The sequence below is a fragment of the Saccharothrix sp. CCNWYY140 genome, from assembly GCF_037401995.1.
Lineage (GTDB): Bacteria > Actinomycetota > Actinomycetes > Mycobacteriales > Pseudonocardiaceae > Actinosynnema.
The window spans coordinates 1-47,059 of record NZ_JBBEGC010000058.1 but is presented as its reverse complement, the minus strand read 5'-3'; the positions used below and the strand labels follow the sequence as shown (position 1 = coordinate 47,059).

Annotated in this window: 42 protein-coding genes; 25 read left to right on the top strand and 17 right to left on the bottom strand. The window is 71.0% G+C overall.

From position 1 onward, the window contains the following. From WBN91_RS23825 to WBN91_RS23800, 6 genes are all read right to left on the bottom strand, one after another. On the bottom strand, positions 1-218 hold a 218-nt coding region (locus tag WBN91_RS23825; RefSeq protein WP_337726337.1), incomplete at its 3' end, for a hypothetical protein. A 261-nt stretch (positions 219-479) separates the two neighbouring features. Then, positions 480-1,526, bottom strand: a complete 1,047-nt coding sequence (locus WBN91_RS23820; protein WP_337726338.1) for a methyltransferase — start codon at positions 1,524-1,526, stop codon at positions 480-482. A 3-nt stretch (positions 1,527-1,529) separates the two neighbouring features. After that, positions 1,530-2,267 carry an N-acetyltransferase gene (locus tag WBN91_RS23815; RefSeq protein WP_337726339.1) on the bottom strand — a complete coding sequence of 246 codons (738 nt, stop codon included), beginning with the start codon at positions 2,265-2,267 and terminating at the stop codon, positions 1,530-1,532. Between the two features lie 9 nt (positions 2,268-2,276). Beyond that, entirely contained in the window at positions 2,277-3,011 is a 735-nt protein-coding gene (locus WBN91_RS23810) for a leucyl/phenylalanyl-tRNA--protein transferase (RefSeq protein WP_337726340.1), read from the bottom strand. Beyond that, the gene (locus tag WBN91_RS23805) at positions 3,011-5,983 is read right to left on the bottom strand and encodes a non-ribosomal peptide synthetase family protein (protein ID WP_337726341.1); all 2,973 of its coding nucleotides are present in this window, start codon (positions 5,981-5,983) and stop codon (positions 3,011-3,013) included. The genes WBN91_RS23810 and WBN91_RS23805 overlap by 1 nt, the downstream gene beginning before the upstream one ends. A gap of 199 nt (positions 5,984-6,182) precedes the next feature. Continuing rightward, a complete protein-coding gene (locus WBN91_RS23800) occupies positions 6,183-7,841 on the bottom strand; it encodes a helix-turn-helix transcriptional regulator (RefSeq protein ID WP_337726342.1) in 1,659 nt (552 codons plus the stop codon). 176 nt (positions 7,842-8,017) lie between these two features. Between WBN91_RS23800 and WBN91_RS23795 the strand changes: the two genes are divergently transcribed. The 3 genes from WBN91_RS23795 to WBN91_RS23785 are packed head-to-tail and all read left to right on the top strand — an operon-like array spanning position 8,018 to position 11,107. Further along, a complete protein-coding gene (locus WBN91_RS23795) occupies positions 8,018-8,248 on the top strand; it encodes an acyl carrier protein (RefSeq protein WP_121222415.1) in 231 nt (76 codons plus the stop codon). Continuing rightward, positions 8,245-9,783, top strand: a complete 1,539-nt coding sequence (locus tag WBN91_RS23790) for a long-chain-fatty-acid--CoA ligase (protein ID WP_337726343.1) — start codon at positions 8,245-8,247, stop codon at positions 9,781-9,783. The genes WBN91_RS23795 and WBN91_RS23790 overlap by 4 nt, the downstream gene beginning before the upstream one ends. 49 nt (positions 9,784-9,832) lie before the next feature. Then, on the top strand, positions 9,833-11,107 hold the full coding sequence (locus WBN91_RS23785; RefSeq protein ID WP_337726344.1) for an SDR family oxidoreductase: 1,275 nt from the start codon (positions 9,833-9,835) through the stop codon (positions 11,105-11,107). A gap of 1,058 nt (positions 11,108-12,165) precedes the next feature. Here WBN91_RS23785 and WBN91_RS23780 read toward each other — a convergent pair. Further along, positions 12,166-13,905: a 1-deoxy-D-xylulose-5-phosphate synthase gene (locus tag WBN91_RS23780; RefSeq protein WP_337726376.1), complete on the bottom strand. Its 1,740-nt coding sequence runs from the start codon at positions 13,903-13,905 to the stop codon at positions 12,166-12,168. Positions 13,906-13,919: 14 nt separating this feature from the next. After that, on the bottom strand, positions 13,920-14,864 hold the full coding sequence (gene ispH / locus WBN91_RS23775; RefSeq protein WP_337726345.1) for a 4-hydroxy-3-methylbut-2-enyl diphosphate reductase: 945 nt from the start codon (positions 14,862-14,864) through the stop codon (positions 13,920-13,922). Positions 14,865-15,019: 155 nt separating this feature from the next. Between ispH and WBN91_RS23770 the strand changes: the two genes are divergently transcribed. The 4 genes from WBN91_RS23770 (at position 15,020) to WBN91_RS23755 (ending at position 18,124) form a co-directional block, all read left to right on the top strand. Further along, a complete protein-coding gene (locus WBN91_RS23770) occupies positions 15,020-15,637 on the top strand; it encodes a hypothetical protein (RefSeq protein WP_337726346.1) in 618 nt (205 codons plus the stop codon). Continuing rightward, positions 15,634-16,518 (top strand): hypothetical protein, encoded by an 885-nt coding sequence (locus tag WBN91_RS23765; RefSeq protein WP_337726347.1) that lies wholly within the window; start codon positions 15,634-15,636, stop codon positions 16,516-16,518. The genes WBN91_RS23770 and WBN91_RS23765 overlap by 4 nt, the downstream gene beginning before the upstream one ends. Further along, complete coding sequence (locus WBN91_RS23760) at positions 16,515-16,751, top strand: phosphopantetheine-binding protein (protein WP_309115011.1); 237 nt, start codon at positions 16,515-16,517, stop codon at positions 16,749-16,751. Before WBN91_RS23765 ends, WBN91_RS23760 begins: the two co-directional genes overlap by 4 nt. Before the next feature lie 68 nt (positions 16,752-16,819). After that, positions 16,820-18,124: a hypothetical protein gene (locus WBN91_RS23755; RefSeq protein WP_337726348.1), complete on the top strand. Its 1,305-nt coding sequence runs from the start codon at positions 16,820-16,822 to the stop codon at positions 18,122-18,124. On the opposite strand, the gene WBN91_RS23750 is transcribed toward WBN91_RS23755, so the two are convergent. Continuing rightward, positions 18,111-19,223, bottom strand: a complete 1,113-nt coding sequence (locus WBN91_RS23750; protein ID WP_337726349.1) for an acyltransferase family protein — start codon at positions 19,221-19,223, stop codon at positions 18,111-18,113. The two genes, WBN91_RS23755 and WBN91_RS23750, sit on opposite strands and share 14 nt — an antisense overlap. Positions 19,224-20,152: 929 nt before the next feature. Here WBN91_RS23750 and WBN91_RS23745 point away from each other — a divergent pair. The 3 genes from WBN91_RS23745 to WBN91_RS23735 are packed head-to-tail and all read left to right on the top strand — an operon-like array spanning position 20,153 to position 22,769. After that, positions 20,153-21,124, top strand: coding sequence for a glycosyltransferase family 2 protein (locus WBN91_RS23745; RefSeq protein ID WP_443217785.1), 972 nt, complete (start codon positions 20,153-20,155; stop codon positions 21,122-21,124). Further along, positions 21,121-21,531, top strand: coding sequence for a GtrA family protein (locus tag WBN91_RS23740; protein ID WP_337726351.1), 411 nt, complete (start codon positions 21,121-21,123; stop codon positions 21,529-21,531). The genes WBN91_RS23745 and WBN91_RS23740 overlap by 4 nt, the downstream gene beginning before the upstream one ends. Further along, complete coding sequence (locus WBN91_RS23735; protein WP_337726352.1) at positions 21,531-22,769, top strand: mannosyltransferase family protein; 1,239 nt, start codon at positions 21,531-21,533, stop codon at positions 22,767-22,769. The genes WBN91_RS23740 and WBN91_RS23735 overlap by 1 nt, the downstream gene beginning before the upstream one ends. 51 nt (positions 22,770-22,820) lie before the next feature. Here the strand turns inward: WBN91_RS23735 and WBN91_RS23730 are convergent, their stop codons facing one another. Further along, on the bottom strand, positions 22,821-23,621 hold the full coding sequence (locus WBN91_RS23730; RefSeq protein WP_337726354.1) for an SAM-dependent methyltransferase: 801 nt from the start codon (positions 23,619-23,621) through the stop codon (positions 22,821-22,823). A 255-nt stretch (positions 23,622-23,876) separates the two neighbouring features. On the opposite strand from WBN91_RS23730, the gene WBN91_RS23725 reads away from it, so the two are divergent. The 3 genes from WBN91_RS23725 to WBN91_RS23715 all read left to right on the top strand — a co-directional run bounded on the left by WBN91_RS23725 (position 23,877) and on the right by WBN91_RS23715 (position 25,607). Continuing rightward, on the top strand, positions 23,877-24,446 hold the full coding sequence (locus WBN91_RS23725; RefSeq protein ID WP_337726355.1) for a Uma2 family endonuclease: 570 nt from the start codon (positions 23,877-23,879) through the stop codon (positions 24,444-24,446). Positions 24,447-24,483: 37 nt separating this feature from the next. Continuing rightward, on the top strand, positions 24,484-24,894 hold the full coding sequence (locus WBN91_RS23720; RefSeq protein WP_337726356.1) for a MarR family winged helix-turn-helix transcriptional regulator: 411 nt from the start codon (positions 24,484-24,486) through the stop codon (positions 24,892-24,894). An 89-nt stretch (positions 24,895-24,983) separates the two neighbouring features. After that, complete coding sequence (locus WBN91_RS23715; protein ID WP_337726357.1) at positions 24,984-25,607, top strand: hypothetical protein; 624 nt, start codon at positions 24,984-24,986, stop codon at positions 25,605-25,607. 1,044 nt (positions 25,608-26,651) lie between these two features. Here the strand turns inward: WBN91_RS23715 and WBN91_RS23710 are convergent. Beyond that, positions 26,652-28,187, bottom strand: coding sequence for an amidohydrolase (locus tag WBN91_RS23710; protein ID WP_337726358.1), 1,536 nt, complete (start codon positions 28,185-28,187; stop codon positions 26,652-26,654). A gap of 75 nt (positions 28,188-28,262) precedes the next feature. On the opposite strand from WBN91_RS23710, the gene WBN91_RS23705 reads away from it, so the two are divergent. Both WBN91_RS23705 and WBN91_RS23700 read left to right on the top strand, forming a co-directional pair. Continuing rightward, on the top strand, positions 28,263-29,210 hold the full coding sequence (locus WBN91_RS23705; RefSeq protein ID WP_337726359.1) for a methionyl-tRNA formyltransferase: 948 nt from the start codon (positions 28,263-28,265) through the stop codon (positions 29,208-29,210). Between the two features lie 138 nt (positions 29,211-29,348). Next, a complete protein-coding gene (locus tag WBN91_RS23700; RefSeq protein ID WP_337726360.1) occupies positions 29,349-30,020 on the top strand; it encodes an HNH endonuclease family protein in 672 nt (223 codons plus the stop codon). A gap of 1 nt (position 30,021) precedes the next feature. On the opposite strand, the gene WBN91_RS23695 is transcribed toward WBN91_RS23700, so the two are convergent. Then, positions 30,022-30,816 carry a hypothetical protein gene (locus WBN91_RS23695; protein WP_337726361.1) on the bottom strand — a complete coding sequence of 265 codons (795 nt, stop codon included), beginning with the start codon at positions 30,814-30,816 and terminating at the stop codon, positions 30,022-30,024. Positions 30,817-30,967: 151 nt separating this feature from the next. Between WBN91_RS23695 and WBN91_RS23690 the strand changes: the two genes are divergently transcribed. Together WBN91_RS23690 and WBN91_RS23685 are read left to right on the top strand one after the other, a co-directional pair. Then, positions 30,968-32,449, top strand: coding sequence for a CYTH and CHAD domain-containing protein (locus WBN91_RS23690; RefSeq protein ID WP_337726362.1), 1,482 nt, complete (start codon positions 30,968-30,970; stop codon positions 32,447-32,449). A gap of 89 nt (positions 32,450-32,538) precedes the next feature. After that, positions 32,539-34,113, top strand: coding sequence for a beta-N-acetylhexosaminidase (locus tag WBN91_RS23685; protein ID WP_337726363.1), 1,575 nt, complete (start codon positions 32,539-32,541; stop codon positions 34,111-34,113). Positions 34,114-34,158: 45 nt separating this feature from the next. On the opposite strand, the gene exaC is transcribed toward WBN91_RS23685, so the two are convergent. Further along, positions 34,159-35,682 (bottom strand): acetaldehyde dehydrogenase ExaC, encoded by a 1,524-nt coding sequence (exaC, locus tag WBN91_RS23680; RefSeq protein ID WP_337726364.1) that lies wholly within the window; start codon positions 35,680-35,682, stop codon positions 34,159-34,161. Positions 35,683-35,830: 148 nt separating this feature from the next. Between exaC and WBN91_RS23675 the strand changes: the two genes are divergently transcribed. From WBN91_RS23675 to WBN91_RS23655, 5 genes are read left to right on the top strand one after another with little or no spacing between them, the layout of a single operon-like run. Continuing rightward, complete coding sequence (locus WBN91_RS23675; RefSeq protein WP_337726365.1) at positions 35,831-37,255, top strand: GAF domain-containing protein; 1,425 nt, start codon at positions 35,831-35,833, stop codon at positions 37,253-37,255. A 10-nt stretch (positions 37,256-37,265) separates the two neighbouring features. Then, positions 37,266-37,865: a DUF402 domain-containing protein gene (locus WBN91_RS23670; protein WP_337726366.1), complete on the top strand. Its 600-nt coding sequence runs from the start codon at positions 37,266-37,268 to the stop codon at positions 37,863-37,865. Next, the gene (locus WBN91_RS23665) at positions 37,862-38,476 is read left to right on the top strand and encodes a uridine kinase (protein ID WP_337726367.1); all 615 of its coding nucleotides are present in this window, start codon (positions 37,862-37,864) and stop codon (positions 38,474-38,476) included. The genes WBN91_RS23670 and WBN91_RS23665 overlap by 4 nt, the downstream gene beginning before the upstream one ends. Before the next feature lie 18 nt (positions 38,477-38,494). Then, the gene (locus WBN91_RS23660) at positions 38,495-38,752 is read left to right on the top strand and encodes a DUF6412 domain-containing protein (protein ID WP_337726368.1); all 258 of its coding nucleotides are present in this window, start codon (positions 38,495-38,497) and stop codon (positions 38,750-38,752) included. Between the two features lie 42 nt (positions 38,753-38,794). Then, positions 38,795-39,436, top strand: a complete 642-nt coding sequence (locus tag WBN91_RS23655) for a YidC/Oxa1 family membrane protein insertase (RefSeq protein ID WP_337726369.1) — start codon at positions 38,795-38,797, stop codon at positions 39,434-39,436. A 3-nt stretch (positions 39,437-39,439) separates the two neighbouring features. On the opposite strand, the gene WBN91_RS23650 is transcribed toward WBN91_RS23655, so the two are convergent. Next, positions 39,440-39,820: a hypothetical protein gene (locus WBN91_RS23650; RefSeq protein WP_337726370.1), complete on the bottom strand. Its 381-nt coding sequence runs from the start codon at positions 39,818-39,820 to the stop codon at positions 39,440-39,442. Between the two features lie 141 nt (positions 39,821-39,961). Next, the gene (locus tag WBN91_RS23645; RefSeq protein ID WP_337726371.1) at positions 39,962-41,005 is read right to left on the bottom strand and encodes a polysaccharide deacetylase family protein; all 1,044 of its coding nucleotides are present in this window, start codon (positions 41,003-41,005) and stop codon (positions 39,962-39,964) included. Between the two features lie 173 nt (positions 41,006-41,178). Here WBN91_RS23645 and WBN91_RS23640 point away from each other — a divergent pair, with 173 nt between their 5' ends. The 3 genes from WBN91_RS23640 to WBN91_RS23630 are packed head-to-tail and all read left to right on the top strand — an operon-like array spanning position 41,179 to position 44,311. Then, positions 41,179-42,705, top strand: coding sequence for a putative glycoside hydrolase (locus tag WBN91_RS23640; RefSeq protein ID WP_337726372.1), 1,527 nt, complete (start codon positions 41,179-41,181; stop codon positions 42,703-42,705). Continuing rightward, positions 42,678-43,559 carry a hypothetical protein gene (locus WBN91_RS23635; RefSeq protein WP_337729402.1) on the top strand — a complete coding sequence of 294 codons (882 nt, stop codon included), beginning with the start codon at positions 42,678-42,680 and terminating at the stop codon, positions 43,557-43,559. The genes WBN91_RS23640 and WBN91_RS23635 overlap by 28 nt, the downstream gene beginning before the upstream one ends. Then, positions 43,556-44,311, top strand: a complete 756-nt coding sequence (locus tag WBN91_RS23630; RefSeq protein WP_337726374.1) for a DUF3152 domain-containing protein — start codon at positions 43,556-43,558, stop codon at positions 44,309-44,311. The genes WBN91_RS23635 and WBN91_RS23630 overlap by 4 nt, the downstream gene beginning before the upstream one ends. Here the strand turns inward: WBN91_RS23630 and WBN91_RS23625 are convergent. Both WBN91_RS23625 and WBN91_RS23620 read right to left on the bottom strand, forming a co-directional pair. Next, positions 44,308-45,345 (bottom strand): fatty acid desaturase family protein, encoded by a 1,038-nt coding sequence (locus WBN91_RS23625; RefSeq protein WP_443217784.1) that lies wholly within the window; start codon positions 45,343-45,345, stop codon positions 44,308-44,310. The two genes, WBN91_RS23630 and WBN91_RS23625, sit on opposite strands and share 4 nt — an antisense overlap. Positions 45,346-45,369: 24 nt before the next feature. Continuing rightward, a complete protein-coding gene (locus WBN91_RS23620) occupies positions 45,370-46,890 on the bottom strand; it encodes a PucR family transcriptional regulator (protein WP_337726377.1) in 1,521 nt (506 codons plus the stop codon). Between the last annotated feature and the right edge of the window lie 169 nt (positions 46,891-47,059).

Sequence of the window (47,059 nt, the reverse complement as noted above, 5' to 3'; positions counted from 1 at the left end):
GGCTGCACCCGACCAAAAGTGTGGTAGCCCTTCGGGCAGGCCATACGGGGATGACGGAAGAAGCCCAGGGGAGCGGTCTGCTGCGCGAGCTTCGTGAAAAGCACGCCCTTCGGGCGCGGGAAGCCCTTGGGTCGCGAGAAGCCCTCGGGACGCGGCACCCGCCCGGCCACCTGCCCCGACAGCCGGTCGAACCCCTCGCCACCCGGACTCCCCGCCACCTGAACCCCTCCCCAGCCAAACTCCCGCCAGCCGAACTCCCCGCCACCCGAACTCCCAACCGGCCGAACCGCTGGCCAGCCGAGCTGCCCACCGGCCACACTCCCGACCGGCCAAACCCCTCGCCAGCCGAACTCCTCGCCGGCCAAACTCCCCGCCGACCAAACTCCTCGCCGGCCACGACGACCGCCGTTGTCGTACCCCCGTGCGACGATGGAAGCGGGGGCCGGAGGCCGGCCCAGCTCAACGCATCCGACCCGAACTCACCGCGCCGGACGGGCCGTGATCAGCGACAAAGGCCCCGCCGCCCCCTGCCCCACGGACTCCACGACAAACCCGGTGTCCGCGAGCAGCGCACGGAACTGGCTCTCCGTCCGCTCCCTCCCCCCAGCCGTCACCAGCATGTTGATGTCCGTGTAGAACATCACCGGGTTGTCGGTGTTAGCCGTGTCCGGCAGCACCGACCCGACAATCAACAAAGTCGCGTCCGCCGGCATCGACCCGCGAACGGAGCTGAGCAGCCGCCGCGCGTTGTCGTCATCCCAGTCCTGGAAGACGCTCTTGATGATGTACAAGTCACCCCCGCCCGGCACCGACTCGAAAAAGTCCCCAGCCACGACCTCGCACCGCTCGGACACACCTGCCGCCCCGAGCACACCAGCCGCCTCCGCCACCCCAGCCGCGCTGTCGAAACACACACCAGTCAAATGCGGGTGTGCACCGAGAATGGCGGCCAGCAGCGTGCCGTCGCCGCCGCCGACGTCGACCACTCGGCGCACGTCGGTGTAGTCGTACCCGTCGGCGACCAAGCCGGCCGACACGCGCGACTCCTGGCCCATCGCCACGTTGAACAGAGCCGACAGCTCCGGGTTCTCCGCCAAGTGCACGTAGATGTTCTTCCCGTGCACATGGTCGAAGGCGCATTCACCAGTCTCGACGGTGTGCTTCACCTGCTGCCACGACGAGAACAGGGTCGGGTTGGTGAAGAACCTGGTGAACGCCCACAGCGAGTTCGGCGAGTCGCTTCGCAGCTGCTCGCCCACCTCGGTCAGCGCGAACGTGTCGGGGGTCGGCTCGGCCAACAGACCGATGGCCACCAAGGTGCGCAGCAACCGGTGCAGGGAAGGGGCGTGCGTGCCGGTGGCTGTGGCCAGGTCTGTGCTTGCCGTGATGCCGGCGTGGATGTGGTCGGCCAGGCGGAGTTCTGCGGCCAGGGCCAAGGACTGGGAGGCCATGTACCCGCCGATGACCTCGATCAGCGCGGCACGGTTGCGGATCTGGTCGGTGCGGGCGGGCAGGGTGCTGGTCATCGGTCAGTGCCTTTCGGTGAGGGGGTGTCGGACCCACACGTTGGGTTCGAGGTAGACGGCCTGGTCGTGGACGACGTCCACCTGAACCGGGGTCAGTGCGCCCGGCACGACGACCGGTCCGCTGGTGTCGAAGGGGAGGCCGGTCCACTCGCGCCACTGCGCGAGACTGCCGGAGATGGTCATGGAAACCGGGCACACCTTGAGCACGGAGGCACCCGCCCGCACGTGCACGCGCAGCCACGGGTCGGTCGGCAGGCCGTCGTCCCGCACGCGCGCCGCGTACTCGGTCATCGGCACGTGCGGCTCTTGGTGCTTGGCACTCGGGCGCACGGGAACGACCACATCCCGGTACCCGTGTGCGCGAGCGTTGTCGGCCACGGCGGCCAGGGTGAACGCCGACAAGTTCTGCGCACGCTTCCCCGGCACAACAGCCACTTCCAGTGCGCACAACGTGGTCAACGGACGATCCTCGTAGGTGTCCATCATGCTGAGCTTGAGAGAAGCGTCCCACCCGTTGTCCGGCAACGACTCCACCGAGCCGTCCCAAGCGAACGGCACACTGGCAGCCCTCGCAATCACGATGTCGTCATCATCTACCACGATCATCTGGTGCTGCGGGTACCGGTCGAACGCCCATCCGATCAACATGGGCTCCGGAGGGATGTAAGGCGGCCACTCGGCTTCCATGTACAACATGGCGTCCGTGAGGTCCGGCCGCTCCTTCAAAGTAAGCACACGCATGTCGCCTCCTCACGCGGCCAAGCTGCGAGCGGGCAAGGCCTGTGCGGGCATCTCGCCGCTGTCCGCAGCATGAGCCCGGAGCAGCGCAAGGTATTCCGCGCGCGGCACGGGCACAGCGCCGATGAGCTTGGCGTGGTCGCCGTCGTGTTGGACGTCGACCGCCACGCCGCCGCTCTCCGCCACGCGCCGCACCAGGCACGCCACCGCGACCTTCGCCGCACCGCTGCGCTTGGTGAACTGGGAGTCCGCGCTGAACACGCCGCCGATGCGCACGCCGAACGTGCCGCCGACCAGCTCGTCGCCCTCCCACACCTCGACGCTGTGCGCGTGCCCGGCCCGGTGCAGCTCGATCAGCGCGGCCACCAGCCGGTCAGTGAGCCACCGGGGTTCGCGGCCGGCCCGGCAGCTCTGCACGACCTGCTCGAAGGACGTGTTCAGCGTCGTCGTCCACTCGACCTTGTTCCGCAACTGCTGCCGCAAGCTGCGCTGCACGCGCAACCGGTCCACGAAGATCACCGGTCGAGGGTCGGGCGAGCACCACGCCACGCCGAACGGGTCGTCCCCCAGCGCCGGCACGTCGCCGTACGCGAACTCGTTGACGATCTTCTGCTCCTCTGTGTCCGCCGGGAACGGGTACAACCCGTGCCGGTAGGCCTCCAGCAGCACCCCCGGCGACAGGTCGTCCCGGAAGGCGACCGGGCCTTCCGCCGGGGCGGCGGCGAGGTCCAGGGAGTCCCAGGACATCACGCCGCCCCGAGGAACTCGATGGCGGTCAGGTAGTCGATGTAGCGGTCCAGCATGGCGGCGTCCACCGGCGGGATCTCGATGCCGCTGCCGCGCAGCGCCTCGGTCACGTTGGTCTGCGTGAACACCGGGAACGTCGTCTCCAGGTACATCTCCGCCACGCTCATGGACCCGGCCGCGCACCGGTCGATGAACAGCGGCGCGAACGGCGTCATCGGGTGGTCGGGCTGTTCGACGGCGATGCGCACCATCTCGTCCAGCCACTCGCTCCACGCCACCTCGCGCACGTCGTGCCCGTGCGCGCGCAGCCGGTCCACCAGCACGGAGATATTGACCTTGCCCGCGTTGGTGAGGTGGTAGACCTCGCCGCCGGGCAACGACTTCCCGGCGATGTGCGCGACGGCGGCGGCGAACACGTCGACCGGCGTGTAGTCCAGCGGCAGTTCGGCGACGGGCGCGGTCCCGGTGTCCACCACGAACTTCTTCATCGCGCACATCTCGGTGGCGATGTTCCACGCCCCGTTGACCCGGTCGCCGGAGATGTCCGCCGCCCGGTACACCGCGACCGGCAGGCCGCGCTCGGACGCCGCGTGCAGCAACGCCTCCGCGACCCACTTGCTCTCGACGTACCCCACGGACAGGTGGTCCGCGTAACCCAGCGGAGTGGTCTCGGTGACGTGCCGGACACCGGCCGTGCCGAAGCCCGCGATGACCGCCATCGTGGACGTGTAGTGCACCGGGATGTTGCGGTGCCGCGCGGCCATCCGGATGATCTCGCGGGTGCCGTCGACGTTGGCTGGCTTCATGTGCGAGTACGGGTAGATGAAGTTCACCCGCCCGCCCGGGTGGTGGATGACGTCCACCGTGCGGGCCAGCCGGTCGAAGTCCTCTTCGGACAGTCCCAGGCCGGGGTCGCCCAGGTCGCCCGGCACGGCCACGACGCGGGACCGGAACCGGGCGAGGTCGTCGCCGAAGTAGTGCACGGCGTTGGCCTGCACCCGGCGCAACCCGTGCTCGGCGTCGTCGGCGCGGACCAGGCAGTGCACGGTGGCGTTGGTCTTCTCCAGCAGCTCGCGCAGCAGGTAGATGCCGAGGAACCCGGTGGCGCCGGTGAGGAACACGTGCCGCGGGTCCTGCCAGTTGGCGGGGTCCTCGACTTCGCGCCGGATCTCGACGTCCAGGGCCGATTCGGCCGCGAAGTCGACCTTGCGGCGGGTGTCGTCGCCGGCGAGCGTGCCCTCGCGGGCCGCGCGCACGGCACGGGCGAAGCTGCGCAGGGTGGCGTCCTCCAGCAGCAGCCGGATCAGCGGGCGGACCTGCGTGATCAGCACGCCCAGCGAGCCGCGCACCTTGGCCATCAGCTCGGCGGCGAGGATGGAGTTGCCGCCCAGCTCGAAGAAGTTGTCCTCCGCCGCCACCCGGTCCACCTTGAGCACCTGCCGCCACAGCCGGGCGACACCGCGCTCCACCAGGTCCACAGGGCCGTCCTCGACCGCCTCCCGCACAGCGACCTCCGGCGCGGGCAGGGCGGCGAGGTCGACCTTGCCGTTGGTCTTCAGCGGCAGTTCGGGCAGGGCGACGAACGCCGTGGGCACCATGTAGTCGGGCAGGTGGCGGCCGGCGAACTCGCGCAACTCCTTGCCGTCCACCGGCTTCGAGGTCGTGAAGTACGCGGCGAGCCGCTTCTGGCCGTTGTTCTCGTAGGCGGTGACGGCGACCGTGTCCACGGCGTCGTGGGCCGCCAGCGTGGCCTCCACCTCGCCGGGCTCGACGCGGAACCCGCGGATCTTGAGCTGGCGGTCGATGCGGCCCAGCACCTCGACACCGCCGTCGGCGGTCCACGCGCCCAGGTCACCGGTCCGGAACACGCGCCCCTCGGGGGTGGACCGGAAGCGGTGGTCGGCGTCCTCGGTGAGGTAGCCGCGGGCCACGCCGCGCCCGCCGATGTGGATCTCGCCGCGCGGCGCGGGGTTGCCGTGCTCGTCGAGGATGTGCACGAACGTCCCGGGCAGCGGCTCGCCGACCGGGGCCGCGCCGCGCTCGGGCAGCACGTCGGCGGTCAGCTCCGCCACGCACGAGGTGATCGTGGTCTCGGTGAGGCCGTAGGCGTTGACCAGCCGCACGCCGGGCATGAGGTCCAGCGCCAGGCGGCAGTCCTCGGCGTTGACCGCCTCGCCGCCGACGATGACCAGCCGCACCGGCAGCTCGCCCGCGCCGCGCTCGACCTCCGACAGGAACCGCCGCCAGTAGGCGGGGGTGAGGTCCATGACGGTGATCCCGTGGTGGCGCAGGCGTTCCGGCAGCTCGCTGGGCGCCCACACGGTCTCCGGCAGCACCAGGGTCGCGCCGGCCAGCAGCGCGGTCGTGATCTGCTCGATGGAGGTGTCGAAGGACAGCGCGCCGAACTGGAGGACGTGGTCGTCGGGCGTGATGCCGTACCGGCCTTCGAGTTCCGCGCACAGGTAGCTCAGCGACTCGTGCTCGACCACGACGCCCTTCGGCGTGCCGGTCGACCCCGAGGTGTAGATGATGTACGCCGCGTCCGCGCCGTGCACGGCCACCGGCACGGCGGTCGGGGCGTCGGTCCCGGAGTCCGGGGTGACCGCCGTGACGGGCAGGTCGGCGAAGCGGGCGACGTCGTGGGTCAGGACGATGCCGCAGCCGGTCTCCTTGACGAACCCCTCGACGCGGCCGTCGGGCGCGCTCGGCTCGACCGGGAGGTACGCGGCGCCGGCCTTCCAGATCGCGAGCAGGCTCACGATCGCGTCGACCGAGCGCTCCAGGTGGACCATGACGACCGAGTCGGGGCCGGCGCCGTGGCCGACGAGGACGCGGGCGAGGCCGTTCGCGCGGCGCTCCAGCTCCGCGTAGCCGATCCTCGCGTCGCCGTGGACGACCGCCGCCCGGTCGGGTTGCGACGCGGCACGGGTGGCGAACAGTTCGTGGACACGCGGTTGCCTACGGATGTTCATGGGTTCCCTCGGGGTGCCGCCGAATTTCTCGATAACGACGACATTACCGACGGATCCCGGTTCCCCCGACTACCAGAACGAGCGTCGCTCGGCTCGGGTTCCCGCATCCCCGACTACTCATCAAGGTAGTCCGGAAGACATTGTCGAATCGCGCTGGAATCGCACTGGAAAACGGCCGGCGGCCTGGTGGTCCGGAGGGTCAGGCCATCGCGGGGACGTGCCGCACGAGTTCGGCGCGCGAGTTGATGCCCAGGCGGCGGAACAGGCTGCGCAGGTGGTAGTTGACCGTGTGCGGGGACAGCCGGACCCGGGTGGCGATCTGCCGGTTGGTCATGCCCTCGGCGACCAGCCGGGCGATGGCCCGCTCGACGCCGCTGAACGTGTCCCAGGCCTGGTTCGACTCGGCCGGTTCGCCCAGGTCGGCGCGGTCGCGGCGGGCCAGTGCCGCCGCCCACGGGTCGGTGTGCACGACCGCCGCCAGGGCGGCGGGATCCTGGTCCAGCAACGCCCGCGCGTGCGCGGCGGCGGCCACCACCGTGGGCACGGCGGGGTTGGCGGCGGCCAGCCGTTCGGCGCGGGCGACCACGCGGCGGGCCAGGTCCGGGTCGTCGGCGGCGGTGGCGGTGCGGACCAGCCACGGCGCGGCGGCCGGTTCGGCGACCAGCAGCGCCGCGCCGGTCGAGGCGGCTGCGGCGGCGGCCCGTTCCGGCCCGTAGCGGCGGGCGGTGACCAGCAGCGACACCCAGTCGTGCAGGACCGACCGGAGGGCGTGGCCGGGGACGGTCTCGGCGAGCAGGGCCGCCGCGCGGTCGACGTCACCGGTCCGCAGCGCCACCGCCGCGAGCACGGCGCGGGCGTGCGGGACCAGGAGGAGGACGCCGGACCGGCGGCCGGCGGCGATCCCGCGCTCGGCCAGGGCGGCGGCCTCGTCCAGCCGGCCCTCGACCAGCAGCACGGCGGCCTCCACGACGTCCACACAGCCGGCGTAGCACTCGCGTTCGGGCGGGCCGAGGTCGTCGCGGGTGGCGCGGAGCAGGGCGTGGGCCTCGTCCAGGCGGCGGAGGCTGCCCAGCTTGTCGGCCAGCGCGAGCCGCTGCCACAGCCGCCAGTGCGGCACCCGGCTCTCGTGGGCACGGGCCAGGTTCAGGGCGTCCGCGACCAGTCCACGCCGCCACCGGAGATCGGACAGCACCAGCGCCGCCGCCGCTGCGCCCGCCGACCCCCGAGCACCCGCCAGGACCGACTCCGCCACGCCCTCCGCGCGCCGGTCCCCGGCCAGTGCCAGGGCCGCGAGCCGGGTGGCGGTGGCCTCGTCGGCCAGGCGGCCGGACGTGGCGTGCACCCGCTCGGCGGCGGCTCGCGCGCCGGTCGCATCCCCCTTGAGCAGCAGCAGGTTCGCCAGCAGCCCGTGCAGGTCGTCGGCGTGCCGGGCGGCGCCGGGTCGGGCCAGCGCGCCGCGCACCAGGACCAGCGAGCGGGTCAGCTCGTCGGCCGACCGGTCCGCCGCGGCCCGCCGCCCCGGCAGCCGGTCGCAGTCGGCCGTCACCGCGTCCCGCAGCACCCGCGGCATGGCGGCCAGCACCGCCGACCACACCGGCTCGTCCCGAAACCGCAGGTCGTCACCGGCCCATTCGAGGACGTCCGCCTCCAGCAGGGCCTCCACCGCGCCCAACAGCTGGGTGACCCGCTGCCCGGTCAGCTCGGCGAGGTCCGCGACCCGGCAGGTCCGCCCCACCACCGCCGCCACCTGCGCCAACGTCCAGGCGCCGGGGGTGTCGCGCACCCGGTCGCGCACGCGCGCGGGGACGTCGCCGGCCCCCGCCGCCGCACTTCCGGAGTCGCTTTCCCCGTACCGCACACCGCCATCGTGCATTCACGCACCCCGCGGCTCAACACCCCTTACCCGGCGATGGCCCGCGCGATTACCGGGAAATAGGCGGAACCGGCCTCCCGCGACTACCCGGACGATTACCCGGGTTTGTTTGGATCTGCCGCGAAGGCACAGCGGGAAATTCAGGCGTGATTGGAGTCCACATGATCGAGGGACGCGTCCGCGACGTGATCGCATCGGTGTTCTCGGTCCACCCGGACGAGCTGCCCGCGCGGCTCGACCCGGACACCCTGCCGGGGTGGACGTCCCTGCGCCAGGTCCAGCTGGTGCTGGCGCTGGAGCGGGAGTTCGGCGTCGAGGTGGACCCGGTGCTCGTGCCCGACCTGGTGTCCGAGCGGGCGATAGTCGAGATGCTCGCGGAGGCGGCAGCGTGAACGGCACGTTCTACGCCAACCTGCGCACCGTCCACGACGTCATCGGGTTCCACGGCTGGCAGCGCCCCGACCACGTGGCGGTGATCTGCGAGGACCGCCGGGTCACCTACGGCGAGCTGGCGCTGTGGAGCAACCGCACCGCCAACGCCCTGCGCGCGCACGGCGTCCGGCCCGGCGACCGCGTCGCCTACCTGGGCAAGGAGTCCGAGCGGTACTACGAGGTGCTGTTCGCGTGCGCCATCGCGGGCGCGGTGGTGGTGCCGATCAACTGGCGGCTGACGCCGGCGGAGATCCACCACATCCTGCTGGACTCCGGTTCGACCGTCCTGTTCGCCGACGACGTCACCGTGGTCGAGGGCCTGCGGGGGTTGCCGGAGCTGCGGCACGTCGTGCCGATCGCCGCGCTGCCCGAGTGGCGCGGCGCGGACGACACCGACAGCGACCCCACGTGGGACGTGGACCACCCCGTGGCGCAGGTCTACACGAGCGGCACGACCGGCAACCCCAAGGGCGTCGTCCTGGCGCACCGCAGTTTCTTCGCCGTGAAGGCCGCGCTGGCGGCGGCCGAGCTGGACTGGATCGACTGGCGGGCCGACGACATCAGCCTCATCGGCATCCCCGGTTTCCACATCGGCGGCCTGTGGTGGTCGATCCAGGGGTTCGGCGCGGGCATCACGATGGTGTCGGTGCCGGTGTTCGCCGGGAACCAGGCCGTGCGGCTGGTGCGTGAACTGGGTGTCACCACGGCGTGCGTCGTGCCGGCGCAGATGCAGATGATGCTGGCGCCGCCCCGGCCCCGGCGCGAGGACTTCACCACGCTGCGCAAGGTCGTCTACGGCGGCTCGCCGATCTCCGAGGCGCTGCTCGCGCGGTGCCTGGACACGTTCGACTGCGAGCTGGCCCAGATCTACGGGTTGTCCGAGAGCGGCAACACCGCCGTGTGCCTGCCGCCGTCCGAGCACGTCGTGGGCAGCGCCCGGATGCGCGCCGCCGGCCGGCCGTACCCCGGGGTGGACATCAAGATCGTGGACCGGGACGGGGACGTCCTGCCGCCCGGCGGGGTCGGCGAGGTGTGCCTGCGGTCGCCGGCGGCGATGCTGGAGTACTGGGGCCTGCCCGAGGCGACCGCGGAGACCCTCGTGGACGGCTGGCTGCACACCGGTGACGCCGGTTTCCTGGACGACGGCTACCTGTTCATCCAGGACCGCATCAAGGACACGATCATCGTGGCGGGCGAGAACGTCTACCCGGCCGAGATCGAGAACGCGCTGGCCGCGCACCCGGACGTGCTGGAGGTCGCCGCGGTCGGCGTGCCCAGCGCGCACTGGGGCGAGGTCGTCCACTGCTTCGTCGTACCCCGCGCTCCCCTCGACGCCGGGTCCCTCACCGGTTTCCTGCGCGGACGCATCGCCGACTTCAAGCTCCCGTCGAGCTACGAGCTGCTCGACGCGCTGCCCCGCAACCCCAGCGGCAAGATCCTGCGCCGCGAGCTCAGGGAGCGGTTCTGGCAGCACCTCGACCGCCGCGTGGCCTAACCGCCTGCGGAAAAGCCCCTACCCCACACTTCACGACAGGCGGAGTCCCATGCGCATCTCCCTGCGACACAACAGCGACTACCGGGCCTTGCGGACCGGCGACCCGACGAAGATAGCCCTGGACTACTCGGAGGACCCGGCCGTCGTCGCCCGGTCCCTGCCCCGCAGGCCCGCCGGCGAGCGCAAGACCGTGCTCCTGCTGGGCGCCAACGGTTTCATCGGCCTGCACATGCTGCGCGAACTGCTGCTCGACACTCGAGTCGGCAAGGTGTACGCGCTGGTGCGGCCGAAGGGCGACCAGACCGGCGAGTCCCGCATCGCCCGCACGGCCCGCAAGTACAAGATGGCGTTGCCCGCCCTGGACAAGCTGGTCGTCTTCGAGGCCGGGTACGTCGAGCCGCAGCTGGGCCTGGACGACGCCCGGTACGAGGAGCTGCTGACGTCGGTCGACGTCGTCGTCGACGCGGCTGGAGCGACGACGCACGAGTACCCGTACTCGAGGTACCGGGCGGAGAAGGTCGTGCCGACCGTGGCGCTGGCGGAGTTCTGCCTGAACCGGCGGTTCAAGACGCTGCACGTGATCGGCTCGGTCGGCAGCGAGGTGTACAAGCGGCGGATGGACTTCCGGCGGACCAGCTTCTTCTTCCAGGGCTACAGCCGGATGAAGTACGTCGTGAAGCACTTGGCGTTGCGCGCGAACCGCGACGGCGTGCCGGTGCACCTGTACCAGGCGCCGTTCGCCCTGGGTGGTCCGTTGACGTCGTTCAAGGACCCCGGGATGGAGTACTCGTTCTGGAACATGATCGGGCACATGGTGCAGCAGGGCCAGACGTGGGAGTCGGAGGCCCGCATCCCGATGGTGGCCGGCGACGTCCTGGCCCGCACAGTCCTGGACAACGCCCTGTCCGAGACCCCGCGGGCCATTACGTACCCCGTCACGCCAGTCACGAACGCCGACCTGGCCACCCGCTTCAACCTGAAAACCGTGCCCTGGCGTGACTTCCGCCGAACCTTGATCCGCGCCAACCGAGTCCGCCTCTCCGAGGTCGACTGGAAACACCCCTTCGCCAGCACCACCCGCGCCCGCCAACGAGCAGCCTTCATCCGCTCCCTCTTCCCCCGCTGCCTGCCGACGGCCCTGACCAACATCGACACGGCAGCCCACACCGCCCCGATCGTGGTGGGCGCGGACCTGACCCCGATCGACATCCTGGAAGCCAACGCCCGCAACATCCGCAAACTGGCGAAGGACCTCCCCCCAGAACCCACCCGAGAATCCCTGGCCCCGGCCCACGCCACCACCCCCCTCCCCACCGCAGCCTGACCCAACTGCTCCACCTGACCACCTCTCGCTGAGCCCGGGGCAGGCCTCCACCCGCCCCGGGCTCCCCCATGCCCGCTGTTCACTTCCGAAAGTTGTCGTACCCCCGTGGGACAATGGAAGCGGGGGCCGGAGGCCACTCCGCCGCGCACGCACGGCGCTCTCGCAACGCTAGGAGCTGGGCAAACGCTGGTGGACTCGGCCGCTGTGGCATTGGGGGACGGCTTCGATGCGCGGGCTGGCATTCGGCGGGCGAGCTGCGGTGAGGTTTCGGGGCGGCTCGCTCGGGTGTGTGGCGGCACCGGCCGAGGTCGGTGGCCCAGAGCGGGCTGGGCAGGCAAGTGGGGTCAGCGGGCGGGGCGGATTCGGCGGGCGGTGCGGGGCAGGCGAGGGCTTGGCGCTGTCGGGCGGCGAGCGGCTGCCGGGGGCGGCTGGAAGGCCCGCTGGCGAGCGGGTGGCTAGCGGCAGGCGGCAAGCAGGCGGCGAGCGGATGGCTAGCGGCAAGCAGGCGGCGAGCGGGTGGCTAGCGGCAAGCAGGCGGCGAGGGGGCGGCTGGCGGCAAGCAGGCGGCGAGCGGCAGGCGGTCGGCGAGCAGGCGGCCAGCGGCAGGCGGCAGGCGGCCAGCGGCGGGCGGTCGGCGGCGGGCGGTCGGCGAGCAGGCGGCGGCAAGCGCGCGGCGAGCTGGAGGCAAGGGTGCGGCGAACCGTGCGGCGAGCGGGCGAAGGCAGGCGCGCGGCAAGCACAGCGGCAAGCGCGCGAGTAGCCGGCGGCAGGCGCAGGGGCGGCAAGCGCGCGCTGGTCGGCGGTGGCTGGCTGGGGCGCGCAGAGCGTGCGGGCGGTGGCTGGCGGGCGCAGAGCGTGCGGGCGGTGGCTGGCGGGCGGGCGCGGAGCGTGCGGGCGGTGGCTGGGGGCGCAGAGCGTGCGGAAGTGGGTGGAGAGCGGGTGGCTGGAAGGCTTGGGCGTGGCCTCCGGCCCCCGCTTCCATTGTCCCACGGGGGTACGACAAAAACAGGTACGACAAGACAGGTACGGCAAAACAGGGTCGGCGAAGCAAGTGGGCGTCAGGCTACGGGGCGGAGGCCTACTCGTTCGCCCAGGGAGTCCAAGCGTTCCAGCACAGTCGCTGCGATGCCGTCCGCGTCCAGCCCGTACCCGCTCAACAACTGCTCCCGGTTCCCGTGCGGCACGAAAGTCGACGGCAGGGCGCACGTGCTGGCGCAAGTGTCGCTGCCGGCCGCCGCAAGCGCTTGCGCCAACCGTCCGCCCAAAGAGCCCGTAGCGACCGTGTCCTCCACCGCCACCACCAAACGATGCTCGGCGGCCATCTCCACCAAAGCCGGGGCCAAAGGCGTGGTCCAGCGAGGATCCACCACGGTCACGGGAACGCCGCGTGCGGCCAAGGCGTCGGCCGCCGCCAAGCACTCCGCAGCCAGGGAACCGACGCCCACCAACAACACCCGGGCCTCCGGCGCGAACCGCAGCACGTCCACGCCACCGACCCGGCGCAACGCAGGGATCGCTGGACCAACCGACGCCTTCGGGTACCGCACGACAGTCGGACCCGAATCGACCTCGACCGCCTCGCGCACCAGAGCCCGCAACGTCCCGGCGTCCCGAGGCGCACCGATCCGGATCCCGGGCACGACCGGCAGCACGGACGCGTCCCACATCCCGTGGTGGCTCGCGCCATCCGGGCCGGTGATCCCCGCCCGGTCCAGCACGAACGTCACGGGCAGCCGGTGCAGTGCCACGTCCATCAACAACTGGTCGAACGCCCGCGACAAGAACACCGAGTACACCGCCACCACCGGGTGCAGCCCGGTCATCGCCATCCCGGCCGCCGCGGTCACGGCGTGTTGCTCCGCGATCCCCACGTCGAACACCCGATCGGGGAACCGGGCCGCGAACGGACCCAACCCGGTCGGACCGGACATCGCCGCGGTCAGGCACACGACGTCCGGGCGCGAGGCACCGATCGCCGCGATCTCCTCCCCGAACACCGATGTCCACGTCTCGCCACCGCGCCCGACCGGCCGACCCGTGACAGGGTCGAGCACACCGACAGCGTGCATCCGCTCGACGTCATCCTCGGCGGGCGCATACCCGTTGCCCTTGCGGGTCACGCAGTGGACGACGACCGGTCGACGGTAAGAAGCCGCAGTCCGGAAGGCAGTTTCCAACGCCACCACGTCATGCCCATCGACCGGCCCGACATAAGCCAAACCCATGCCCTCGAAGACCGACGAGTCAGCAGTGGACGACCGCAAAGCGTCCAAGTGCGCCGCGAGCCCACCGACAGTGGGCGCGTAAGACCGCCCGTTGTCGTTGAGCACCACCACGACCGGCAGATCCGACGACGCACCCAGGTTGTTGAGAGCCTCCCAACACATACCACCGGTCAGAGCACCATCGCCCACCACGGCAACCACCCGCCGCGACCCCTCGCCACGCAAGCGGAAAGCCTTCGCCACCCCATCGGCGTACGACAGGGCGGTAGACGCGTGCGAGTTCTCGATCACGTCGTGCGCGGACTCCTCGCGCGCCGGATACCCGGACATCCCGCCCGCCTGCCGCAGCCGGTCGAACCCGCCCGCGCGCCCGGTCAGGACCTTGTGCACATAGCTCTGGTGCCCGGTGTCGAACAGCAACACGTCGTGCGGCGAGGAGAACACCCGGTGCAGCGCGATGGTCAACTCGACCACCCCGAGGTTCGACCCGAGGTGCCCGCCCGCGGCCGACACCTTGTCCACCAGGAAAGCCCGGATGTCCGCAGCAAGCCCGTCCAGCTCGTCCACGCCCATCGACGCCACGGGGTTCACAGCGACCTCACCGCACCGGGCACGGTGAACTGGATGGTCTCGCGGGTCGCCTCGCGCTCCACCACGGTGACCGGACCGCGCTCCCGCAACGCCGCCACGACCTCCGACACCAGGTGCGGCGGAGCGGACGCGCCGGCCGTGACACCGACCCGGTCGGCACCGTTCAGCCACTCCGCCCGGATGGCGCCGGCGTCCTCGATCAGGTAAGCGGGACGCCCCTCGCGGCGCGCGATCTCCACCAGGCGCTGGGTGTTCGCGGAGTTCGCCGACCCCACGACGAGCACCACGTCGGACTCGGCGGTGATCATCCGCAGCGCGGCCTGGCGGTTGGTGGAGGCGTAGCAGATGTCGGCCGAGCCGGGGCCGCGCAGCGCCGGGAAGCGCTTGCGCAGCACCTCCAGCACGTCAGCCGTCTCGTCCACGGCCAAGGTCGTCTGGGTCAGGTAGGACACCTTCTCCGGGTCGGCCACCGACACGGTCAGCGCCTCCTCCACGGACTGCACCAGGACCATCGACTCGGGCGCCTCGCCCAGCGTGCCCTCGGTCTCCTCGTGGTTGTCGTGGCCGATCAACAGCACGGTGTCCCCGCGCTCGGCGAACCGCCGCGCCTCGGAGTGCACCTTGGCCACCAGCGGGCAGGTCGCGTCGAACACCTCCAGCCCGCGGCGCTCGGCCTCGGCCCGCACCGCCGGCGACACCCCGTGCGCGGAGAACACGACGGTCGCCCCGGGAGGCACCTCGTCCAACTCCTCCACGAACACCGCACCGCGCGCCTCCAGGTCGGCGACGACGTGTGCGTTGTGGACGATCTGCTTGCGGACGTACACCGGGTGCTCGCGACTGGCGAGCGCCCGTTCGACGATCTCGATGGCACGCTCCACCCCGGCGCAGAACGCGCGCGGCGCCGCGAGCAGGACCGTGCGTGACTCGACTACGGACATCGTGCGCTCCTTTCCACGCTTTGCCGCGAGTATTCGCCGCGCGTCTCGCACTCCGGTCGCACGCGGGTGGAACCCCCGGGAGAGCGCGTCCACTTACCCCGGAGTTACTCCCGCTTGCTTCACTTCCCTTGGCAGAGCAGGAGAAGAGGTGCCCCATGACGACCCGGCTCGACGTTCGCGACCTCCCGTGGCGCGACACCTGGCGCGCGGCGCGGTTGCTGGCGCAGGCTTACCGCGAAGGCGTGATCTGGGATTCGATCGCGCGCATCCCACCGTGGCGCAAGCAGGTCGCGCTGACCCTGCTGTACCTGGCGGAGTTGGTGATCTGCCGGTGGGACAACGGTTTCCTGCTCGCCGCCGTGCGCGGGACGCGACTGGACGGCGTCCTGGTCTGCTACCGGCACGGTGAGCGGCCGACCCCGTGGTGGGGCTGGGCGCTGCGCTCGATCGCGTGCGTGGTGGCCGGTCCGACGGCGGTCGTGCAGGGCGTGCGGCTGTCCAACGACCTGGACCGCCTGAAGCCGCGCGAACCGCACGTCTGGTACGCCGTGCTCGGCCGCCGCGACGACTCCCCCGGCGTCGGCTACGTCCTGCTGCGCGCCGGCCAGGCGCGAGCGGATTCCCTTGGCCTGCCCGGATACCTGGAGACCTCGGCCGGCGAGGAGCAGGTCCGCATCAACGAGATGCTCGGCTGGACCTCGCGCGACCACTACGTGCTGCGCAACGGCAAGGTCGTCCGGACGATGTGGCGTGATTGCCCGGTGGCGTCATGACGGCGTTCGCGATCCCCTTGGCGCACCGGCAGGACGACACGTCCCGCGCGGCGGCGATCGAGATGCTCGGCGGCGCGGACGCGCTGGACGCGTTGGTGCGCGGCGGACTCCCGGTCGGCCCGGACGACCGGTTCGACTCCCGCGACCTGTTCAACTTCGCGCTGCGCTCCGGCGGCGGGCGGACCGTGCCGGAACAGGCGTTCGCGTTCGCCCTGCGGTGGATGCGGTCGCCCGCGGAAGCCCTGCTGGAGCCCCGGACGTCCCGTTTCTCCTTGTCCCTCACCTGTTCGTGCGACCCGGTCGCCCTGGCCCGCCCGCGCACCGAACCGTACGGCGGCTCGGTCTCCGGCCTCACCTCCGACGAGGACCTCGTCCCCACCCGGGACCTCACCGCCACCGTGCGCACGGTCGGGTCGCTGGTCCCCCTCCGGTCCGAGATCCTGCGCGACGAGGTGGAGGCGTTCGCGAACCTCGGCGTGCGGTGGGTCAAGCTGCCCGACACGTTGCGCGAGGACGTCGACCTGGTCACCGCCCAGCGCGTGGCGACGTGCGAGTCCGCGAGCCTCTACCTCGCCCGGCGGTTCCGCGACGCCGGCTACCTCGCCGACACCCGCATCGGCTGGGTGCTCGGCATGCTCGACCTCGTCCACGCCTGGGTCGAGGTGGTGGACGACGACGGCGTCACCAAGGTCGTCGACCCGATCTTCGCGCTGCTGGCCGACCTGGTCCCGGGCGCGAACCCGCTGCTCACCGACCCGGCCGTGGCCCTGCGCACGAACCGGCTCGTCCCGACGGGCCTGACCGTGGGCGGCCGGGTCGCCGTCCACGCCTGCGCCGCCGCACCGCGCACCAAGATCACGCCAGTCAAGGAGACGCCATGACCGTGCCCGCGTTCATCACCACGTTCCTGAGCGCGAAGTGCCCGGACAGCGGTCCGATCGGCGAGCACGAGGACCTGGTCGACAAGGGCGTGCTCAACTCCATGCACTTCGTGGAGCTGCTGTACCTGATCGAGGCGGAACTGGAGACCGAACTGTCCCTCGACGACGTCACCGCCGACGACCTGCGCACCATCGCCGCCATCCGCGACCGCTTCTTCCCCGAGCCGGTCTGACCCGTCCGGTTGAAATCCGGGCACCCCGCCCGCCATCATTCGCTCGCCTTTCGAGGGGGGAGAACCACGTGGTGGTGTTGGGTGAGCGGCTGCGCGGATGGGCGCCCGAGCACAGACCCGTGCGCCGACCGCGGGCCTTCTACCTGGCCGGTTTCCTGGCCGCCGTGGCGTTCCAACTGGTCACCCCGGCGGGCCGGTCGCACCTGGACCACGTGTGGGCCGAGGACGGCGCGCGGTTCCTGCTGGACGGCGTCAAGGAGCCGTTCCTCGCGAACCTGATCACCCCTTACGGCGGCTACCTGCACGTCCTCCCCCGGCTGAGCGCCGAGCTGGTGTCCCTGCTGCCGATGGGGTGGGCGGCGGTCGGGTTCGCCGTGGCGGCGGCCGTGCCCCGCGCGCTGGTGGCCCTGGTCACCTTCGCCGCGTCGGCCGGCTACCTCCGCTCCACGGCCCTGCGCGTCGGCCTGGCGGCTCTGGTGGTCGTCCTGCCGGTCGGCAACTCCGAGCCGCTGGGCAACGTCAGCAACGTGCACTGGTTCCTGCTGTACGGCCTGTTCTGGGTGCTGCTGTGGCGCGACGCCCCGCGCCTGCCCGCAGCGCTCTTCGTCACGGTGGCCACCCTGAGCAGCCCGCTCGCCTTCCTGCTCGCACCCCTGGCCCTGCTGCGCTTGTTGGTCCACCGCGACCGCGTGCTCCCGACAACGTTCGCGCTGGCAGCGGCCGTGCAGGGTGCCATCATGGTGTTCGCCGAACGCACCCCGTACTCCCACGACGCCGTGGACCCGGTCCAGGTCCTGCTGGCAACGCTCCTACGCGTGCCACTGGCAGGCTTCACCGGCTCCGAGCAGGTCGCCGACCTCTACCCCCGCTTCGGCAACGCCCCAGCCCTGATCGCCCTGGCACTGCTCGCGGTCCCCCTCGCCGCAGCCTTGATCTGGCGCGACCGCCCCGCCCGCTTCCTCGCCGTGGCCGGCATCGCGTACAGCGTGATCATCATCGTGTTGTCGCTGGTAGCGAACTGGACCGTGGCCCTCCAGGTGCAGCAGCCCGGCGTGGTGATGGCGTCCCAGCGCTACAGCGTCCTGCCGTGCCTGCTGCTGTTCACCGCGGTCGCCGTCGGCCTGGACGCCACTCCCGCCCGGGGCCGCTGGCTCGTCATCACGGCCCGAGCCGTCATCGGCTGCACGTTGCTCGCCGGCGTCGTCCAGCACACCCGCGACCAGGCCGGCGTCCTCACCGGCACGAGCTGGACCGACAGCGTCACGGCCGCCCAGGCCCAGTGCTCGGCCGCCACCCGCCCGGTCGGCCGTTACGTGCACGAACCCGCGGGTTGGTTCTTCGAACTGCCCTGCGACCTCGTCACGCGGGGGTAGGCACCGGCACCGGCTCCACCACGACCTCGGGCTTCCGCCGACGAGCGGCGATGATCCGCCGCCCCAACGCGATCGCCGGCTGCTCGAACCACCGGTAGACCACATCCGCCATCACCAACGACACCGCCACCACGACGATCGCCGTGAGCGTCCCGTTCACCGCGAACCGCGGAACCGTGAGCACCACGATGAAGTGCGCGATCCCCTGCACCAGGTACAGCGAATAGGACCGATCCCCCACGAACCGCATCGGCGCGGTCGACAACACCCACCGCACCGGCCCCCGCGACACGAGCACCACCAGCAGGAACGCCACCAGCACCGCGTACCCCACGAGCAGCAGCGTGTTGTTGCGGGTGCTCGCCCAGAGGTCGGTCATGTTCACGTGCAACCACAGGAACGCGCCCATCACCGGGATCGCCGCGTACGGGTGCGTCAACGGCCTGACCAGCGCGAACGAGCGCTCGTTGTGCATCAGGATGGCCAGCAGGGCGCCGATCAGCAGGATCGCGTAGTGGACCGTCGACTCGTAGAGCGTGGTCAGCGAGAAGTCCATGATCCACCCGCCGGTGAACGGGATCAACGCCACCATCACGACCAGGGCGACAACCGCCACCCCGATCCGCCGCTTCACCGCCGCCACCCCGACGACCACCATGAGAGCGGGCCAGAACAGGTAGAACTTCTCCTCGATCCCCAACGTCCAGGACCCGCTGAAGAAGTTGTCCGGCCCGGTCGGGTTGGCCTCGGGCAGGAACTCGTTGAAGAAGGTCAGGTAGTAAGGAAGCGCGGTGGGGAATTCACGCGCGTAGAACTCGCCGCGCACCCAGCAGAACACGACGATGAACCCGAGGATCACCAGGTAGGGCGGCAAGATCCGGAACACACGCCGCAGGTAGAACGCCTTCAACGAGATCCGCCCGGCGCTGCTCTGCTCCCGCAGCAACAACGTGGTGATCAGAAACCCGGACAACACGAAGAAGATGTAAACCCCGACCCACCCCGACACCCAAAGCCACTTGGGCCCGGCGAAGTGCGAAACAACCACGATCACGGCCGCAACGGCCCGCAACCCATCAAGCGCGGGAAACCGCCGCATACCCCTGAACTCGGCATGGCTCAACACCGCGCACAGCCCTCTCCGTGGACGCCACACGCCAAACCCGGCGTCGGGACCGCCACACGGTACCCGAGCCCCAGCCGGCCAGGTACATGGTCGATCTGTTGGACGCTCGCACAGTTTTCGACCAAGAAACTTCGCCAACGTCCAACACAATCACACTCATACTTCCCCCTCTCCGCCTTCCCCCTCCGCCCTGCTGCCGCCCCTCACCCCACGCCGCCCTCGACCACCCAGCGCAGGCACCACCCCCCGCCACACCGCACCCACACCACCCCTTCGGCACCACCCTCCGCACCGCGCCCGCACCACACACGCCGCCCCATGCCACACCAACCGCCTACCTCCCCGCACAGCACCCGCCACCCGCGCCCGCGCCCGCGCCCGCCACCCGCCGCCCGCGCCCCGAAGGGCGCAGGCTTTCGCGCCGCAGGCGCAAGCTCTTCGCGCCGAAGGCGCTCCGCGTGGCTGCCAGCCACAGGAAGGGCCTCGGTTTCTTCCCCCGTACGGCCTGGGCGCAGCCCAACCACGCTTCGACCCTCTTTGCAACCACGCTTCACCGGTTGCAAAGAGGGTCGAAGCGTGGTTGCCTCCGGCAGGCCGTACGGGGGAAGAAACCGACGCCCTTCCACCCCCCGGGGGCCTGCCGCGCGGCGAGCGCCGCTTTTAATCTTGAGAGCGCGCAGCGCGTTGATCTTGAAAGCGCGAAGCGCATTCATCACGAAGAGGACAAGCAGCCAGCGCGACAGCCACCCCGAAGGCCTGCGTATAGTGCGCGCGGTACCGCCCGTGGTGAGGCCGGGCGCCCCCAGTCACGAGCAAAGGACGGTTGGCCTGTGACCGCCGAAGCAGCCGACGCAGGAACGGCACCCACGGCACCCACGGCCGGGAAGAAGCACGTCACCTACATCTTCCCGATCTACAACGAGGCCGGGAACATCGACCTGCTGCACCGCACGGTCTCCCAGGTCACCGAGGACCTCGCCGACCGCTACGACGTGAGCTTCATCTACGTCGACGACGGCAGCAAGGACGAGTCCCTCACCCACCTCCAGGCCCTCGCCGACCGGGACGACCGCGTCACCGTGATCGAGCTGTCCCGCAACTTCGGCCACCAGATGGCGGTCACCGCGGGCCTCGACCTGGCCGACGCCGACGCGGTGATCATCATGGACAGCGACATGCAGGACCCGCCCCGGGTCAGCCTGGAGCTGGTGGAGAAGTGGGAGCAGGGCTACGAGGTCGTCTACGCCCAGCGCCGCTCGCGCCAGGACACCGCGTTCAAGAAGCTCACCGCCAGCGCCTTCTACCTGTTCCTGCGCAAGGTCGCCTCGATCGACATCCCGCGCAACACCGGCGACTTCCGGCTGATCGACCGCAAGGTCGTCGACGAGCTGCGCAAGTACCGCGAGCGCGACCGGTTCCTGCGCGGCCTGGTCAGCTACATCGGGTTCCGGCAGACCGGCGTGCTGTTCGACCGCGACGAGCGGCACGCGGGCGTCACCGGCTACCCGTTGAGCAAGATGCTGCGGTTCGCCGCGGACGGCATCCTGGGCTTCTCCGTCGCGCCGCTCAAGCTGATCAGCCGCCTGGGCTACTTCATCTCGTTCCTCAGCTTCCTGGGCATCCTGTACGTGGCCGGCGTGAAGCTGTTCGCGCCGGAGACCGCCGTGCCGGGCTGGGCGTTCATCACGATCGGCATGTTCTTCCTGGGCGGCATCCAGATCACCATGCTCGGCGTGCTCGGCAGCTACATCGGCCGCACCTACGCCCAGTCCCAGGCCCGCCCCCTCTACACCGTCGCCTCCGTCCGCACCGCGGCCCAACACCACACCACTCGCACCACCACCCACACCCCAGCCCGGAGCCTGGTGCGGTGAAGCCCGAACTCGCCACCAAGGTCCGGTTCGGCCTGGTGGGCATCGCCAACACGCTGGTCGACCTCGTGTCCTACACGCTGCTCTCCCTGGCCGGCGTGCCGATGTTCGTGGCGAACCTGCTGTCCACCTCGGCCGGCATGGCGTGCAGCTTCACCCTCAACCGCTCGTTCACCTTCCGCGCCCGCACCGGCGACGTGAAGTCCCAGGCCGTGCTGTTCCTGCTGGTCACCGGGTTCGGCTTGTGGGTCGTGCAGCCGATCGTGATCAGTCTGGTCAGCGGCGCGTTCGCGGGGACGCACCCGGTGGTCGCCGTGATCGGGCCGAAGTTGTCCGCGCTGGTGTTCAACCTGGTGTGGAACTACACGCTCTACAGCAGGCTCGTGTTCAGACAGAAGGAAACCGCCTGATGACGGACGTGATGACCCGTCCCGAGGAGTCCACCCGCGCCACCGCGAAACCGAATTGGCACACCACGGACTGGGCCCGCGCGTTCGCCGTCGTCGTCGCCTGGCACGCGGTGCTGACGGCGGTCGCCGTGCTGTTCCAGGGGTCTCTGCCGATCGGCGAGGGCTACCCCGTCAAGGTGCTCGGCCCGGACGCCACCCTGCTGTCGCACACCTACCGCTGGGACGCGGAGAACTTCCACCAGATCACCAACGGCGGCTACGCCAACGAGGCCACGCCGTGGGTGCCCGCGTTCTACCCGTTCTTCCCGTTCTGCGTGTGGCTCGTGGAGACGATCACGTTCGGGCTGCTGGGTTTCCTGGCCGCCGGCATGGTCGTCAACGTCCTGGCGACGTGGCTGGCCGCCGTGGCGCTGCTGCGGATCGCCCGCCACTTCGTGACCGGTGACCGCGCGCCGTGGCTGGTGGTCGCGGCGTTCCTGACCGCGCCGACGGCGTTCTTCGCGCACGCCTTCTACAGCGAGGCCGTGTTCTGCGCGTTGGGGTTCTGGGCGTACCTGTTCGCGTTGCGGCGCCAGTGGGTGTGGATGGGTCTCGCGCTGATCCCGTTGACCGCGACCCGCATCACGGCCGTGCTGTTCGTGGGCCTGTGCTTCCTGGAGTTCTTCCGCGCCAAGGAGTGGAAGGTCCGCGGCCTGCTGTCGTGGCACCTGCTGTGGTTCCCGGCGGCCGGGCTCGGTGTCGCCGCGTACGCGCTCGTGCTGAAGATCGTCAAGAACGACCCGTTCGCCATGTTCTCCGCCTACGACACCGTGTCGACGTGGGGTTACCACGTGGCGGACCCGAACATCCCGGCCACGCTGTGGCGCGAGCTGAGGGTGTCCCTGAACGTCCTCGCCGGCGGGCGGCCGAACAACTGGGACCTGATCAGCCACGTCCTGCCGCTGTTCGGGCTCGGGGTGCTGGTGGCGCTGTCGGTCTACCTGTTCGTGGCGCTGAAGAAGGACGGCTTGCCGCTGGCCGGCTTCGGCTTGGCGTCGTTCATCATGTTCACGCTCAACAGCAACGTCGTGTCCGTGCACCGGTACCTGTTGCCGTGCCTCGTGATTTACGTGGCGATGGTGGTGGCCGTACAGCGCAGGCCGGCCCTCAAACCCGCGCTGTACGGCTGGATGTACGCCTCTTCCCTCGTGCAGGCCGGCATCTTCCTGCTCTTCGTCTCGGGGACGTGGGCCGGCTAGACGCCCTGCCCCGCCTGACGCACCTGCACCGGCCTACAGGATCCCCGCCGGCTACACGACCTCGCGCTTGCGCCCCACCGCCGCCAGCCCCGCGAACCGCTCCGGCCGCTCGTCCACGTCGTCCAGCGACGCCGGCCGCCACAGCGGCAGGTGCACCACGCCCGGTTCGACCAGGTCGTAGCCCGCGAAGAACCCGGCCACCTGCTCCCTGGAGCGCATGGTCATCGGCGTCGCGGTGCGGCGGCGGTAGAGGTCCTTGTGCTCGTCCGCCTGGCCGTTCTGGCCGTCGCGGGTGGCGTGCGAGACGACGAGGAAGCTGCCCGGCGCCACGGCGTCCCGGTAGGCCGCCACCACGTCGGCCGGCCGGTCCTCCTCGCCGACGAAGTGGAGGACGGCGACCATCATCACGGCGATCGGCTGCTCGAAGTCCAGCAGCGGACGGACCTCGGCCAGCACCTCACCGGGGTTGCGCAGGTCCGCGCGGACCACCGCCGTCTGCTGGTCGTCGCCGAGGATGGTGCGGCTGTAGGTGACGGCGATCGGGTCGTTGTCGACGTAGACCACCCGGACGCCCGGGTCCGCCGCGCGCGCCACCTCGTGGACGTTGCCCACGGTGGGGATGCCCGAGCCCAGGTCGAGGAACTGGCGGATCCCGGCGCGCACGCAGAACTCCACCGCGCGGCGCAGGAACGCCCGGTTCGCCTGCATGATCAGCGGCAGCTCGGGCCACATCTCGATGGCCTTGCGCGCCATCTCCCGGTCCACGGCGAAGTTGTGCGCGCCACCGAGGTAGTAGTCGTAGACCCGGGCGGCGCTGGGTCTGGTCAGGTCGATCTCCTGCTGGTCCCCCATGAACAGGTCCTCCCGCGAGAGTTCGGTCGAATTTCACTCACTTTTCGCACGGACGTTCGGGCGCACCCGTTCGGCCCTGCGGCTGGGCCGATCGGGTGGAACCCGGGGCGACGCTACGCCAGGACAGCGGGTGGGAGCAGCACGTGCGCATTCGTGCGCTGTGCCGTTCGTGCGGCTGCGGTCGTGCGGGGGCCCCGATTCGGGTCTAATGGCCTCCTCCGGGCCTTGTGGACCACTCTAGGGAAGGTACGCATCATGGCGGGTGTACCCCCCGCGTTCGCCAGCGGTCGGCCGCTGACGTGGGTGGACCTGGAGTCGATGCCCGATGACGGCCGGCGCTACGAGCTCGTGGACGGGGTGCTCCTGGTGAGCCCCTCACCCCGCCCCGTGCACCAGCGCGCCGTGGCCCGCCTGGTGATCGCGCTGACCGCCGTGTGCCCGCCCGACTGGGAGGTGCTGCCCGCGCCGGTGGACGTCGTGCTGGCGGAGGACACCGTGTTCATCCCGGACGTGGTGGTCGGCGACCGGTCCGCGTTCACGTCGCGGGCGCTGATCGGGCCGCCGGTGCTCGCGGTCGAGGTGCACTCGCCGCGCACGCGGCTGGTCGACCTGGAGCTCAAGCGCGCCAAGCTGGAGGAGTCGGGCTGCCCGCACTACTGGCTGGTCGACCCGGACCTGCCGGCGCTGCGCTGCCTGGCCCTGCGGGACGGCGTGTACGAGGAGGTCGCGGTGTCCGAGGGCGCCACCGTGGTCGAGTTGGACGAGCCCTTCCGGGTGCGGTTGAGCGCACTTTCGCTCGTCAGCGACACCCCCGCGCGGGCATAGGATGTAGGCCCACACCTGCGTTTCCGGGGGGGTCGAGTTGTCCGTCCGCGCCGCCTGGTCCGACCTGCACGCCCTGCACCACCGGATCAACGCCGGCCTGGAGCGCGCCCTGCAACGGAAGTTCCACTTCGGCTTGTCTGAGTTCACCGCCCTGTCCGCGCTGCACGACGCGCCCGACGGCGAGTTGCGGATGCAGGAGCTGACCGAGGTGGTCGGCCTGAACCAGAGCTCGGTGAGCCGGTTGGTCGCCCGGTTGGAGCAGTCCGGGCTGACCGTGCGCGAGCTGTGCGAGACCGACCGGCGCGGGGTGTTCAGCAAGATCACCAAGGAGGGCCGCGCGGTGTACGAGACCGCGGCACCCTTCTTCGAGGACACCCTGAAGGCGATCTTCGACGACGTCGAGGCAGACCCGGACCTGGGTCCGCTGCTGTCGCGGGTCCGCACGTAGACCACCCGTTCAGCCCCCTGTCCGGACACCCGGAATTGTCGTACCCGCCCGGTAGAATTCGAACGTTAGTTCGATGAGGGGAGCCTGCCGTGGTGGAGCCGGTCAGCGTGACCGCGTTGTCGTTCACCGAGTACGTGATGAGCGGTCAGCGCGGGCGCATCAGCATCGTGTCCGAGCAGCGCAACGTGTACCTGGGCGCCGACCCGTGGGTGTGCGGTTTCTACAACCCGATGCGCGACGCGATGCGCAGGGCGGCGAACTCGATCGACCCGGACGCGGAACTGGACGCGGCAGTCCGCTCGGCGTCCCGCAACGGCCAGCCAAGGGCCTTCGAGGAACTCCGCGAGGGCTTCCTGCCGTGGCTGCGCTCAACCCGCGCCACCGGCGTACCGGTGGCCGCTACCCGCTGGGAGGCCGGCGACCTGACCCTGCGCGTACGCCCCCACCTGGGCCTGCGCATGCCGGACGACTCGACGGCAGCCGTGCTGGTGTACGTGAAGGAGCCACCGATGACCCAGGAGGCGGCAAACGTAGGCCTGCGCATCCTGCAACGCACGATCGACAAAACCCTGCCCGGCGCCACCCCGCTACTGCTGGACGCCCGCCGCGGCCGAGCCTTCCGCATGTCCCGCCGAACAAACCTGGCCAAACTCGACGCCCTGATCGCCGCCGAGGCAGCGGGCTACGTAGTGCACTGGCGCATGAGCGCCTGACCCCGGAACCTCCGGGCCGGCCCACCCCAACCGGGCCGGCCCGCTTCCGGCTGCCCGCGGAACTCGGCGACCCACCAAGACCCGGTGACCAACGAAGACCCCAACGGCCCACCGAGCCCCGGCCTCCAGCCGCGCCCCCAGCCGCGCCCCCAGCCGCCCCGGCCGAGCCAGCCCCGCCCAGCCACCAGCCGAGCTGAGCCCGCCGCGCCCAGCCGCCCAGCCAATCGCATCCGCCTAGCCACACCTAGCCACCCAGCCGAAGCCAGCCGCCCAACTGAAACCCCGCAGCCCGACCGCGCCGAGCCGAAGCCCAGCCTCCAGCCGCGCAACCCACCTGCCCAGCCGCGCCACCCAGCCACCCAGCCGCCCAGCCGCGCCACCCAGCCGCCCAACCGCGCCACCCAGCCGCCCAACCGCGCCACCCTGCCGCCAGCCGCGCCGCGCCCAGCCACCTGCGGCCAGCCGCTCCCAGCCCACTGTGCCCACTCGCGCCCACTGTGCCCACTCGCGCCCACTGTGCCCACCGCGCCCGGCCGTGCCTAGCCGCGCTTAGCCGCCCGCTGAGGCCCAGCGGCCCACAGAGGCTCGGAGGCCAGGGCCGGAATTCCTCAGTGCCCCGCAGGCGTGGGATTGTCGGTGCGCCATGCGACGATCGAGACGGGGGCCGGAGGCCACCGGACAGCGCTCAGCCAGCGAACCGCCCCAGCCAGCAAACCGCTCAGCCGGCGCTCCACCGGGCGGCGCTTTCGCCGGGCGGCGCTTTCGCCGGCGAACCGCTCGGCCAGCACTCCGCCGGGCGGCGGTCAGCTGGCGACTGCTCGGCCAGCCGCGGCCCGCGAACCGCTCGGCCAGCGCTCCACCGGATGGCTGTCAGTCGGCGAACCACCCGGACAGCGCTCAGTTGGCGATCGCTCGGCCAGCCTCGGTCGGCGACCGCTCGGCTGGCGAACCGCCGGACAGCGCTCAGTCTGCGAAACACCCAGCGAGCGCGCAGTTGGCGAACCGCTCAGTCGGCGCTCTGTCGGCGAACCGGAAGCTCAGCGCTCAGCCGGCGAATCCGGCAGGGTCGTGGCGGAACTCGCCGTTGATCACCGTGGCCAGCACAGTGAGATCCGAAATGCGTTCCACCGGCACCGCCCGCGGATCGTCGTCCAGCACGACGAAATCGGCCAGCTTGCCCGGTGTGATCGACCCGAGAACGTCGTCCTTCCCGCACGCATACGCCGCGCCCAACGTGTAAGCCACCAAAGCCTCGGTCACCGACACCGCCTCGTCCGGCCCCACCGCCAACCCACCCCGAGACCGCCGCTCGACCATGAACCTGATGCCCCGCAACGGACTCCCGTCCGCCACCGGCCGATCCGACGACCCGGCCACCACCACCCCCCGATCCAAGAACGACCGCCCCCGGTACAGCCAAGGCGCCCGCTCCGCCCCCATGATCGCCGAGTAATCATCCCCATAAGCCCACAGGAAACTCGGCTGCACCACCGGAATCACGCCCAGCGCCGCGATCCGGTCCAACTGATCCGGTCGCACGAGCCCGCAGTGCTCGATCCGGTGCCGCACACCAGGCCTGGGCACGAGGGTCTGCGCCTCCTCGATCACGTCCAGCGCGAAGTCGATCGCCCGGTCCCCGATCGCGTGCACGGCCAGCTGCCACCCGGCGGCGTGACCGTCGAGCAGCGCGGCGCGCATCGAGGAAGGCTCGTCCTGCCACTGCCCCACCCCGCCCACGGTGTACGGCGAGGTCAGGGCGGCTGTGCGGGCGATCATGCCGCCGTCGGTCCACAGCTTGAGCGCTCCGATGGACAGCCAGTCCGACCCCAGCCCGGTTCGGATGCCCAGCGGTAGCGCTCGGCGCAGGCCGTCCGACGGGTGGGCCGCCACCTCCCGCAGTTCCCACGCCGACACCATCAGCTGCACGCGGATCGGCAACGTGACCCCTTGATACGCCGCGATCTCCACCGGGCTGCTGCCGATGAGCCCTGCGCCCACGCCAGCCTCGGCGGCCAGCACGATCCCCTCGCGCAGGCACTGCTCGGCCCCCAGCCGCACGTCGGCGGCGATGTCGGCCACCGGGTACGGCAGGATCATCGCCCGCACGGCGGTCTGCGCGGCCTCCGCGAGGAACCCGTCCGAGTCGGAGCCCACGAGCGCCAGCACGTCGGTGCTCACCACGCACGCGTGCCCGGACACGTCCTGCACGTACACGCGCCGCCCCACCTCGTCGAGGTCGCGTGCGGTCAGGGGGCGGTCCAGCACGCGGTGGTCGTAGCCGGCCGCCTCCAGCCACTCGCCGCGCGGAACGCCCCGCAGCAGGTCCAGCACCTCGGCGACGGTCCGGCAACCCGACACGTCCGGCACGCGGGACGCCCGCCCGGCCCACGCCAGGTGGACGTGCGCGTCGACGAAACCGGGCAGGACGGTCGCGCCGCCCAGGTCCACCACGCGGCGGGCCGGGAGGTCGGTGTCCAGTGCCACGACCCGGCCGCCCCACACGCCCACCGAGGACGCGGACGGTCGGGTCGGGTCGAGGGTGACGAACCGGCCGCCGGTGAGCTTCAGGTCGAGGATCACCCGTGCAGGCTAGCGAACGGCAACTTAGGTTAGGGTTGGATAACTTAGGCGAGCCTAAACCGAGGAGGAGGCCCGATGCGGGTCGTCATGTTCGGCTACCAGACCTGGGGTCACCGGACGCTGCAAGCCCTGCTGGACTCCGAGCACGAGGTGGCACTGGTCGTCACGCACCCCAAGAGCGACCACGCCTACGAGCGGATCTGGAGCGACTCGGTCGCCGACCTCGCCACCGAGCACGGCGTCGAGGTCGTCATCCGCAACCGCCCGGACGACGACGAGCTGTTCCAGAAGCTCAAGGAGGTCGAGCCGGACGTCATCGTGGCCACCAACTGGCGCACGTGGATCCCGCCGCACATCTTCACCCTCCCCAAGCACGGCACCCTCAACGTGCACGACTCGCTGCTGCCCGCCTACGCGGGTTTCTCGCCGCTGATCTGGGCCCTGATCAACGACGAGAAGCAGGTCGGCGTCACCGCGCACATGATGGACGAGACCCTGGACGCGGGTGACATCGTCCTCCAGCGCGCCGTCCCGGTCGGCCCGCGCGACACCACCGCCGACCTGTTCCACAAGACCCTGGAGCTGTTCGGCCCCATCACCGTCGACGGCCTCGCCGAGATCGCCAAGGGCCGCACGGACTTCACCAAGCAGGACCGGTCCAAGGCCAGCTTCTTCCACAAGCGCGCGGAGGAGGACCTGCGCATCGACTGGACGTGGGAGGCCGAGGAACTCGACCGCCTGGTTCGCGCGCAGTGCGCCCCGTACCCCAGCGCGTTCTGCTTCCACAAGGGCAAGCGCTTGGAGATCGTCGAGGCGGACGTCTCAGAGGCCCGCTACGGCGGCACCCCCGGCCGCATCTTCTACCGCGAGGGCGACGGCGTGGCGATCGTGGCCGGCGCCGAAGCCCGCCGGGGCCGCAACCACGCCCTGCTGGTCAAGCGGGTCCGCACCGAGGACGGCCGCGAGCTGCCCGCCCAGGAGTACTTCCGGAACATGGGCGGCTACCTGACCAGGCACCCGTGACGGACCGGGGTGCCCGCCCCCGAACTGCGGGCACCCCTGTTTCCGAAACTGTTGCGCGGCAAGCTTTTCCCGTCACGCGGCCGTCTCATATCGCCCCCGGTGATCCGACCGTGACCGTGATCGCTGATCATTGGGCACATGAGCCGGAAGCGGTCGACGACGTGGGTCAGCGTGGTCGTGTTCCTCCTGTTGATCGTCATCGGGTACTACCTGACCCGCTACCAGGACAAGACCGTTCCACCGGCGCCCACGCCAACCGCCAACCCGCAGGAACCCGGGCAGGACTCGGCGGCCCGGTTGGCGGCCCTGACCATCGCCCCCGAGGGCAAGATGACCGGCTACAGCCGGGACCGCTTCCCGCACTGGAGCAGCCAGGGCAACTCCTGCGACACCCGGGAGATCGTGCTGCAACGACAGGGTGCGGACGTCCGCAACGACGACGAGTGCCGCGCCACGTCCGGCCGCTGGGTCAGCGTGTACGACGGGGAGACGATCACCGACGCGAGCAAGCTGGACATCGACCACACGGTCGCGTTGGCGGAGGCGTGGCGGTCGGGCGCCGACAAGTGGACCGACGAGGAGCGCCAGAAGTTCGCGAACGACCTGGGCGGCATCCAGCTGGTCGCCGTCTCCGCGACGAGCAACCGCGCGAAGGGCGACCAGGACCCGGCCAAGTGGAAGCCGCCGGTGCAGGGCTACTGGTGCACCTACGCGCTGAACTGGATCGCCGTGAAGACCACCTACAAGCTCACCATCGACCAGGCCGAGCACGACGCCCTGGCGTCCATGATCACCCAGTGCCCCAAGTAACTCAGGGGCGCAAGGACTGCAACTGGTCGACCAGATCGGTGTAGGCCTCGGTGCGCCGCACCCACGCCGCGGAGCCGTTGGCCGCCGACGGCGGGTCGCCCAGCGGGTCCACGGCGGTCCGGACGCCGTACTCCAGCCGGTAGGCGATCAGTCCAGTGGCCGCCCGCAGCCACGGGGACGGGTCGGGCGCGGTGATCTCGCCGACCCCGACCCGGAACCACACCGGGAGCCGCAGGTCCAGGGCCAGGGCGCGTTCCAGCCGCCGGGCCGCCGCGTCCCAGATCTCCTCGCGGGCCTTGTCGCCGGCGAGGATCGCCTGCTGGCGCCACGGTTCCTCGGCCGCCGCGCGGTCGGCCTCCAGGCGGGCGGCGGCGTCGAGGGCGCCGGGTTCGGTGGCGCCGATCTGCCAGTCCAGCTGGTGGACCTCGTGTTCCAGCGCGTCGCGTTCGAAGCGGGGCATGCGGCCCGAGGCCAAGCGGGCGGTGCCGGCGTCGCGGCGTTCCTTCAGGGCTTCGTACTCGGACACTTCCTGGCCCAGTTCCACGCGGACCGAGTCGGCAAGGACCTCCTGCTCGGCGTCCCACGCCGTGCGCAGCGCGGCCACGATGTCGCCGACCTCGCCGTCCAGCGCGTCGAGGTCACCGTCCGGGCCCGAGCCGGCCCCGGAGAGGCGGCGCTCCAGCACGAGCAGCCGCGCGCTGACCCGACCCAGTTCGGCGGTCAGCACCTGGGTGGTGGTGATCAGGTCGGCGACGGTCGGCTCGACCTCGTCGAGGCGCTCTTTCTCCGTGGGCACGCGGTCCAGCCAACCCCACGACGAGCGTCCCACCAGGCCCGCAGCCGAAAAACCACACAGATAAACGGCAACTTCCGCCCATCAGGGTCAACGAGCGACTACGCACAGCGACATGCGGGTAAAGGTCAGCCCAACGGTGTATGTCTAGAACATGTCGACATCAGTGCGCGAGACCGAACGCAAGTTCGAGGCGCCGACGGGCGCCTCCCTGCCGGAGCTGACCGACCTGCCTGGTGTCGCCGCGGCGGCGGGCCCGGAGGAGTTGACGCTGGAGGCGGTCTACTACGACACCGCCGACCTCCGACTGGCCCGCGCCGGCCTGACCCTGCGCCGCCGCACCGGTGGCGACGACGCGGGCTGGCACCTCAAGCTGCCCGTCGACGGTGACACCCGCGAAGAGGTGCGGTTGCCGCCGGGACGCGCGGCCAAGCACCCGCCCCGCGAGCTGGGTTCCCTGGTCCAGGTGCACGCCCGCGGCGGGGCGCTGTCGCCGGTCGCCCGCATTCGGACCAACCGCCGCCGCTGGCAGTTGGTGGACGACAAGGGCGAGCTGCTCGCCGAGGTCGTGGAGGACCTGGTGTCCGCGCAGGACGTCGTGGACGACTCGAACGTCGACTCGTGGCGCGAGATCGAGGTCGAGCTCGGCGACCGCGGGGACACCGCCCTGCTGGACCGGGTGGAGCGGCGCCTGAACGACGTGGGCATCCGCCGGTCGGCCTCGTCGGCGAAGCTCACGAAACTCCTGGCCACCCGCATCGCGCCGCACCCCGAGCCGGCCCGGGACGGCACCGCGGGCGCGGTCGTCCTGGCCTACCTGCGCGAGCAGGCGGACGCCCTCAAGGCCTACGACCCGAAGGTCCGCCGCCGCGAGGACGACGCCGTGCACCAGATGCGCGTGGCCACCCGCCGGATGCGCAGCGCCCTCCAGGCGTTCGGCCAGGTCGTGGCCCGCGACGAGACCCGCGCCCTCACCGACGAGCTGAAGTGGATCGCCGGCGTCCTCGGCGAGGCGCGCGACGCCGAGGTGCTGCGGACGACGTTCGAGTCGCACGTCGCCGACCTGCCCGGCGAGCTGGTGCTCGGCGCCATCCCCGCCCAGCTCACCCGCTACTTCGCGCCCCGGGAGGAGCAGGCCTACCAGGCCGCCGTGACCGCCCTGGACAGCCGCCGCTACTTCGACCTCCTCGACGCGGTGGACGCCCTGATCGCCGACCCGCCGTTCACACCGCTCGCCGCCGCCAAGGCGAAGAAGGTGCTGCCGGGTTTCGTGGACAAGGCCTACCGCCGGGTCAAGAAGGCCGCCGACAACGCCCACGACGACACCTCGCTGCACGAGGCCCGCAAGGCCGCCAAGCGGCTGCGGTATGCGGTGGAGACCGTCGAGCCGCTGTTCGGCAAGCGCGCCAAGAAGTACCGCAAGCGGCTCAAGAACCTCCAGACACTGCTCGGCGACCACCAGGACAGCGTCGTCGCACGGCCCGTGCTGCGGGAGCTCGGCGCACAGGCCCACCGCGACGGCGAGAACGGGTTCACCTTCGGCGTGCTGCACGCCCTGGAGACCGCGCGGGCCCAGCGGGTGGAGGAACGCTTCCCCACCGTCTGGGCGGACCTGGGACGTCCGAAGCTGCGGTGATTGGTCTGGACCTTGACACCCGAGACGGCCGGCTGGAACGGTGATCCCCGCCGCCGCTCGGGTGTTCAAGGCCGACCAGGAGGACCACCGTGCCCCGACTCGGAATACCGGCAAGAGCACTGGCCACCCTGCTGCTCGCGACCGCGGCCACGGCGGCGCCGGCCCACGCAGCAGTCCCGGAGACACCGTTGCAGCACATCGTTCCCGCCCCGGTCAGCGCCACCCCGAGACCGGGCACGACCTACCACCTGACCCCCGACACGCGCATCCACACCCACCCGGGATCCGCCGCCGCCAAGCAGGTCGGCGAGTACCTGGCAGGCGTGCTGCGCCCGTCCACCGGCTACCGACTGCCGGTCGTGCCCGGCGCGTCCGGCAAGGGCATCAGCCTGCTGCTCACCGGCGCCGACCCCCGCGTCGGCGACGAGGGCTACCACCTGGACGTGACCAAACGCGGCGTGGTGATCCGCGCGAAGACCCCAGCCGGCCTCTTCGCCGCCGTCCAGACGTTCCGCCAACTCCTCCCCGCGAAGATCGAGGCGAAATCCCGCCAACGCGGCCCGTGGACCGCCCCGGGCGGCACCGTGCTGGACTTCCCGCGCTACACCCACCGCGGCGCGATGCTCGACGTGGCAAGGCACTTCTTCTCCGTGGACGAGGTCAAGCGGTACATCGACCAGATCGCCCTGTACAAGATCAACAAACTGCACCTGCACCTGGCCGACGACCAGGGTTGGCGCCTGGAGATCAAGAGCTGGCCCCGCCTGGCCACCCACGGCGGCAGCACGGAGGTCGGCGGCGGCCCCGGCGGCTACTACACCCAGGAGCAGTACACGGACCTGGTCGCCTACGCGGCAGCGCGACACATCGAGGTGATCCCGGAAATCGACATGCCGGGCCACACCAACGCCGCCCTGTCCTCCTACGCCGAACTGAACTGCGACGGCGTAGCCCCGCCCCTGTACACGGGCATCGAGGTCGGCTTCAGCTCGTTGTGCATCAACAAGGACATCACCTACAAGTTCGTCGACGACGTCCTCCGCGAGGTCGCAGCCCTGACCCCGGGCAAGTACATCCACATCGGCGGCGACGAGGCCCACGCCACCACCGACCCCGACTTCATCGCCTTCATGAACAAGGTCCTGCCCCTGGTCGCCAAGCACGGCAAGCAGCCGGTCGGCTGGCACGAGTTCGTGAAGGCCACCCCACCCGCCACCGCCGTCCCGCAGTTCTGGGGTACCAAGACGGTCGCGGCGGACATGGTGGAGGCGGCCAAGCGCGGCAACAAGATCGTGCTGTCACCGGCCACCAAGGCCTACCTGGACATGAAGTACGACGAACACACCCCGCTGGGCCTGAGCTGGGCCGGCTACACCGACGTCCAGGACGCCTACGACTGGAACCCGGGCGCCTACATCGAGAACCTGCCGCCGGAAGCGGTCAAGGGCGTAGAAGCTCCACTGTGGACGGAGACCCTCACCAAGTCCGCAGACATCGAGTACATGGCCTTCCCCCGCCTGCCCGCAATCGCCGAACTGGCCTGGTCCCCGTGGAACACCCACAACTGGGACAACTTCAAAACCCGCCTGGCCGCCCAGGCCGACCGCTGGCACACCTTGGGCATCAACTACTACCCCTCCCCGCAGATCCCCTGGAAGAAGTAGCCGGACCGGGGAGGCGGCCCCACGCCGCCTCCCCGGCGCGCGGGGTCAGAAGAATCCCTGGGCATCCGGCGAGTAGCTGACCAGCAAGTTCTTGGTCTGCTGGTAGTGGTCGAGCATCACGCGGTGGTTCTCACGCCCAATGCCGGACTGCTTGTAGCCGCCGAAGGCCGCGTGCGCGGGGTAGGAGTGGTAGTTGTTCACCCACACCCGGCCGGCCTGGATCTCCCGCCCGGCCCGGTAAGCCACCCCGCCGTCCCGCGACCACACCCCGGCACCCAGCCCGTACAAGGTGTCGTTGGCCGTCTTCACGGCATCGTCGAAGTCGTCGAACCGGGCCACCGACACCACCGGCCCGAAGATCTCCTCCTGGAACACCCGCATCTTGTTGTCGCCCTCGAAGATCGTCGGCGTCACGTAGTACCCGCCCGACAGCGACCCGCCCAGGTCCGCCGGCTCGCCGCCGCACACCAGCCGCGCCCCCTCGGCCTTGCCGATCTCGATGTAGGACAACACCTTCTCCACCTGCTCGCGGCTGGCCTGCGCCCCGATCATCGTCTCGGTGTCCAGCGGGTCGCCCTGCTTGATCGCCTTCGTCCGTGCCACCGCATCGGCCAGGAACTCGTCGTAGATCGCACTCTGCACCAGCGCCCGCGACGGGCACGTGCACACCTCGCCCTGGTTGAGGGCGAACATGGTGAAGCCCTCCAGCGCCTTGTCGTAGAAGGCGTCCCGCCGCGCGGCGACGTCGGCGAAGAAGATGTTGGGGCTCTTGCCACCCAACTCCAGCGTCACCGGGATCAGGTTCTCGCTCGCGTACCGCATGATCAGCCGACCGGTCGAGGTCTCGCCGGTGAACGCGACCTTCGCGACCCGCCGGGACGACGCCAGCGGCTTGCCCGCCTCGACGCCGAACCCGTTCACGACGTTGACCACCCCGGGCGGCAGCAGGTCCGCGATGAGACCCATGAGCACGTGGATGGACGTGGGGGTCTGCTCGGCCGGCTTCAGCACGACTGCGTTGCCCGCCGCCAGCGCGGGCGCGAGCTTCCAGGTGGCCATGAGCAGCGGGAAGTTCCACGGGATGATCTGGCCGACCACGCCCAGCGGCTCGGGGAAGTGGTAGGCGACCAGGTCTTCGCTGATCTGCGAGATCCCGCCCTCCTGGGCCCGGATGACGCCCGCGAAGTAGCGGAAGTGGTCCGCGGCCAGCGGGAGGTCGGCGGCCAGCGTCTCGCGGACCGGTTTGCCGTTCTCCCAGGTCTCGGCGACCGCCAGCGCCTCCAGGTTGTCCTCGATGCGGTCGGCGATCTCGTTGAGCACGTTGGCCCGCTCGGCGGCCGACGTGCGGCCCCAGGCCCGCGCCGCGCCGTGGGCGGCGTCCAGCGCCCGGTCGACGTCCTCGGCGGTGCCGCGCGCGACCTCCGTGAACACCTCGCCGGTGACCGGGGTCGGGTTCTCGAAGTAGCCGCCCCGCGCGGGTGGCACGTACTCGCCGCCGATGAAGTGGTCGTACCGGTCGCGGTAGGTCACCACGCTGCCGGCCTGGCCGGGCGCCGCGTACTGGGTCATCTCCACTCGCCTCCCGCGTCGTCGCGTCGATCAACGGCCGAAACGTAGGAGGCGCGACGTTGCAGTCACGTTGCACCCGATCGGACCACTCGACCGCTTGCCGCGCCGCGCCGACGCGGGTCATCCTGGGTGGCCAGGAGGTTCCGCGATGCACCCCGACCCGCACCGGCTGTCCGCCCTCCACGAGGCCGCCCTGGACGGGTCGCCGACACACGCCGCACGCCCCGTGATCGTCGAGTCGTGGCGACGCTCCCTGGCCGCCCACGTCGACCCGGACTGCCACGAGCCCCCGGTGGTCCTCGCACCCGACGAGGTCGCGGACGTGCGCGCCGCCCACCCGCTGGCCCCGATGCTGCCGATGCTGCGCGAGACCCTGGTCGCCATCGCGGACGACGCCCGGCACGTCATGATCGTCACCGACGCGGACGGCCACATCCTGTGGTGCGAGGGCGCGCGGGACGTCCGCCGGCTCGCCGAGCGCTTCCGCCTCACCGAGGGCGCCCGGTGGAGCGAGGACGCCATCGGCACGAACGCGATGGGCACCGCGCTCGCCGTGGGCAGCCCGGTGACCGTGCACTCCGCCGAACACCTCGTGCGCACCTACCACGGCTGGACGTGCGCGGCGAGCCCCGTGCGCGACCCGGACACCGGCCGCACGCTCGGCGTCGTGGACGTCAGCGGACCGCTGACCAGCCTGCACCCGGCGACCGCCGCCCTGGTCAGCACGGCCGCGCGCTTGGTGGAGGCCCAGCTCAAGGTGGTCCTCGCGGCCCGCGACGAACGCCTCCGCGCGGCCGGCATGCGCCACCTCATCGCCCTGCGCGGCGAACCCGGCGCACTGCTCAGCCCGACCGGCCGCGTCCTGGCCGCCGACCCCCAGAACCTGCTCGGCCCCCGCGTCGACCTCGCCTCGACCACCCACCCCTCAACCGTCCACCTGGCAGACGGCCGCGAAGCCCTCCTCGAACCCCTGGACGAGGGCTACCTCCTCCGCATCCCACCCCGCACCACGAATCGCCCCACCCTGTCCCTCCGCTTCCTGGACGACCTGACAGCCACCCTGAACGGCCGCCCACTCCCCCTGTCCCTCAGACACGCCGAACTCCTGACCGCCCTGGCGCTGCACCCCCGAGGCCTGACCGCCGACCAACTGGCCCTGCACCTCTACGGCGAACGCGGCAACCCCACCACCATCCGCGCCGAACTCCACCGCCTGCGCGCCCAACTCGCGAACGTCCTCCAGACCAGGCCGTACCGCCTGTCGGCCACCCTCGACGCCGACTTCCTGACCGTCCGCCAAGCGATCCGCACCAACGACATCACCACCGCCGTCACCACCTACCGAGGCGACCTCCTCCCCCGCTCCGACGCCCCGGTCGTCTCCGACGAACGCGAAGACCTGGCAGCCACGATCCGCCGAGCCGTCCTGACCACCGACGACCCGGAAACCCTCTGGACCTTCGCCGCCACCACCAACGACATCGAGGTCCTCGAACGCCTCACCCACCTGCTCCCGCCCACGGACCCGAGACGCGACCTCGCCCACACCCGCCTGCGCCGCGCCCTCGCCTAACCTGGTGCGCATGGGGTTCTTCGCGCCCGGCGACACCGTCCTGCGCCGGGAAGTGCTGCACGGCAGGCCGTGGTCGGTCATGCCCACCCGGGTGATCGAGGACGGTCCCGACCTGCTGGCCGTCTTCGTCGTCCCCGGCACCGTCTTCGGCTACCCCGACCACCACTACGGGCACCCCTGGCTGACCAAGGGCAACACGCACTGGCGCGGCCACGGCAAGCTCCAACTCCACCGGCCCGGCGACGCCTACTCCGTCGAGCTGTTCTGGTCCGGTGAGGACCGCCGCTTCCAGGGCTGGTACCTCAACCTCCAGGACCCGTTCCGCCGCACCCCGCACGGCTTCGACACCCTCGACCACGCCCTGGACTACTGGCTCGACGCCGAGGGCCGCTGGGAGGAGCGCGACCGGGACGAGTTCGAGGACCAGGTCGTCGAGGGCAAGTACGACGCCGCCCAGGCCGACGCGATCCGCCGCACCGGCAAGGAGATCGCCGCCATGCTCGACGCGGGCAGCACGTGGTGGGACCCCGCGTGGGCCGGGTTCACCCCCGACCCGGACTGGCCGGTCCCCGTGCTCCCCGAGGGCTGGGAGGACTACCCGCTCGCATGAGGATCCAGCCCCTGACCCCGGACACCCTGGTCGCCGAACTGGTCGAGCGGATCGACGCGTTCCCCAGGAACACCTGGACCCGCGTGCTGGTCGACGGCGCGCCCCCGACCAGACCCAGCGCCCTCGCCGACTCGCTGGTGGACCCGCTGCGAGCCCTGGGCCGCCCGACGATGAGGGTGTCCGCGGCCGACTTCCTGCGCCCCGCCTCGATCCGCCTGGAGCACGGCCGCACCGACCCCGAGTCGTTCCGCACCACCTGGCTGGACGCGAACGGCCTGCTCAGGGAGGTCCTCGCCCCGCTGGACCCGGGCGGCACCGGCAAGGTCCTGCCGACGCTGTGGGACGCCGATCGCGACCGCGCCGGCCGCGCCGACTACGTGACCCTCCCGCCCGGCGGTGTCCTCCTCCTCGACGGCACGCTCCTGCTGGACAAGTGGCTGCCCGCCGAACTGACCGTGCACCTGTGGCTGTCCCGGAACGCGCTCCACCGCCAAACCCCCGAAGACGAGCACTGGACTCTCCCGGCGTACGAGGACTACGAGCCCCAAGCCGATGTGACGGTCCGCTACGACCACCCGACCCGGCCCGCGCTCGTGGGTACAGTGGGCTGAAAGACGAGAGGGGGCGTGATGTCCAGGCTGCACCTGCTGCTGGCGGGCCTGTTCGCGCTCACCCTCCTGCACTCCCCCGCCGAACTGGTGGCCGCCATCGCCGCCGTCGCCGTGGTGGTGCTGCTGCTCACCGCCGCGCCGGACGTGCAGGCCGCGCCGGCCTGGGTGCGGTCACTCTCCTTGCGGGACAAGGCCTTGCGCACGGCCTTCCTGCGCCTGCGCGACCCCGACGCCGCGGGTCGCCCTCGTCCGCGAGCACCGGGACTCGGCTGCTGATCAGCCGACGTCCCCGAAACTCGCACCAGACGGAGAAGAACCTTGTTCCACGCCTTGGGCTCTGCCCTGGCGGGCTTCGCCACGCCCGCCCTCGCCATCGTCCTGTTCACCGCGCTCGTCCGCCTGCTCATGCACCCGCTCACCCGCGCCGCCGTGCGCGGCGAGAAGGCGCGAGCCGCGCTCGCCCCGCAGCTCCGCGACCTCCAGGCCAAGCACGGCAAGGACCCGGTCAAGCTGCAAGAGCACACCATGAAGCTCTACAAGGACAACGGCACCTCGCTGTTCGCCGGGTGCCTGCCCGCGCTGGTGCAGGTGCCGTTCTTCATGGTCATGTACCGGCTCGTCACCACCCCGAACCCGCTGCTGGACGGCACGCTGTTCGGCACACCGCTGGGCACGCACTGGTTCGGCGAGTTCGGCCACAATCCCGTGTTCCTGGCGCTCTTCGCGGCCCTGACGGCGATCGCGTTCGCCACTTCGCGCTGGCAGGCGGCGGTCGCGGCCCGCAGCGGTGGCCCCCAGCTGCCGTTCGCGAAGGTGTTGCGGCTGCTGCCGTTCGGCACGGTGTTCATCGCGGCCGTGCTACCGCTGGCGGCCGGGGTGTACCTGCTCACCACGACCGCGTGGACCCTCGCCGAACGCGCCTACCTCTACCGCACGATCAAGGAACCGGTGCTGTCGTAGGTCTCACGCACAGCGGTGGTAGACCTCGCTGGCCAGGTCCGCGGCGTGCCGCATGGCCTGGGCGTGCAGCGCGGTCAGCGAGAGGACGTCGGCCTGTTCCTCCGGGTCGGCGTCCTCGCCGTCCAGGCGCTGCTCCGCCGTCGTGTAGACGACGCACTCGGCGGCCATGCTGAGCCGGCGCGCGAGGAAGGCCACCGCGGTCATGAGGTTCTCGGCTTCCTCCGCCGTGATCGGCACGACCCGCGACGGCGCCTGGTCGGCCAGCTCGTCCTCGGCGGCGCCCAGGTCGGGCGGCTCCGCGCGGTGCGCCAGACCGGTGTCCCACCGGCACGCCGCCTCGTGCAGTGACTCGATGAACGGCTCCCAGTCGATGTTCCGGTCCATTGCTCCGCTCGCCCTCCTGCTCGGCGTGTTACCCGTTCGGAGAGTGCCCGGTGAGCGCGGTGGACATGCGGGTTTTCCCGTTCGGGTGGAAAACCCGCGCGACCGGTTAGACCAGGGCTTCGAGGGGGTAAGACCCGTCCTTCAGTACGCCACCGCACGCTCCGCGTACTGCGGCGAGGGCACCACGCCCGCCGTGGAGGGGTAGGCGATCCGGTCGGGCACGCCGTCGGAGGTGTAGCGCTGGGCGGGGTTCGCGGCGAGCTTGTCCAGCCACACCGCCGAGCCGAACGCCGCGTCCTCGCCGGTCGCGTCCTGGGACCGGATGCGCGGGGTGTTCATCGGGTCGAAGTCGGCGGCGAACGGCGAGGGCGCCGGGTTCGAGCCGACCAGCAGCACGCACACGTAGTCGTAGGACGCGCCGTCCACGCCGCCCCGCATGGCCAGCACGGGTTCGCGCGGGCTCACGCCGAACGGCAGCGCCAGGCTCTTCACCTGGTACTGCGGCACGGCCTGCTGGATCTCGCGCTGGCCCTCGCCGATCGCCCGCTGCGCCCCGTCGGCCGACACCGAAGCGAGGTTCGTGTGGTACTGGGTGTGGTTGCCGATCTCGAAACCGTGGTCCCGCAACCACGGCAGCACACCGGAGCCGTCGGGCGAGCCGAAGGGCGCGGCGTTGACGTACATGCTCGCCACCGGCCGGAAACCGGGGTGCTTGGCGGCGACGTCGAGCAGGATCGCCACGGCGGTGCCGGGCGCGGGCTGACCGGAGGCGTCCAGCGCGAACTGGGTCGGGTCGCCGTCGTCGAAGGTCAGCACGACGGGGTGCTTGCCCGCCGGGAGGTCGATGCGGCCGGTCGCGTACTCCTCGGTGGTCACCGGCACGTAGTCCTCGGCGACCAGCCGCTCCAACTCGGCCCGGAACGCCTCCGGGGTCCGGTCGTACACCGACGTCGGCTGGGCGACCAGCCGGTGGTACATCAGGACCGGCACCTGCCCGAGCTCGTTGGCGCCCACCGCGGCCGGGTCCGGCGGCGGCGCGGACGACGTCGTGCCGGGCGTCGACGCGGCGGCGACCGGCGTGTTGGCGGGCTCCGGCTCCGCGGGCTCGGCGCACGCGGCGGTGACGAGCGCCAGGAGCGCGGCAACGGCCAGGACGGGTTTGGACGGCGGCGCGGTGCGGTTCACGTTTCCGCAAGGTACGCCGCCCGCGAAGGGGTCGTCTCCCGGTTTGACACATTCGGATGACATCTGGTTTACCTGCCCCTGGAGGCGGTATATCGCGCAGTGGTAATGCGCCGCGCTGATCGGAGTCGTCGATGTCGAATTCCACCCGAAAAACGAGAAGGGTTCTCGTCCCGGTGACCGCCGCTGTGGCGTTGTTGCTGGTCGCAGGCGTGATCACGACATTCGTGCACTATCGGCAGACCAGTCTGGCGGTCGCCGAACTGGCCGACGGTGGCGCCGTCACCCATTCGGGCTTCCAGCGCGTGGCCATCACCGCGACCGATCCGGGCGATCTCGATCGGGTGATTGTCGAGGTGGACGGCCGAACGGTCGAAGCGCGCCGCGGGGAAAAGGGGATGTCGTTGGTCGGACTGCAACTGGCCGATGGACCGCACACCCTGACCGTGCGCGCGCCCAACGCCCTGCCGTGGCTGCCGGACGCCGTGATCGAGCGCCGCTTCACCCTCGACAACACCCCGCCGAAGGTGTCCGTGGAGCAGGTGGACGCCAAGTCGCCGCGCGGTCCGCTGACCGTGCGCGGCGCCGTCGAGGGCGCGGACGAGGTGGTCGTCGGCGACCAGCGGGTGCCGGTGAAGGACGGCAAGTTCGAGGTGACGATGGAGGCGGTGCCCGCGTCCCTGCGCCTGGAGGCCAAGGACGCGGCGGGCAACTCCGGCCGGCACGAGATGGCGGTGAAGGTGCCGCACCCGGGCATGCGGGCGGTGCACATGAGCGCCGCGGCGTGGGTCACGGAGGAGCTGCGCGAGCCGGTGCTGGCGCTGGCCCGGGACAAGAAGATCGACGCCGTCCAGCTGGACATCAAGGACGAGAGCGGCGAGATCGGCTACGCCTCGCAGGTGCCGCTGGCGCAGCAGATCGGCGCGAGCAAGGGGTACTACGACGCCAAGGCGGCCCTGGACCAGTTGCACGGCATGGGGTTGCGGGTGGTCGGCCGGCTGGTCGCGTTCCGCGACCCGGTGCTGGGCAAGGCGTCCTGGGAGGCCGGTGCCCACGACCGGCTCGCGCGCAACAAGGGCGGCGGGCCGTGGACGCGGCACTACGGCGAGTACGCCTTCACCAACTTCGCCAACCCCGAGGTGCGCGAGTACAACATCGCCATCGCCAAGGAAGCGGCGTCGCTGGGCTTCGACGACATCCTGTACGACTACGTGCGGCGGCCCGACGGTCCCCTGGCGCAGATGGAGTTCGCCGGTCTCGGCGTTTCCCCCGAGCAGTCCATTGTGGACTTCCTGCGCGACTCGCGGGCGGCGGTCCGGCCGCACGGCGCGTACCTGGGCGCGTCGGTGTTCGGCATCGCCGCGCACAGCGGAACGGACATCGCCCAGGACATCCCGGCGCTGTCGGCGCACGTCGACTACGTCGCCCCGATGGTCTACCCGTCGCACTGGGGGCCGGGCGAGTACGGCGTGGACAACCCGGAGGGCAAGCCGTACGACATCGTGAAGGCGTCGATCGCGAACTTCGTCGAGCTGACCAAGGACACCGGGGCGACGGTCATCCCGTGGCTCCAGGCGTTCTCGCTCAAGCACCACTACGGCCCGGCCGAGGTGCAGGCGCAGGTCACGGCGTCGGCCGACGCCGGCGTGAAGTCGTTCCTGCTGTGGAACCCGGCGTGCCGCTACGACTCGGCGGGGCTGTAGCCGTGACCGGCACCGGCGAGGAGTTCGCACCGGGCTCGTTCAACCGCGAGTGGTGCGGCTACCAGCGGCGCGAGGTGGACGCGGCGATCCGGCAGCTCACCGAGCGGCTGGAGCAGCTGACCACCGACCGGGACGCGGCCCTGGCGACCGCGGACGACGTGACGCGCGAACTGGAGGCGGCCCGCGCGGAGCTGGCGGAGTACCGGATGCTGCACGCCGGCTACTCCAAGGAGAACACGGTGTCCGGGACGATCCGGTACCTGATGCACGTGGCCCGCCAGAAGGCGGAGAAGGAGGAGCAGGCCGCGCACGAGCGCAGCGAGGAGCTGCTCCGGCAGGCGCGGGAGATGGCCCAGCGGCAGGCCGTGCTGCTGGACGAGGCCGAGCAGGAGACGCAACGGCGGCTCGCGGAGGCCGACCGGCGGGCGCGGGAGATCGTGGAACACGCGGCGGCACAGGCGCGGGCGATCGCGGAGGACCTGCTGGAACGCCGCAGGGTGCTCGACCGGTGGTGCGCGGAACTGGACATCCCGGTGCCGCGCGAGGACACCGCCGTCGAGGACACCACCGTCGAGGAGGCCCCGGCACAACCCGCGGTGGACCTCACCGCGCCGGCGGCTCCCACAGCACCAGCCCAGCAGCCCGCACAGGCCCCACCGGCCGCTCCAGCGGCCTCGGCGGCTCCAGCCGCGGCCTCAGCGGCTCCAGTGGCAGGTGCGGCGGCGGCTCCGGCAGCGGGTGCGGCACAGGCGGCACAGGCGGCTCCAGCGACGGGTGCGGCGGCTCCGGCGATGGGTGCGCCCGCGCAGGCGGCTCCAGCGGCACCGGCGGCCTCCGCGGCGGACGGGTCGTGACCGGGCGGTTGGCGGTGGCGCACTACCTGGCGGGGCTCTCGCTGGCCGCCGCCACCGTCCTGGCCCTGGACACGCGCACCGTCCCGATGCACGTCACCGCCCACGGCCGCCCACCCACCGCCACCATGCCCACCTACTACACCGAGCCGCAGCGCGTACGGGGCTTCGGGGCCGACCTGCCGCCGGGCGCGCCCATCCCGGAACAGGGCACCGGCCGGTGGCGTGTCGTCCCGGGAAGCACGACCCCCACCGCAGGGGCCATCGCGTACACCGTCGAGGCCGAGGAGGGCATCACCCTGCGCGAGGGCGACCAGCCGTTCGCGGCCCAGGTGCACCACGCGCTGGTCCACCCGCGCGGCTGGCAGCGCAAGGGGTACGGGTTCCGGAGGGTCGACGCGGACCCGACCCTGCGGATCAGGCTCGCCGCCCAGAGCACCGCGCGGGAGGTGTGCGGGTTCGACCTGCCCTACGACACGTCGTGCCGGATCGGCGACACCGTCTACCTGAGCGCGCCCCGCTGGATCCGCGGCGCGCACACCTACGACAGCCTGACCGCCTACCGGTCCTACCTGGTCAACCACGAGGTCGGGCACTTCCTCGGGTTCGGCCACGAGCCGTGCCCCGAGCACGGCGCGCCCGCGCCGGTCATGATGCAGCAGACGCTGAGCACCGCGAACGACGAGCTGGCGGTGCTCAGCGGCGAGGTGCCGGCGGACGGCCGGACCTGCACGCCCAACCCGTGGCCGCGCTAGACCGCGACCTTCTCCGCGCGCAGCGGCGCGCCGGCCTCGTGCAGGAACTTCAGCACGTACCCGTACGAGGTGAACAGGCCGCACTCGGCGTAGGAGATCGACCGCTGCCGGCAGAAGTCGCGGACCAGGGCCTGCGCGTGGCGCAGGTGCGGGCGGGGCATGTTCGGGAACAGGTGGTGCTCGATCTGGTAGTTCAGGCCGCCCAGCAGGAAGTCGACGAACCGGCCGCCGGTGACGTTGCGGGAGGTCAGGACCTGCTTGCGGAGGAAGTCCAGCTGGTGGCCGGCGGTCAGCACCGGCATGCCCTTGTGGTTGGGCGCGAACGAGCACCCCATGTAGACGCCGAACAGCCCCTGGTGCACCGCGATGAACACCAGCGCCTTCACCGGCGACATGGACGTGAACACCAGCGTCAAGTACCCGATGGCGTGAACAACGAGCAGCGCCGCTTCCACTCGCCACGCCCGCACCTCGCGCCGCGCGACCGGCACCGCGCCGATGACGTGCAGGCTGAAGCCTTCGAGCAGCAGCAGCGGGAAGAACAGCCACGCCTGGTGCTTGACCACGAACCGGAAGAACCCGCGCTTGCGCTCGGCCTGCTCCAGGCTGAAGGCGAGCACGGCGATGTCGACGTCCGGGTCCTCGTCCTCGTGGTTGGGGTTGGCGTGGTGCCGGTTGTGCTTGCTCATCCACCAGCCGTAGCCCACGCCGATCAGCAGGTTGCCCAGCACCAGCCCGGTGACCGCGTTGGTCCGGTTGGTGGTGAACACCTGCTTGTGGCCGGCGTCGTGCCCGAGGAACGCGATCTGGGTGAACACGACCGCGAGGGCGACGGCGGGGACGAGCTGCCACCACGAGTCGCCGATGAGGACGACGGCGGCGCAGGTGGCCGCGAGGACGGCCACAGCCGCCACCAGGCACACCACGTAGTAGCCGGTCCGGCGGTCGAGCAGACCCGCCTGCTTCACCAGCCTGGACAGTTCGGCGAAATCACTGCCGCGCCGAGGCGACACATCGGTGCTCACGCTGCGCAGCCTAAGGGGCGTCCGGTGTCGGGCTCAGGTCAGCCTGAGTTGCAACTGGGCGAACAACCGGAGGAGCGGGTCGTCCAGGTCGAACCCACCCAACTCCGCGGCCCGCCGAACCCGGTAACGCAGCGTGTTCGGGTGGACGTGCAGCAGGGCGGCGGCCGTGCGCACGTCACCGAACGCGTCCAGGTAGGCCAGCAACGACCGGGCGAGGTCCGCGTCCAGCAGGTCCAGCCGCGGGTCCCGGATGCGCGGGTGCTCGGCCAACAGCGCCAGAACCTCGCTGACCAGCACCCGAGACCGCACGTCGGCCAACGTCGCCACGTCCGCGTCCAGGTCCCGAGCCATCGCGTCGAGCACCCGATCGGCCTCCACGCGGGCCACCACCACGTCCTCCATAGTCGCGACCGTCGACCCGATCGCCCCTTGCACCCGCAACCCCATGTGCTTGCGCGCGGCAGCCACGATCTCCTTGGTCAACGCCAACAACGGCGCCCCAGGTGGAAGGTCCGGCAACAACACATAGGTACGCCCCGACGCCTGACTGACCAGGGCACTGCGCCGGTAAGCCGCAGCGTGCACCGAGATCAGACTCGTCATCTCAGCCCGCCGCAGCTCGTGCTGGATGCGATCGGAGTGCTCCTGCCCCCGCAGCGCGAACACCACCACAGCAGCAGGCTTGTCCGGATCGGCCCCAATCTGCTCCGCCACGGAAACCGCATCCATCCGCCCGTCAAGCAGCGAAGCCAGCAGGTTCTCCCGAAACGCCGCCGTAGGCTCCCGCTGCTGCACAAGGTGAAGAGCAGTAACCCGAGCCGCCCCCAACAGGGCTCTCTCGGACTGCTCGGTCAGCGGCGTGGCCCCTTCCTGCACCCAAATCGTCCCCAACGGCTGACTACCGGCATGGATCCCCACAGCGATCCGCCGCCGAATCCCCAGCTCAGGCCGCTCATCAATCCGCACCACCTCCTCCCCCGACCGCAGCCGTTGATAAACCCCCCACTCCCGAAGCATCTTCAAATACGGCTCAGGCCCTTGCCGCCCCAAGATCGACAACCGCCGCAGCTCATCCACTTCATCGGACGACCGCGAGTAAGCCAACACCCGACTAGCCGTGTCCTCGATGCTGACAATCCCCCCGGTCAACGCCGCAATCGTCTGCGCCAACCCAAACAAATCCCCTAGAACTTCGGTAGCCCCCGCATCGGCAGTAAGCCGTGCAGTACTAACCACCCCGCGAGCCAACGACTCAAGCTGCTCCCACCGAACCTCAGGCCGAACCGCCAACAAGGCCACCCCAGCATCAGCCGCAGCCTGCCGCAACACAGGAGAAGGCAAATCCACCTTCACCGCCACCGCCGCACCCCCACCCACCCCAGCCGCCCGAACCAAGGGCAGAGCGGCCCGCCCCCGAGCCCCGATCACGAGGGCAAGGTCCCCAGGCCGAACATCAGGCACGTCATCGGGATCAAGGATGACAACGTCATGCACCTCAACCTCCAACCCATGCGGCGCCACCTGCACCTCCACCAACGGATCCCCAAGCGCCATCAAAACCTGCCGCAAACTCACACCCACCACTCCCAACCACCTCCAACCGCACCCGACACACGCCCACCCGACTGCCGCACACCACGCTTTTTACGAAGCTGCCGCACGGCACACCTCTGCCTGGGCTTCTTGCTTGTGTCATCCCCGTATGGCCTGCCCGAAGGGCTAC

Excerpts from the sequence above, each read along its gene's own strand:
- WBN91_RS23820 (WP_337726338.1), bottom strand. The coding sequence starts at position 1,526 with ATGACCAGCACCCTGCCCGCCCGCACCGACCAGATCCGCAACCGTGCC.
- WBN91_RS23815 (WP_337726339.1), bottom strand. The coding sequence starts at position 2,267 with ATGCGTGTGCTTACTTTGAAGGAGCGGCCGGACCTCACGGACGCCATG.
- WBN91_RS23810 (WP_337726340.1), bottom strand. The coding sequence starts at position 3,011 with ATGTCCTGGGACTCCCTGGACCTCGCCGCCGCCCCGGCGGAAGGCCCG.
- WBN91_RS23805 (WP_337726341.1), bottom strand. The coding sequence starts at position 5,983 with ATGAACATCCGTAGGCAACCGCGTGTCCACGAACTGTTCGCCACCCGT.
- WBN91_RS23795 (WP_121222415.1), top strand. The coding sequence starts at position 8,018 with ATGATCGAGGGACGCGTCCGCGACGTGATCGCATCGGTGTTCTCGGTC.
- WBN91_RS23785 (WP_337726344.1), top strand. The coding sequence starts at position 9,833 with ATGCGCATCTCCCTGCGACACAACAGCGACTACCGGGCCTTGCGGACC.
- WBN91_RS23780 (WP_337726376.1), bottom strand. The coding sequence starts at position 13,905 with ATGGGCGTGGACGAGCTGGACGGGCTTGCTGCGGACATCCGGGCTTTC.
- ispH (WP_337726345.1), bottom strand. The coding sequence starts at position 14,864 with ATGTCCGTAGTCGAGTCACGCACGGTCCTGCTCGCGGCGCCGCGCGCG.
- WBN91_RS23770 (WP_337726346.1), top strand. The coding sequence starts at position 15,020 with ATGACGACCCGGCTCGACGTTCGCGACCTCCCGTGGCGCGACACCTGG.
- WBN91_RS23765 (WP_337726347.1), top strand. The coding sequence starts at position 15,634 with ATGACGGCGTTCGCGATCCCCTTGGCGCACCGGCAGGACGACACGTCC.
- WBN91_RS23760 (WP_309115011.1), top strand. The coding sequence starts at position 16,515 with ATGACCGTGCCCGCGTTCATCACCACGTTCCTGAGCGCGAAGTGCCCG.
- WBN91_RS23750 (WP_337726349.1), bottom strand. The coding sequence starts at position 19,223 with ATGCGGCGGTTTCCCGCGCTTGATGGGTTGCGGGCCGTTGCGGCCGTG.
- WBN91_RS23735 (WP_337726352.1), top strand. The coding sequence starts at position 21,531 with ATGACGGACGTGATGACCCGTCCCGAGGAGTCCACCCGCGCCACCGCG.
- WBN91_RS23730 (WP_337726354.1), bottom strand. The coding sequence starts at position 23,621 with ATGGGGGACCAGCAGGAGATCGACCTGACCAGACCCAGCGCCGCCCGG.
- WBN91_RS23725 (WP_337726355.1), top strand. The coding sequence starts at position 23,877 with ATGGCGGGTGTACCCCCCGCGTTCGCCAGCGGTCGGCCGCTGACGTGG.
- WBN91_RS23705 (WP_337726359.1), top strand. The coding sequence starts at position 28,263 with ATGCGGGTCGTCATGTTCGGCTACCAGACCTGGGGTCACCGGACGCTG.
- WBN91_RS23700 (WP_337726360.1), top strand. The coding sequence starts at position 29,349 with ATGAGCCGGAAGCGGTCGACGACGTGGGTCAGCGTGGTCGTGTTCCTC.
- WBN91_RS23690 (WP_337726362.1), top strand. The coding sequence starts at position 30,968 with ATGTCGACATCAGTGCGCGAGACCGAACGCAAGTTCGAGGCGCCGACG.
- exaC (WP_337726364.1), bottom strand. The coding sequence starts at position 35,682 with ATGACCCAGTACGCGGCGCCCGGCCAGGCCGGCAGCGTGGTGACCTAC.
- WBN91_RS23675 (WP_337726365.1), top strand. The coding sequence starts at position 35,831 with ATGCACCCCGACCCGCACCGGCTGTCCGCCCTCCACGAGGCCGCCCTG.
- WBN91_RS23670 (WP_337726366.1), top strand. The coding sequence starts at position 37,266 with ATGGGGTTCTTCGCGCCCGGCGACACCGTCCTGCGCCGGGAAGTGCTG.
- WBN91_RS23665 (WP_337726367.1), top strand. The coding sequence starts at position 37,862 with ATGAGGATCCAGCCCCTGACCCCGGACACCCTGGTCGCCGAACTGGTC.
- WBN91_RS23660 (WP_337726368.1), top strand. The coding sequence starts at position 38,495 with ATGTCCAGGCTGCACCTGCTGCTGGCGGGCCTGTTCGCGCTCACCCTC.
- WBN91_RS23650 (WP_337726370.1), bottom strand. The coding sequence starts at position 39,820 with ATGGACCGGAACATCGACTGGGAGCCGTTCATCGAGTCACTGCACGAG.
- WBN91_RS23620 (WP_337726377.1), bottom strand. The coding sequence starts at position 46,890 with ATGGCGCTTGGGGATCCGTTGGTGGAGGTGCAGGTGGCGCCGCATGGG.